Below are 57671 nucleotides of genomic sequence, written 5' to 3'. Positions count from 1 at the left end.
CGTTAGAGATACTCGGGTTGTGGCCGGAGCTTTTCGCGAAAATCTCAGGCGCCGCAGAGCACTGCGGCGAAATTCTGGCGACGAGCCTTCCGGGCGTCGCGCTCTGTCCCGCGGCCTGCGTGTTTACCGGCGGCCACGATCAGATAGTAGGCGCCTGGGCGGTACAAAGCCGCCAGCCCACCCACGTTTTTGACTCGATTGGCACCTCCGAATATCTGATGGTGCTCACGCCGCGCTTCCCGGATACCGCCACCGCCTGGCAACTGGGCGTGGATATCGAACGCACCTGGCAGCCCGGCGAGTATGTGATGGGCTGCGCCACCCCTTCCGGCAAGATCGTTCAGACGCTGGCGGAACTGCTCTATGAAGGTGACTACGACAGGTTATTTAGCGACTTATTGCTCGAAGGCGGCAGGACGGAACTGGCGGTTTCGATTGATGAAGATGAGGCACAAGGATTGCTTTCTGTGCACCATTTAAATGCCGGCGTGAAGCCGGCGGACCTCGTTCAGGCGACGCTTAACAACATCGCAGACCGTACCTGGCTGCTGCTCAATCGCATGTGTGAAATCGGCGGCATTCGCCCGCAGGACGCGGTGCTGATGGGCTCGCTATTCCAGCGTGCTGAAATGCTTGAGCATCGCAGGCGCCGTTGGGAAATGCCGCTTTTCGTAAGCAACCTTGCCGAACCTGTCGCCACGGGCGCCGCCGCCATCGCCCGCGAAAGCTGGCTTATCGCCACCAATCAGGAGAATCGACTGTGAACGTGATTATCGCTTCGCTGAATACGGCCATAGAACGTTTGCTGCTCGTGGAGAGCCAGCGGCCCGGAAAGGTGCACCGCCTGCTGGATGATAAAACCCTGGCGGGGGGCAAAGGGGTGAACGTGGCAAGAGTGCTGCTTCAGCTTCGTCAGCATCTGGACAAGGCGCCTGCACCGCTGCTGGTAGGTTTTTTGGGCGGCGCGACGGGCCGCCTTTGCCGAGAGCTGCTGGCGCAGGAGAAGCTGCCCGGCCGCTGGTGCGAGACCGCCGCCAGCACGCGGATATGCGAAGTGGTCACCGAGCTGGTTTCCCCGCAGTCTGCCAGCGTGTATAACGCCACAGGGCCGGAAGTGCGCAAGGAGGAGCTCTTCAGGCTGCACGAAATGCTTGCCGAAGAGATGGAGCAGGCCCTGCGCCGTTATCTGTACCGGCTCGCTGGCGAAAAACATCATGCCGGACGAGTATGGCCGCTGGATAACCCTTGCGAAAAACCGGGGGGCGCTAACCCTGCTGGATACGCACGGAACGGCGCTGCTGCAGTCCGCCGCAGCCTTGCCGGACATCATAAAAATCAACCGCGATGAGCTGCTGCAGGCCGGCGGGATGTCGGGAAATAATCTTCCCGCGGCCTGGCTTGCGCAGGGTGTTCGATGCGTGATTATTACCGATGGCCGGGAGCCTACGCTCGCGCTGACCCCGGAGGGCAGTTATGAAATCACTCCGCCAGTGGTCGATACCATAAGTCCGGTTGGTAGCGGAGACGCCTACTGCGCGGGGCTCATCGCAAGCCTCCTCGCCCGGCCCGGCGCGGCCTGGAAAGATCACCTCACGCTTGCGGCCGCCTGCGGAGCTTCAAACGCCACAAGCCCGACGGCGGGTCTCGCCGCAGATATTTCACTGTCTGAATTACAACAACGTTGCACGGTTCGCGCCGTGTAATTCCCTACGCCCACTCGCCTGTTAACGGAGAGTACTATGGTCAGTCATGCGCACGTCACTGCAAAAAATGCCTGGATGCGTAACGTTCTGTTGATTTCATTCGTTACCGCCGTCGGCGGGTTTCTTTTTGGATTTGATAACGGCAGTATTTCCGGCTCGGTCGGCTTTCTGCAAAGCCGCTTCGCGCTTGATGCGAACGGCATCGGCTGGGTTACGTCATCTATTATTATCGGCTGTATCGTCGGCGTTGCGCTGGCGGGCCCGCTTTCGGACGCCATCGGCCGCAGAAAGGTGCTGCTGCTGACCGCGCTGATTTTTATCTTCGGGGTGCTGGGCCAGGCGCTGGCGTCCTCTGCTGAAATGCTGGTGTGGTATCGCATTCTCGTCGGCGTCGGCATCGGCGTTGAAACCACTATCGCCCCGCTCTACATCGCGGAAGTTTCCCCGGCCCATATCCGTGGGCGGCTGGTCTCGCTTAATCAGCTGTTTAACTGCGTCGGCAACCTGGCGATCTTCTCTATCGCCGCCGTTATCGCAAGCAGCGCCAGCGAAGCCTGGAACATTGAATACGGCTGGCGGGCGATCTTCGCCGCCGGCATCGTCCCGGCCATCGTTTTTCTCTTTCTGCTGATAAAAGTCCCCGAGAGCCCGCGCTGGCTGGTTCGAAAAGGGCGCCATGAGGCGGGGCTTGCGGTACTGCGCAAAATTAACCCTGACGAGAACGCGGCCAGAGAGCAGCTGGAAACAATCAAAACGGCTCTGCAAAGCGAGAATCCCTCTCGCCTGAGCGAACTGCTCAAACCTCGCCTGCGTAAAGCGCTGATCGTGGGCTTCGGCGTAGCCCTGTTCCAGCAGATCACCGGCATCAACGCCATCTTCTACTATGCGCCGGAAATTTTTAAAACGGCGGGCGTGGACGTCAGCGGCGCGATGTCCTTTACCGTGCTGATTGGCATGATGCTGGTGGTTTCGACGCTGGTTTCGATGTGGATAATCGATAAGGCGGGCCGCCGCACGCTGCTTATTTTTGGCTCTGTCGGCATGGCCGCGACGCTTGGCGGCATCGGGTTGCTTTTCCGCTCGACCGAAGCGCATACCACCCTGCTGCTGGTGTTGATTCTGGCCTACGTGGCGATCTTCGCCGTTTCATACGGCACGGTCGCCTACGTAATAATCTCGGAAATTTTCCCCATCAGCGTACGCGGCATTGCGGTTTCCATTGCCACCTTCGCCCTGTGGGGCGGAAACTTCTTTGTTTCCAGGTTCTTCCCCGTTTTAGTGGAAAATATAAGCGCTGCGAACACCTTCTTTATTTTCGCCGGCATAGCGGTTATTGCCTTAATTTTCGTGCTGGCGATGGTGCCGGAAACAAAAGGAAAAACGCTCGAAGAAATAGAGCTGGAAATGCACATTAAATAGTTAACAAACCTGAATAACAAATTATAAAAACACACCCTGCAACCCTCAGGAGAATATCATGAGACCTGGTAAAGTATTGCATCCGCAAATTGCCGCCGCCCTCGCATGCCTCGGGCACGGCGACATTGTGCTGGTTACCGACGCTGGCGCGCCTATCCCTGCTGATACGCAAAGAATCGATCTTGCTTTTTGTGCCGGCAGCGTGGACCTGCTGGAAATATTACGGGTTTTACGGCAGGAGATTTTTATTGAGAACGTTATTTTCGCCGCTGAGGTTCCGGATAATAACCCCGTACTTATGGCGCAGGTAACGGATATTTTTACCGGTTCCGGAACGGACTTTACTTTAATTCCGCACGCGCGGCTCGTGGCGGATATTTATAAAAAAGCCAGGTTCGTTATTCGTTCCGGCTCGCTGATGCCGTGGGGCAATTTTGCCCTTGTTGCCAGCACCGATCCTGACGCCTGGTTTGACAGCACCATGAAAATTATTCCTGAGTACGTAGAAAGATCCGAAAGGATTAAACACAACGCGGCCCCACGGATATTGAAAGCTCACTGACGGGTGTAAACCATGAATACGACATATTCCACAAGCTACCGGCTGTCGCTGATTGCCTCGCTTGCCGGGCTGCTGTACGGCTTCGACTCCGCCGTGGTGTCCGGTGCAATAGTGCATATCAGCAACTATTTTTCTCTTGATGCGATGGGCACCGGCTGGGCGGTATCTTCGGTTGTCCTTGGCTTTATGATTGGCGCCTTCAGCGGCCAGTTTATTAATAACGCCCTGGGCCGAAAAAAGTCCTTAATCATTACCGGATTTTTAGTCTTTATCGCCGGCATTTTTACCGCCTTCCCGTACAACTTCACTATGTTTATTCTGTTCAGAATCATCGGCGGTATTGGCGTCGGGTTAGGCTCTGCAACCGCGCCGGTCTATATAGGCGAAATTTCAGCGCAAAAAATTCGCGGTAAGGCGCTGGGCTTTTATCAGATGATGATCGCCTTTGGCATTCTTAGCGTTTATCTGGTCAACGCGCTGGTTGCCAGCTGGATAACGGATGCAGACTGGGGAACAAACTATTCCTGGCGCTTTATGCTGGGGGGCCATGGCGCTTCCTGGCTGCCTGTTTATGATCCTCGCATTCTTCCTGCCAGAATCACCCCGCTGGTTGATGAATAAAAGCAGAGAAAGCGAAGCCGAGGAGATTATTAACCACATTAATGGCAAAGATTTTGACAGCAAAAAGGCCATCGCAGAAATAAAACACTCTTTCCGAAACGCAAATACCTCAGCAGCGAAAGAATCACTGCTGACAGGCAAATACCGGCGCGTCTCTTTTGTTATTCTTGCCATGGCGCTGCTGGCTAATCTTTGCGGTATTAACGCCGTTTTATATTACGGCAACGTTTTATTTGAAAATATCGGTATCGCCAGTGAAAAAACGGCTTACTATCAGCAGATTGTTGTGGGCATCGCGTTCTTTGCCGCGGCGGTATGGGCCGTCTATAACGTTGAGAAATACGGCCGCAGAAAACTGCTGATTATGGGATCTTTTGTCTGCTTCGTGTCCATCACGCTGCTGGGTATATTAATCCTGATGGGGGTGACCAGTCTCTTTATGCTGTTGCTGATGATTATTTATATCCTGTTTTTTGGCGGCACCATCGGCCCTGTTTTGTGGATAATCATTCCGGAACTGGCACCGAATATTCTGCGCGACAAACTGATGTCCTGGGCTACGTTTCTTATCTGGACGGGCAGTTTTATCGTCTCGCAAACCTTCCCCATGTTAACCAACAGCGCAACGCTGAACGCGATATTTAACGGCAGCTTCCCGTTCTTCCTGTACGGCCTGTGCTGCCTGCTGTGGTTTTTACTGAACGTCTTTTTTGTCACCGAGACAAAAGATAAATCCCTTGAGCAAATCAGCGCGGAGATGTGTGAGAGTACCTAGCCGTTAACGCAAGGCCGCCTTCTTTTTTAGCCAGAAAGCGGCCCTGTCGCTTACCAGACCTTCTCAGCAATGCTGGTGACCAGACGCACCTTGTCCCACTGCTGGGCGGGCGTCAGGCTGTTGCCCTCCTCCGTGGACGCAAAGCCGCACTGCGGGCTGAGGCAAATCTGGCTGATATCGACAAATTTCGCCGCTTCGTTAATGCGCGCCTGAATCTGCTCGGGGTTTTCCAGCTCGCCGTTTTTAGTGGTGATAAGCCCCAGCACAACCTGCTGTTTGCCGGGACGCACAAAGCGCAGCGGCGCAAAATCGCCCGAGCGGTCGTTGTCGTATTCAAGGAAGAAGGCGTCCACGTTCACGGTGCCAAATAGCACCTCCGCTACCGGCTCGTAGCCCCCTTCGGAGATCCAGGTTGAACGGAAATTACCGCGGCAGACGTGCAGGCCGATAGTCAGATCGTCCGGCTTGCCTTCCAGCGCCTTATTCAGCACGCGGGCATAGATTTTCGCCAGCTCATCAGGATCGTCGCCGCGTTCGCGAATTTCTTTGCGCTGCGCGTCTGAGCACAGGTACGCCCAGACGGTGTCGTCCAGCTGCAGATAACGGCAGCCCACCGCGTAAAACGCCTGAATGGCATCGCGCCAGGCGGTGGCGAGATCGTCAAAATACTCGTTCAAATCGGGATACACGCTGCTGTCAATGGCGTTACGACCGCCGCGGAAATGCAGCACGCTGGGGCTTGGAATGGTCATTTTCGGCACCGCGTTGCCGCTGACGCTCTTCAGGAAGCGAAAATCTTCCAGCATCGGATGTTCGCCAAAGGCAACTTTGCCGACAACGCGCACGCTGTGAGTTTTAGTCTGTACGCCGTTAAACTGAATGCCCTGCTCCGACTCGTAACGTTCAACGCCCTGCAGGCCGTCAAAGAAGTCAAAGTGCCACCACGCGCGGCGGAACTCGCCGTCGGTCACCACGTGCAGGCCGCACGCGCACTGCTGCTCTACCGAAGCGCGAATGGCTTCATCTTCAACTTTACGCAGCTGCTGCGCGGTGATGTCGCCGGCGGCGAACTGCAGGCGGGCTTCCTTAATGGCGTCCGGGCGTAAAAAGCTGCCGACGATATCCGCGCGGAACGGGGCGTGATTACGCTGCTGCGTGTGGTGCGACATGTAAATTCTCCTGATGACCCGGCCAGTTGATTTAGCAGGGTGATAGTTCATTATTTGAATTTTTTAGCCATCTGGATGGCTATTTATTGTGGTGAGCATGCCATGTCGCCGCCGGGCGGGCAAACGAGGAAAATTCACGGGGCATGAAAATAATTCATGTTGTTAAAACCGTGTAAATTTACATATTGATCTACATCACACTCTGCCGTTAAATACGGTGTCCCGTTTTTGAGCTTCCTCACTATGATTGTTCGCCCGCATAAGCACTGGTTTACCCGTCTGTTCGTCTGGCACGGCTCCGTTCTGGAAAAAATCTATTCGCGTCTGCTGCTCAACCTTGCGCTGTCGGTCGGGGTGATTTTCTTCCTGCCCTGGTATGAGGCGCTGGGCATCAGGCTGACGATGGCGCCCTTCAGTATCCTGGGCGTGGCCATCGCTATCTTCCTCGGCTTTAGAAACAGCGCCTGCTACGCGCGTTTTAACGAGGCGCGTTTGCTGTGGGGACAGCTTGCGATTACTTCACGTTCCCTGCTGCGCGAGGTGAAAAGCCTGCCCGCGGCGCAAAGCGACGAGATTAACTATTTCGTCAATCTGCAGGTGGCGTTCTGCAACTCCCTGCGCCTGTCCCTGCGCAGGCTGCCGGTGGAAGACGCCCTGCGCCCCTGGCTGCGTGAAGACGAGCTGGCATGGGTGGCGGCAAGCCACGCGCCGCACAACCGTATACTGCTGCTGATGGGCAACTGGCTGTCAAAACAGCGCGTGAACGGCACAATTTCCGACGTTTTATGGCGCAGCCTGGATAATCATCTCAACGAGCACTCCGCGATGGCGGGCGGCTGCGAGCGCATCACCAGCACCCCGCTGCCCTTCGCTTACACCCTGATTCTGCACCGCACGGTATACCTGTTCTGCACCATGCTGCCCTTCGCGCTGGTGCAGGATCTGCACTATATGACGCCGTTCCTGTCGGTCTTTATCTCCTATACTTTTATCTCGCTCGACAGCCTTGCCGAAGAGCTGGAAGACCCGTTCGGCGTGGAAGACAACGATCTGGCGCTCGATGCCATCTGCAACACCATCGAACGCGACCTGCGGGATATGAACGGCGAGGATAAGCTGCCGCAGAAATTGACGCCCAACCGGCACTATCAGCTGAGCTAGGCGGCAGACCCGTGACGGCGAATATTAACAATCCGTTTTCAACTTCACTTGAATTAAAGGCGGGCGCGGCCTTAAACTAGTTAGATATCTAACTACTGGCCGCCCCGCTGTGGATTACGAAAAGCTTACTTTTTCTCACCTGCTCCATCTCACCGCCCATCACTGGCGGCTCGCCGTTGACCGCCGGCTTAAAGAGCTCGGCATGAGCCAGGCCAGCTGGGTGGCGGTGTCGGCTATCGCCGGCAACGAAAAGCCCCTTTCGCAAAAGGAGCTGGCTCGCCAGCTTGGCGTTGAGGGCGCGACGCTCGTGCCGCTTATCAATCGCCTGGTTGAGCAAAATCTGGTGCGGCGCATTCTTACCCCCGAAGACAAACGCGTGCGCCTGCTGGTGGCGACCGAACAGGGCCAGGCGCTGTATCAGAAAGTTAAGGTGGTGGCCGATGAGCTGCGCCAGGAAGTGCTGGCCGCCATCAGCGAGGAAGAGCAGGCCGTTACGCGCAGCGTGCTCACCCGCCTGCTTAAAGCCGCCGAGACGAAATAATGCGCCTGCCCAAAAGCGATCCTTATATTCAACGACAGTGGCAGCCGCATGAGAAACCGACGCTGCTCGGCTCTCCTTCCACCCCTATTCACCCGCCGGGCAGACGTATCGCCTACGGTCTGGTGGGCCTGCTGGTGTGCCTGACCGGGGCGCTGGGCAACGCGCTGGTCACGGCGAACCTCAACAATTTACAGGGAACCTTTGCCGCCTGGTCTAACGAAATCGCCTGGCTGCCGGCGGTGTATGTGATGACCAACGCCTCCATCAACCTGCTGCTGGTGAAATTCCGCCAGCAGTACGGGCTGCGGGCGTTTACCGAAGGCTTCCTGGTGCTGTATGTGCTGGTCACCTTTTTCCACCTGTTCGTCAACGATCTTAATTCGGCGATCATGGTGCGCGCCGCCCACGGTATGGTCAGCGCGGCGCTTAGCTCGCTGGGCATTTACTATCAGGTGCAGGCGTGGGCCGGCGAAGCATCGTCTCAAGGCGTTAACCATCGGCGTTACCGGTTCAGCCCTCGCCATTCCTGTGGCGCGCCTGTTCTCCTCCGAGCTTCTGCAGCTCAACGAATGGCGCGGGCTCTATTTCTTCGAGCTGGGGCTCGCTCTTGTTTCCCTCGCCTGCGTGCTGGCGTTAAAACTGCCGCCGAGCGATCGTAAAAAGGTCTTTGAGAAGAAGGATTTTCTGACGTTTATCCTGTTTGCGCCGGGCATGGCGCTGCTGTGCGGCGTGCTTTCGCTTGGGCGTATCGACTGGTGGTTTGAAGCGCCGTGGATCGGCTGGTCGCTGGCGGCAGGCCTGGTGCTTATCGTCGCCGCCATTACCTTTGAGCATAACCGCAGCAATCCGCTGCTGAATACGCGCTGGCTATCCAGCGGAAGCATCGTGCGCCTCGGGCTTATCATGGTGCTTATTCGCATCGTTCTTGCGGAACAGAACACCGGCGTGATTGGCTATCTGCAGCTTATCGGCCTGCAAAATGAGCAGATGACCAACCTTGCCTGGGCCATCCTTGCCGGGATCGCCTGCGGCATCGTGGCCAGCTGCCTGACGATTGATATGAAAAAGCTGGCGCGGCCGATTGTCATTTCGCTGGTGCTGATGATTATCGCCTCGCTGATGGACAGCCAGTCCAACAATCTGACCCGTCCGGCCCAGCTGCTGCTAAGCCAGTTCCTGCTCGGCTTTAGCAGCTCATTCTTCCTCGCCCCGGCGATGCTGACGGCGATTGGCAGCGTCATTGCCGAACCGCGCAACCTGGTGAGTTTTTCGGTGCTGTTCGGCATGAGCCAGAACCTCGGCGGGCTGCTGGGCTCCGCCATTCTCGGCACCTTCCAGACCTGGCGTGAGAAGTACCACTCAAGCCTGCTGGCCGACCAGCTCACGCTGCTTAACCCGCTGGTCAACGAGCGCGTCAATCAGTACAGCCAGCTTTACAGCAGCGTGCTTAATGACGGCGCGCTGCTTAATACGCAGGCGCTGCTGCAGCTGCAAAGCGTCGCCACCAACGAAGCGAACGTGCTTGCTTACAACGATACTTATCTCCTGACCGCCGCTATCGCCACCTGCACCCTGCTGTGGATTTTCGTGCGCCTGCTGCGCCTGAAGCTTGCGGCCAGAAAACAGTTAAAAAATACCATGGAGCCGCAATGAGCGAACAAGGAACCACTCCGCAACAAAGCCCGGAGCAAAAAAACCTGCGCATAGTGTCAATTTTTAGCGCCGCTGCCATAGGCATCGTTGGCGTGCTGGTGATTCTCTACGCCTGGCAGCTGCCTCCCTTCACGCGCCACGTTGAATCCACGGAAAACGCCTACGTGCGCGGCATGACGACCTTTATCAGCCCGCAGGTGAACGGCTATATCACCGCGGTAAACGTACAGGATTTTCAGTATGTGAAAGCAGGCGACGTGCTGATGACTATCGACGATCGTATTTACAAACAGCGCGTTCACCAGGCGCAGGCGCAGGTGGCGATGAAGCAGGCCGCGCTGGCCAATAACCAGCAGCAACGCCGCAGCGCCGACGCGGTCATTAAGAAAAACGAGGCCGCGCTGAAAAACGCCCGGGCGCAGGCCAGGAAATCCCAGCTCGATTTACGCCGCGTGGAGGACCTGACCTCCGACGGCTCGCTTTCGGTGCGCGAACGCGATGCGGCCAGAGCCAGCGCGGCGCAGGGCAATGCGGATATCGAACAGGCCGCCGCCCAGCTGGAAATGTCCCGCCAGGATCTGCAAACCACCCTCGTTAACCGCGGCTCGCTGGAAGCAGACGTGGAAAACGCGAAAGCGGCGCTGGAGCTGGCGCAAATCGATCTGCAAAACACGCGGATTATCGCCCCGCGCGACGGCCAGCTCGGGCAAATCGCCGTGCGTCTTGGGGCTTATGTGAGCGCGGGGACCCGCCTGACCTCGCTGGTTCCCCCCGATAACTGGGTTATCGCCAACGTGAAAGAAACGCAGCTGGCGGACATGAAGGTCGGCCAGCCGGTAACCTTCACCGTGGACGCGCTGGCGAACGAGAAATTCGACGGACGCGTGGAGAGCATTTCTCCGGCTACCGGCGTTGAGTTCAGCGCCATCTCGCCGGACAACGCCAGCGGCAACTTTGTAAAAATCGCCCAGCGTATTCCGGTGCGCATCGAGGTGCTCGGCGAGGCGGATAAACGCAGGCGGCTGCGTCCGGGCATGTCGGTTCAGGTGCATATCGACACGCGGGAGAAAAACCAATGAGCCCGCTGAAGCTTTCCTGTCTTGCCGCCGCGCTGCTGCTGGCGGGCTGCCATTCCGCTCAGGTTCAGCAGGCTAAACCCACCCTTGAGATCCCCGCGCAGTGGCGCGACCAGGTCGGTCCGGCGTCTGCTACGGAAGGTTTCTGGTGGCGTAACTTTCACGATTCGACGCTCAACGGCTACGTGGATGAGGCCCTGCGTTTTAACAGCGACGTGCTGAGCGCCCGCGAGCGCGTTAACGAATATCAGGCCCGCGTACAAAGCGCGCAGGGCGCGCAATGGCCCACGCTCGATGCCGGACTGAACGCCAGCCGCAGCCGCTCGCAGTCCGCCGCCACCGGCCTGCCGGTCTACGGCGATCTTTATAAAGGAAGCCTGAACGCCAGCTATAACGTTGATCTGTGGGGGCAGTACAGCAGCGCGACGCAGGCCGTGCAGGCCAGTCTGGAAGCCCAGAAAGCGGCCGCGGCGGCGGCAAACCTGACCGTTGCTTCATCCGTCGCTTCCGGGTACGTCACCCTGCTTTCTCTGGATGAGCAGCTTAAAGTGACGCAGGGCCACCCTCACCGCTCGCGAGAATGCTTACAGGCTCGCCAAACGCCAGTATGAAGCAGGCTACAGCTCCCGGCTGGAGCTGATGCAGTCGGATTCGGAATACCTCGCCACGCGCGCGCAGATCCCGCAGCTGCAGCACCAGATCGCCCAGCAGGAAAATGCGCTCAGCGTGCTGATCGGCAAAAATCCCGGCGCGGTAGCGCGCGGCGGCGAATTCGATCGGCTCACGCCGCTGCGGCTTCCCGCGCAGCTGCCGTCCACGCTGCTAAATCGCCGTCCGGATATCGTCCAGGCGCAAAGACAGCTGCTGGCAACCGACGCAACCCTTGCCTCTTCCCGCGCGCAGCTGCTGCCCTCGATTAACCTTGTGGCGTCCGGCAGCCTGCAGGACAGCACGCTGTCGCAGCTTATCGACAATCCTCTGCGCCTGTGGAGCATCGGCGGCAGCATTCTCGCACCGCTGCTGAACCGCGAAGCGCTGAATGCCCAGGTTGACGTCGCGATGTCGCAGCGCAACCAGGCGCTATACGCCTACGAAAGCACGGTGCGCAACGCCTTCAAAGAGGTTAACGACAGCATTGACGCCATTGAGCGCCTGCGGCAACAGCTCGTTGAGCTGCAGGCGCAGGAAGGCGTGGCCGAAGAGACGCTGCGCATCGCGCAGAACCGCTATCGCAACGGCTATTCTTCTTATCTGGATGAGCTGGACGCCCAGCGCACGCTTTTCTCTACGCAGCTCAGCGTGGTACAGGTGAAAAATAACCTGCTGCTGGCGCAGATCGATCTTTACCGATCTCTTGGCGGGGGCTGGAGCGGGTTGTAAAGCAAAGCGGGCAGGAATTTTGCGACGACATGATTAATTCTAATGCAGGAGTGATGCTATGCAGCAGCAATGGTCCGAAGTTGATGAATACCTCGTAAGCGCGCCGATCCCTGAAGAGGCTAAGTAGCGAAGAAAAATATTCGGCTGCGCCGGTTGGCGCAGCGCTTACCCGACCGACAAAAGTAGGGTGGATAAGCGCTGCGCCATCCACCGCTTGTCAGCCCGCAATCTGCTCCATGGCCTGCAAAATGCGCTTATCGGAAATCGGATACGGCGTACCCAGCTGCTGCGCGAAGAAGCTCACGCGTAGCTCTTCGATCATCCAGCGGATTTCCTGCACGTCCTCATCCTGACGACGTTTTGGCGGCAGCTTGTTCAGCCACTGCTGCCAGGCCTGCTGCACCTGCTCGACTTTCAGCATCTGCACGCGATCGCGATGCGGATCGACAGCCATTTTCTCCAGGCGTTTTTCAATCGCCTGCAGGTAGCGCAGCGTATCGCCAAGGCGTTTGTAGCCGTTGCCGGTGACAAAACCGCGGTACACCAGCCCGCTCATCTGCGCTTTCACATCCGACATGCCGAGCGCCATGGTCATATCCACGCGCCCTTTCAGCCGTTTATTGATGTTGAACACGGCGGTGAGGATCTGTTCGACCTGCTTTGCAATATCCACCACGGTGTCGTTGAGCTCCGCGCGCACCTTCTCATGCAGGGCGGCGAAACCTTCTTCCGTCCACACCGGGCCGCCAGCCTGGGCAATCAGCTTATCCACGCCGCAGGAAATACAGTCGTCGATTAAATCCAGCACCTTGCCGTACGGGTTGAAGTACAGCCCCAGCTTGGCTTTGTTCGGCAGCTTTTCATGCAGATATTTAATCGGCGAAGGAATATTCAGCAGCAGAAGGCGACGCAACCCGCGCCACATTGCTTGCTGTTGCTCAAGCGGATTATCAAAAAGCCTGATCGCCACACTCTCTTTTTCATCCACCAGCGCCGGAAAAGCCTTCATGCGGTAATTGCCGCGTTTTTGCTCATAGCTTTCCGGAAGCGCGCCGAAGCTCCAGATGTGCAGCCCGCTTTGCTCGATACCGTCGTCGGCCACCGCGGAGAGCGTCTGCTGAACTTTATCTTTCAGGCCGCCTTTCAGCTCGCTGAGATCTTTGCCTTCCTTAAGCTTCTTATTGTGCTCATCGACCACGCGGAAGGTCATTTTCAGATGATCGGGCACCTGTTCCCAGTGCCAGTCTTCCCGGTCGATGGTGACGCCCGCCATGCGGCGGAATTCACGCTCTAAACTGTCCAGCAGCGGCAGCTCGAACGGCGCGGCGCGGCCTAAAAACGCTTCGGCATAGTTTGGCGCGGGCACAAAGTTGCGGCGCACCGGCTTGGGCAGCGACTTAATTAACGCGATGACGAGCTCCCGGCGCACGCCGGGAATTTGCCATTCGAACCCGGCCTCGTCGACCTGGTTTAGCAGCGCAGCGAATATGCACCGTGACGCCGTCGGCATCGGCCCCCGGCTCGAACTGATAGGTCAGACGCAGCTTGAGGTTGCCCTGATGCCAGAAGTTCGGGTAGTCCAGCTTGCTGACCTGCTCCGCGCCCTCTTTTATCAGCATGCACTTTTCGAAATTGAGCAGATCCGGCGTTTCTTTGCCGGCTTTCTTCCACCAGCTGTCGAAGTGGCGGGCGGAAATCACGTCATGGGCGATGCGCTGGTCGTAAAACTCAAACAGCGTATCGTCGTCCACCAGAATGTCGCGGCGGCGGGATTTATGCTCCAGCTCTTCCACTTCATTGCGCAGCTTTTGGTTTTCGCGGAAGAACGCGTGGCGCGTCTGCCAGTCCCCTTCGACCAGCGCGTGACGGATAAACAATTCACGACACAGCGCCGGGTCAATCTGGCTGTAGTTAACGCTGCGCGCCGCAACGATCGGCAGGCCGTAAAGGGTGACTTTTTCGGTAGCCATTACCGCGCCCTGCGATTTCTCCCAGTGCGGCTCGCTGTATGAGCGTTTAAGCAGGTGCTGCGCCAGCGGCTCGACCCATTCCGGATCGATGCGCGCGGCGATGCGCCCCCACAGGCGGCTGGTTTCCACCAGTTCGGCAACCATGGTCCACTTTGGCGGCTTTTTGAACAGCCCGGAGCCCGGGAAGATGGAGAAACGCGCGTTACGCGCGCCGGTATACTCCTGCTTGTCGGCATCTTTCTGGCCGATATGGGAAAGCAGGCCGGTAAGCAGCGCGCAGTGAACCGAGCGGAAATCCGCAGGTTCGCTGTTGATAGCCAGGCCCAGCTCTTTGACCACCTGGCGCAGCTGGGTGTAGATATCCTGCCACTCGCGCACGCGCAGGTAGTTTAAGTAATCCGTTTTACACAGGCGGCGGAACTGGTTTGACGAGAGCGCCTTTTGCTGCTCGCCCAGGTAGTTCCACAGGTTCACATAGGCCAGGAAATCGGACTCTTTATCGTGGAAGCGGCGGTGCTTTTCGTCCGACGCCTGCTGTTTGTCCATCGGACGCTCGCGCGGATCCTGAATGGAAAGCGCGGAGGTGATAATCATCACTTCACGCACGCAGCCAAATTTTTGCGCTTCGAGCACCATACGCGCCAGGCGCGGATCTACCGGCAGCTGGGAAAGCTGGCGGCCTGATGGCGTGAGTTTATAAACGCTGTGGTCCTCGTCGCTGGTAATCGCCCCCAGCTCTTCAAGCAGGCGCACGCCGTCCTGAATATTGCGCTTATCCGGCGCCTCCACAAACGGGAAGGCGGCGATGTCGCCCAGGCCCAGCGCGGTCATCTGCAGGATAACGGACGCAAGGTTGGTGCGCAGGATTTCCGGGTCGGTAAATTCCGGACGCGACAGGAAATCATCTTCCGAATAAAGACGAATGCAGATGCCTTCTGAAACGCGTCCGCAGCGGCCTTTACGCTGGTTGGCAGAGGCCTGGGACACCGGCTCAATCGGCAGGCGCTGCACTTTGGTGCGGTAGCTGTAGCGGCTGATGCGCGCGGTGCCCGGATCGATAACGTACTTGATGCCCGGCACGGTAAGCGAGGTTTCCGCCACGTTGGTGGCCAGCACGATGCGGCGCCCGGCGTGCGACTGGAACACGCGGTTCTGCTCGCTGTTCGACAGGCGCGCATACAGAGGAAGCACTTCGGTATGCGGCAGATTCAGCTTGTTCAGCGCATCGGCGGTGTCGCGGATCTCCCGCTCGCCGCTCATAAAGATCAGGATGTCCCCCGCGCTTTCGCGGCCCAGCTCGTCAACGGCGTCAAAAATCGCCTGCAGCTGATCGCGATCGGTGCCGTCCGCCTCCTCTACAATCGGGCGGTAGCGTACTTCAACCGGATAAGTGCGGCCGGAAACTTCGATAACGGGCGCGTTGTTGAAATGGCGCGAGAAGCGCTGCGGATCGATGGTGGCCGAGGTAATAATGATTTTCAGATCGGGGCGACGCGGCAGAAGCTCGCGCAGGTAGCCGAGCAGGAAGTCGATATTCAGGCTGCGTTCGTGCGCCTCATCGATGATGATGGTGTCGTACTGCATCAGCAGGCGGTCCTGCTGAATTTCCGCCAGCAGGATACCGTCGGTCATCAGTTTGACCATGGTGTTTTCGCCGACGTGGTCGGTGAAACGCACCTTATAGCCGACGCAGCCGCCCGGCTCGGTTTGCAACTCTTCCGCAATACGGTTGGCGACGGTGCGCGCCGCCAGGCGTCGAGGCTGCGTATGGCCGATAAGCCCTTTTACGCCGCGCCCAAGCTCCATACAGATTTTAGGCAGCTGGGTCGTTTTACCGGAGCCCGTTTCCCCGGCGACGATCACCACCTGGTGGTCGCGAATGGCCGCCAGAATGTCCTGCTTCTTCTGGCTGACCGGCAGATTTTCCGGGTAGACAATCTTCGGGCGCGCCGCTTCACGCAGCAGGACTTTACCGGCTGCGGCGTCAATCTCCTGCGCCAGCGCGTCGAACACCGCCTGCTGGGATTCAGGATTTTTCACCTTCTTCGCGCCGTGAATACGCCGTGAAAAACGCACGCGGTCGCGTAGCATCAGGTTTTCTAAACGGGAAGATAATGAGGTGACTGATGGTTTTGTATTTTGCATAGCGTCGTCGTCATGGCAGAGCACTGCCGGATAAAGTCTTTTGCGTGAATTGGCCGTAGATTACCACATCGTCTTCCCCGACGCCTTGTTCAATAAAATCGAACATAGGGTTCGATATATTGCGCTATCACTGTAATCGGATTGTGAATACATTAGCTGTCAGCGAACGGGCAATCTGTCCGAATGACCAAAAACAAAGGAATCACCCATGAGCAAAGTATTAGTTCTTAAGTCCAGCATCCTCGCAGGCTACTCCCAGTCTAATCAGCTTTCCGACTATTTTGTTGAGCAATGGCGTGAAGAGCATACCGCTGACCAAATCACCGTGCGTGATTTAGCGGCGAATCCTGTGCCGGTGCTGGACGGCGAGCTGGTCGGCGCGCTGCGCCCAAGCGACGCGGCCCTGACTCCGCGCCAGCAGGAAGCCCTGGCCCTGTCCGATGAGCTGATCGCCGAGCTAAAAGAACACGACGTTATCGTCATTGCCGCGCCGATGTATAACTTCAACATCCCTACCCAGTTGAAGAACTACTTCGACCTGGTAGCCCGCGCGGGCGTCACCTTCCGCTATACCGAGAAGGGGCCAGAAGGCCTGGTGACCGGCAAACGCGCCGTTGTGCTGACCAGCCGCGGCGGCATCCATAAAGATACCCCAAGCGATCTGCTGGTGCCTTACCTGAACCTGTTCCTGGGCTTCATCGGTATTACCGACGTGAACTACGTGTTTGCCGAAGGTATCGCCTACGGTCCGGAAGTGGCTTCGAAAGCGCAAAACGACGCAAAAGCGGCCATCGACAGCATCGTTACCGCTTAATTTAAAAAGATTCAACGGGGCGGCAAAAGCAATTTTGCCGCCTTTTTTATTGACCGTAGCCGGGCTGGAACGACATAAACAACCGGCTAGCGTCCTTCGCCATGCCGCCAAATCTTCTCCGCGTAATGCCCCTCATCCTGCCAGCCTTGCAGCACGCGTTGTATTATGCGCTCTTGCTTGCGGATAACTTTCATACCGGATTTCCTTGCCCGATCGTTCACGCCGGATTTACCGCAGTCCGGCCGGAAAGCCGACGATCCCAATTGCGGAATTTATGGCTATGCTTAGGTCAATTTTAGCCCGAGGAGAACAACATGCAGGACTGGAACCCGGCGCTTTATCTGCAGTTTGAAGCCGAACGCACCCGCCCGGCGGCCGAGCTGGCGGCGCGTATCAATCATCCTTTTGCCGCACAGATTTCTGACCTGGGCTGCGGGCCCGGGCAACAGCACCGCCCTGCTGCATGAGTCCTGGCCGGACGCCGTTATCACCGGCCTGGATAACTCTCCCGCGATGCTGGAAAAAGCGCGGGCGGCCCTGCCGGACTGCCAGTTTGAGCAGGCCGATATCGCCCGCTGGCGGCCGGCGGTGAAGCAGGATGTGATTTACGCCAACGCCTCTTTGCAGTGGCTCGGCAGCCATCGCGATCTGTTTCCCCATCTGGCCGCGCAGCTTGCGGAAAGCGGCGTGCTGGCGGTGCAGATGCCCGACAACTGGCAGGAGCCGACGCACGCGCTGATGCGTCAGGCGGCGGGCGAGTTGGGTCAGCCGGCGGCAGGACGTGAAGCGCTGCTGGCACCCGGCGAATATTACAATCTGCTGACCGGAGCGGGCTGCCGGGTGGATATCTGGCGCACCACCTATTTCCACGTTATGCCTTCGCACCACGCCATTATCGAATGGCTCAGCTCTACCGGCCTGCGGCCCTTCCTTGCCGGCATGGACGCCATACAGCAGGAGGCTTTTTTGCAGCGTTATCATCAGCTTTTACAGCAGGCCTATCCGACGCAAAAAGACGGCAACGTGCTGATGCTGTTCCCGCGCCTGTTTATCGTGGCGCGCAGGGCCTAAAGCGATGCGCCCTGCCGGCGAAGCGTTTCTATGTCCTGCAGCGGCGCGGCGCCGAACGAGCGGCGGTATTCGCGGTTAAACTGCGAGGGTGACTCATAGCCTACCTGCCAGGCGACGCTCGCCACGTCCCGATCGCCGGTCAGCAGCAGGCGGCGCGCTTCAAGCAGCCGTATCTGTTTCTGGTACTGCAGCGGGCTCATCACGGTTAAGGCTTTAAAACGGTGGTGCAGGCTCGAAGCGCTCATGCCCACGCGCCTGGCCAGCTCTTCTATTTTTAGCGGCTTAGCGAAGTTTTCTTTGATCCACGCCAGCGCCTCGCCCACGCCTTTGCCCTGATACCAGGCCAGCGTCTGTTTCCAGAACGCGGCGCCGGCAGGAGCCGTAACGAGGCGGTAGAGGATCTCCTGCTTGATAAGCCTGGACAGCGCGGGTAAATCCTGTGGCGAATCAAGAAGCTTAACCAGGCGCAGCACGGCGTCCTGCAACGCTTCGTCAGAATGGGTTACCCATGCGCCGGCGTCGCTGCCGCCGCCATCCGGTAAATTGATCTGCAGATCGACTATCAAATCAGCAATCTCTTTGCTGTTAAGCTCGATGCGCACGCCGTAATAGGGCTTGTCTTCGCAGGCCCGGGTTACCTGACCGGAAACGGGCATGTCCACCGCCGCAAGCGAATAGCTGCCCGGCCCATATTCGCTGACGCATTCACCAATCAGCATTTTCTTCTCGCCCTGCAGCACCATGCACATTGAAGGCTTGAGCATGCCGCGGTTAAGCACGGTAGGCTCGCTTATGCGCACGAAGCTCAGCCAGGGCAAAGCCGTGGAAAGATCCTGCCCGGCCGTTCCGCTAAGCAGGTAGTGCCGCGCGGCGTGCCCGCAAAGCTCGGTGATAATGCGGCCCGCGGGCCGCTGATGCTCTGGCATATCACTGTCCCATAATTGCTTTGGGTTCAAGATATCCTTCAAGCCCAAAGGTGCCGAATTCGCGCCCCAGGCCGGACTGCTTAAATCCGCCGAACGGCGCGTGTGGTTCATCGTAAACGCCGTTGATAAACACGCGTCCGGCAATTAACCGTTCGGCGATAGCCCGCACGCGCCGCGTATCTTTGCCGCTGACATACGCCTGCAGGCCGTAAACGGTGTCGTTGGCGATCTTAATGGCTTCTTCGTCATCGCGCCAGGTGATGACCGACAGCACGGGCCCGAAGATCTCCTGCTGGGCGATGGCCATCTCATTGCGCACGTTTACGAATACCGTTGGACGCACGTAATAGCCGCGATCCATGCCTGCCGGGCGCCCTTCGCCGCCGCATAAAAGCTGCGCGCCTTCCTCAATGCCTTGACGAATATACGCCTGCACGCGCTGGTATTGCCGGGCGGTTACCGCCGCGCCCACGTTCTGCCCCGAGACGAGCTGATGAATATGCTTCAGAATTTGCTCTTTCACCGCATCAAGCCGGTTCTCGTGCACCAACAGGCGCGTGCCCGCGATACAAGCCTGGCCGCTGTTCCAGGACATCACCTGCAGCGCGAGGGGTATCGCCTGCTCCAGGTCCGCGTCGTCAAGCAGAATATTGGCGGATTTACCGCCCAGCTCCAGCGTCACGCGCTTCATCGTTTCGACCGCGCCGCGGGCAATGGTTTTACCCACGGCGGTGGAGCCGGTGAAGGAAATTTTAGCCACGTCCGGATGACGCGTTATCTCCGCGCCCACCACGTCTCCGCGCCCGGTGACGATATTAAACGCCCCTTCCGGCAGCCCCGCCGCGTGCAGGCATTCGGTGAACAGCGCTGTCTGTTGCGCGCTCAGCTCGCTCGGTTTAATCACCGCGGTTGAGCCGGAGGCGATGACCGTCGAAAGTTTGGTGGCGATAAAACCGTAGTTGGCATTCCACGGAGTGATAAGCCCCACCACGCCAAGGGGTTCCATCACCACGCGGGCATGCCCAATTTGCCTTTCGAAAGGGAACCGCGCCAGCACGTCGCGCGTTTGCAGAAAGACTAAAGAAGAGCGTTTTACCGTACTCTCCGCAAAACCCTGCGGGCAGCCGTATTCCGCAACCATGGTGGCGATAAGCTCCTCTTCGCGGGCTTTTACAGCATCGTGCAGCCGCTGTAGCCAGGCCATGCGCTGTTCGCGGCTGGCGCCACGCATAAGCGGGAATGCCGCTTTCGCCGCGGCAATCGCATGACGGGTATCGGTCTCATCGGCAAGGCGCACGCGGGCGTTTATTTGTTCGGTGGCAGGATTAATAAGGTCAAAAAGTTCTTCGCCGTGCGGGGTGACAAAGCGCCCGTTGAGGTAGATTTGATCGATGATTTTCATGGTGAGCTCCGGATGTGTTTGACCGCCTCAGTGTCGCCTGAGGCGGTGCCGATCCTGTAGCTCAATGCTGTCTGATGATTGCACGATCCTGCAAACGGGCGGGCGGTTTAAACGCGAGGCGAGCTTTTAACGCCCGGGACGCCGGCACAGATACCAGATCCCGGAAAGCAGGCAAATGACGTAGCCAAACATTTCCGTGCCCTCCTCAACCATGTTTTTAACCAGCCGGTTGTAGCCGTCAAGCATCAGCCCTTGCCACAGCTGGTGCATCCCGAACAGACGCGAGAAAACCAGCACGCACAGCAGGCCGGAAAGCATCATGCCGTAGGCGGGATGGCGCATAAACGCCGCCAGTCCTTCCAGGGCTTTCTCTTTGTTGCTAAAGGCATAGCCGAGGCAGGCAAAGGCTGTAAACAGGGCGAACCAGACCCAGGAGCCGTGGGCGATTGCATCGAAGGCGAAGTCGAGCTCGCGGATTAACATACAGCTGAAAAATCCGCCGATTAAGACGCTGCTGTGGCGCCGTGAAGGCTCCTTTCTGGCATGGCCAAAAAACAGCAGCGCGAGGATCAGCAGAATACTTTCCTGGGCAATTTCAGTGAAGGAGTTTTCCCGGACAAAATCGTGGAACCAGATGACATCGCTAAAAAGAATTAACACGCCCGCGGCTACGGCTAATGCGCAGGCCACAGCCAGAAGCAGACGTTTCAATATAAAAGGAATATGCATAAGTCTTATGAATTATAAAAAGATAATTATGCATTATATTTATAGCATAAAATTCGCCATCCGTGCTTTGCCTCTTCACTCAGTGGCGCCGGGCCGCTTTAACGGCTGGCGATATACTGCAGGCGGCGGTTGCGCAGCGCGTCATAGCACCAGTTATAGATAATCGTATAAGGCAGGAAAAACAGAAAGAAACCGATTTCCACCATCAGCGCTTGCAGCAGCGAAATATCCAGCATCCAGGCGGTAAGGGGCAGCCCGATTAAAATAAATCCGCCTTCGAATCCCAGCGCATGGGCCACGCGCAGCGGCAGCCGACGTTTGCGCCCGAGCGGGAAGAATTTATCGAATCCGGCGTTATAAATAATGTTCCATACCATAGCTACGGTCGAGAGCATGATAGCTAACGCGCCCATCTGGAACAGGGGCTTATCCATCAGCCAGGCGGCCAGCGGCGCGCAGATGCCGATGGCGATAATTTCAAAGCCGACGGCATGCAGGACGCGTTCAACAAGGGATCTTTTTTGCTGGTGCATAGTTCTTTACTCCAAAAATGTCTCTGTCCGGCCTATTCTCATCGCAATTACTGATACTATGAAACGAGTAGCCATCTATAAAAGCGATAGGTATGCGATATTCTCCCGAATCCCTGGAGGCCTTTTTGCAGGCCGTGGAAACCGGCTCCTTTTCGGCCGCCGCCCGCAGGCTGAAGAAAAGCCAGTCCACTATCAGCGCCGCCATTGCCAATCTGGAAGCGGATCTCGGCATTTTGTTATTCGACCGGCAAAGCCGCCAGCCGGTGCTGACGCCGCAGGGACTGCGGGTTTTGCCCTACGTGCGGTCGATTATCTCCGCCGGCGAACGGCTTGATGAGGTCTCGGTACGCCTTGCCGGCAATATCGAACCACGGCTGAGCTTTGTGCTTTCGGATCTGTGGCAAACCTCGCACCACGAATCTATTCTTAAGCGTTTTTCGGAACGCTTTCCGGATATTGAATTTGAATGCCTGATAGCCGAAGACGAAGACGTTATCGATTTGATTCAAAGCGGGCGGGCGCACGTCGGCGTGCTGCGGGTGCAGGAGCGTTATCCGGTGGACGTGACGGCGGCGCGCTTGCAGGTGGGCGCGCACATGTCGATTTATATCCATAAGCAGCACGAGCTGGCCGCCCTGCCGGCGGTAGAAATGGCAAAGCTGCGCACGTTTCGCCAGCTGCGCCTGAAAACCTATAAGGATCCGACGCCTGATATGGCCAGCGGCCCGGTGTGGTCCTCGCCTTCTTTGCTGATGCTGCTCGAAATGGCGGAACAGGGTTTCGGCTGGGGGATTTTGCCGCGCTGGCTGGTGGAGCAGTTCGGCCATGGCGTGCTGCAGGAGTTAAGCGTCGCGGGCTGGCCGCAGCTTATTGACGTGGACGCCATATGGTCGAACAAAGTCCCGCCCGGCGCGGCGGGACGCTGGATGATAGATCAGCTGCGGGCGCAGCAGGCATAGCGATGAGCACGCCGCGATGTGGTACACTAACCTTCCCGGAGAATTTTCACCATGAAGTCAGACGACACGCTGGACTGGTATCCCGCCCAGCTCCCCCCGGTCAAAATCATCCTTGGCAACGCTATCCTCGAAGTCAGCAAGTCAGGCCGCCCGATCAATACCCGCACGCTGCTTGAGTATCTGCAGGTCACGCAGTCGCAGCAAAAACGCCGCGACGATAAGGTCGCCATGCAGACCGCGATCGATGTTTTACGCGATAACCAGAGATTACACGGCAGGAACTGAACAACAGGCGCGGATCTGCTGTCCGGCGAGAGCATTTCTTAACCAGATGCGTGGTATGATGGCGTTCGTCCCGTAAGAGGCCAGAAGGTCATGTCATTCTTCGCTGATGCATTGAATCGTATCAATGACAAAAACACCACCACCGTCACCTGCCCGCAGTGCGGCAGCAAATCTAAACAGCTGGCCTGCAAAATCCAACGCGGTCAGGCGATGCTTTGCCCCGCCTGCAAAGCGCTGTTTGTTATAACTCGCTAATGTTGCGTTTCGCGCAGGCATAAAAAAACCACTGCCTGGGCAATGGCTTATTCACAAAAGAAATCAATGAATACCGAGACGGTATGCATGTGAGATCTCTTCGCGCAGTTCAAGAGAAGTCAGTTCCATCAGGTCGGCAAATTCCAGTTTCAGCTGGTTAAAGCGAATCAGGTACTGGGCTGGCGTCAGGCTTTCTTCTTCCCGGCGGAGATACTCAAATGCAAGCGTGGTGGGGGTTATGTCAGAATTCATTGCAATCCTCGGTCTGTTGATGATGAAAACAGATCGAGGATACCACGAACGGACTGCTCAAAAAACCAGCAATCCGTTCATCCGGCGATTACTTTATCTTTTCCGCAAGCGTAATGACCCACAGCTCATTTAGCGCCTCCGGCTTCCCGAGCGGTTTGAGCGCAATTTTAGTGGCGACCTCTTTGCCTTGCACGGTGAGATGGCCTTTGCCGTCCACCGCATAATCATCAGCGCTTTTGCCTTTGCTGTCCGGCTTGTCCAGCGCCGCCTGCAGGCCAAAATCGTTGTCGTTAATCACCGCGATGGTCCGATCGTCAATCAGCGTCATCCCTTCCGCTTTTTCCTGCTGCCAGCCCAGGCTGCGTAAATCAAGCAGCTCTTTTTTTCCGGCAAGCCTGATGCCGCGGCTCTTCAGGCCTTGCGCATCGTCGAACTCCGGGGCTTTTTCCCCATCGAAGCCGCTCAGATCGCTGGCGTTGGAAAGATCGACCACGTAAATCAGATTGCGCATCGCTTTATTTTTGTCGCCGCCCTGCTCGATTAACAAAAGGCGGTTATTATCCAGCGCCACGATATCGCCGATTTTGGCATCTTTAGCTTTTTTATAGGCCTCAGCGTCAATGGGATAGCCGTACATCGCGGTTTTGCCGCTTGCCGGATCGATGCTCACCAGGCGGGTGAACAAGGCGCTGTTTTTGCTCTTGCCGTCGATATCCAGCGTGCTTTGCACCGCGGCGATAATGCGCCCGTCCGGCATGCGGGCGATCCCTTCAAAGCCGCGGTTTGCCTGACGCCACTTAATAATATTGGGCAGGCTGCCGGCAACGCCCTGCTCGCCCTGTTCCGCCTGCGGGCCGTATTTCTTCAGGATCTTGCCCTGCGCATCGACGTTGACGATAAACGGGCCGTATTCGTCGCACAGCCAGTAGCCGCCTTTGCCGTCCGGCGTAATGCCTTCGGTGTCCAGACCGCGTTTGTCGGCCGGCAGCGTACGTAACCCGTCGTCCAGCGCAATCTCATTGGTGGCGCCAATTAGCCCTTCCGGCAGCGGCAGGCCGCTAATCGGCCCCTGTTCATCATGCAGGGCGTGCGCATCGGTAGCCTGCGCTTTGCCGTCGCCGACGCGAATCGTCATCAGCAGCGGCGTAAATTTCGGGTTAGCGAAAATCTTGGATTCTCTGTCGCCCGCCTTTGGCGAATCCGCGTTAGGCCCGCGGTCGGTGACGGTGGCAAAAATCAGATCGCTGCCGTCTTTGCCGACAAACTGCAGACCGGAGCCAACGCCAACCGGTAAGCCGTTCGGGAATTCACCGGCCCAGGCGCCCTTATACTCCACGCGATCGCCCTGCGGAAAGGTGACAACGTAACGATCAACCTGAGCTTCGGCCGCAAGGCCCGCCAGAGGACATAAGCAGGTGAGTAAAAGGGCTAGTGGTTTTAATTTCATGTTTTTACACATCCTTTGTTATGAAGACTCCGTTTTATAAAGTAAACAGGTGACATAAATATGACGCCGCCCGGGCCGCAGCCTGCAAGATAAATAAACCTTCCGTTGTTTCTGCCGATATTAGTAGTAAGCCGCAGTGATTCATCGGGGTCATCTGCCTTAGTAAACGAGAATGTTCTATTGATCTAAGGATCTATCATGTCAGCCAGGCGTTTTTCTATTTTAGTTTTCAGCACGTTACTTTTTATCTTTTTAGCAAGCACGGCTTCAAACATCTGGTCCCTTACCCGCAGCAACCAGTCGCTGGATAATGTAAACCGTGAAATTCGCGTGGTGCTGTCGGTTATCGATCCCATTAACCATAGCCGTACCCTGCGCGTGCGCGCCCTGGAGGCGATGGAAGAGATGCAGCGCGGCCGTACTGAACAGGCGCAGCAGGCTCTCGAAGGCGCAAGAACGGTGCTGGGCAAAACTAACGGCGCCTTTGAGGCTTATCTGCAGGCGCCGAAACAGCCGGGCGAGCAGCCGCTGGCCGATGCCTATAAAACCGCGTTCCTGGCCTATCGCGACCAGGGTTTGCAGCCGCTGCTGGACGCGGGCCTCCGCCAATGACAAACAGCGCGTGAACGACCTGGTGACCCTTACCATCCCTGCGCTCGATCGCCAGTACGAAATTACGTTAGATAAACTTCTCGCCTTCCGCGAGCAGTACGCCCAGCAGCTCAATAAGGACGCGCAGTCCAGGTTCAGCTCCAGCCTGCTGGTCATCGCCCTGTTCGCGATACTCTTTATCGCCATTCTGGCGGGCATCTATATGCTGCTGAAAAGCCGCCTGCTTAACAAATTAGACAATGCCAAGAACCACTGCAGCGAGATTGCCAGCGGCCAGCTGCATACGCCGATTGTGGCGAACACCAACGATGAAATCGGCGACATGATGCGGGTGCTGGAGAAAATGCGCCAGTCGCTGGCGCATATCATAGGCCAGGTACGCGAATCCAGCCAGACGGTCGCCTACGCTTCCGAAGAGATTGCCGCGGGCAATACCGATCTCTCTTCCCGCACGGAAGAACAGGCGGCCTCGCTGGGCGAAACGGCGGCCAGCATGGAGCAGCTGACGGTCACCGTGCGGCAGACCTCCGAGAACTCCCGGCAGGCGAATAGCCTGGCAGACGGGATGCTGATCGCCGCCAACGACGGGAACACCATCGTTGAAGAGGTAATCAGTTCGATGCGCAATATCGAATCCAGCTCCGGCAAGATAGACAGCATCATCAGCATTATTGAAGATATCGCTTTCCAGACCAATATTCTGGCGCTCAACGCCGCCGTGGAAGCCGCGCGCGCCGGCGAACAGGGCCGTGGGTTCGCGGTTGTCGCCTCGGAGGTGCGCAACCTTGCCCAGCGCTCTTCGGTGGCGGCAAAAGAGATCAAGGATCTGATTGAGCTTTCAGGCGAGCAGGTCAACCATGGCAGCACGCTGGTCAATAAAGCCGGCGAGAGCATGCAGCGCATTTCCAAAGCGATTAAAGAGGTGACCGCGCTTATGGAACATATCGCCGAGTCCACCAGCGAGCAAAGTACGGGCATCGAGCAGATTAACCAGGCCGTGGTGCAGATGGATGCCGTCACCCAGCAGAACGCGGCTCTGGTCGAACAGGCCTCTGCGGCGGCGATGTCGCTCAAAGAGCAGTCGCGGATGCTTAACGAAACGGTGGCGGTGTTTAAACTCGCCTGAGATCTTTCCCTCTCCGTTGCGGAGAGGGACGTTTTTTAGCCTACAGGCCGCGTTCGCCCGTCCACTCCGCCAGCGCGGCGTCGTTCTGCAGCTGCTGCCAGGCCTGCGTGACCTGCGCGGGTATCTCCACATGGGTGATGAAATCCCGGCCTTTTGGGCCGTAGCCCTGCGCATCGTCTCTGAGCCGCGGCAGCTCGCCGAGTATCAGCGAAATATAACGCGCAACCGGCCATAATCCCTTTTCATCCGGGATAAAGCGGGTAGCGCGCTCATCGCCGGCTAGCACCGGTTTGAAGCCGGGCCAGCTGCGCCACTGAGGCTGTCTCGCCTCTTCCTGCCATACGCGTTCAAAGGTTGCCGCGGTACGGCGCTGCATGGTCGGATCCTGCACCAGAACGACCCGCTGCGGCGTAAGCCCGCGTTCGCTCATCACCTGCTTTGCGAAGCGGGCATTTTCACCGCAGTTTGTCGATTTCTCTTCGGTAATAACGCTATCCGCCGGGATTTTCCAGAAGGTTGTGGCAATGTCCTTAAGGATGGCGGCTTCGGCTCGTCCCGTGGTCGGCAGGACGTTATAACGGGGATGGGCGGCGATAGCGCCGTATAAAAAGGTGGTTGAATGCCCAAGGCCGCCGGTAATCAACAGCGGCAGTTCGCTGCCCGCCGCAAGTTCGCACGCGGCGTCAATGGTGGGGATAACCGCATTGCCTGCCAGCACAATGAGCCCGGCGTCATCCGCCTGCGGCGGCCTTGCGAAATCATCGCGGGCCAGCCACTGCCCTAAGGTGTTAATAGCATCAATCGTCGTTGCCGGTAAGGCCGGGAAAGCTGGTGTCAACATAACCCCTCCATGTCAAAAACCAACGGGTATAGTAGATCAACACGGACCGGTATCGTATCAGAAGGTGCCTAAAGGCAAAGCGGCGCGGCAGGCCGGGGATAACGTACCCGGATTACTGGCCGGGTACTTTTGAAAGGGTTAAACGCTTGGCTGTTCCGCAGGCGGGGTTGCTTCGTCAGGCTGAACTTCTTTAAAGCGGGGCTTGCTCTTGGTTACGGCATATTCCACCGCCTTCGCACTGCCGGCCGTGGTGGTCAGCTTCACCGGCTCCACGCTGACTTTACCGACTAAAGATTTCGCATAGCCGCCAATCTGGTAGGTCCCTTCCGGCAGGCGAAGCGCAACGGTTTCGCCGACTTTCAGTGCCGCGGCGTCTTTACCGTCGACGGTAATGTACACGGTGGTGCCGTCGTCGGTACGGGTCCAGGCATGTTCAACGGTGACGAGCGTAGGACCGGTAGTAAAGTCCGCCGTCGGCTCTCCGGTAACGGGTTGTGCACAGCCTAAAAGAGAAAAAGCCGCGAGTGCGGTCAGGGTGAAACGATAACTCATTAATTAGTTCCTGCGGAGATTCGGTTATTTTTCTGTCATCCAGCGCATGAAGCCCTTAGCGCCCGTCGAGCGGCTAAGCTCGGCTTCGGCAGCTTCAAGCTTACGGCTCAATGTTTCACAGCGTGAAGCGCTATGCTGGCTATCGCTGAGCGCCTGTTCCAGCGCGGAACGGAGCTGCGAGGCCGCGGCTTCAGCATTTTCTTTAGCGCGAGCGTAATTCTGCGCGGTTTCGGCCATCTCGTCCAGAGAGCAATGCAGACTGAGAATTTTCTGGTCCAGCTCCGCTGCGGCCAGGCTGCTGGCCTCGGCCTCGCTGCGTTGTTCGGTAAGGCGGGTTTCCAGCAGCTTATTTTTTTGGGCAAGCTCGCTAATTTCGTTTTTTAGCACGTTGATATAGATTTGATGCGCCTGCAACGCCTGTTCATAGGCTCCGCGCGCCGTCTCGCCCTGCGTGCCCGTCTCCTGCAGCTGCTGTTTAAGCGCGGCAATCTGCTCCTGCAGCCCCTGCACCGTTTCCACCAGCGCGTTGCCGTTTTTGACCAGCTCGCTGCGTAACTGGCGTTGGTTATCGATATCCTGCTGCATGGTTTCATGCAGCTGGGCCAGCTCGGCACTGTGCGTCTCTTTTTGCGCGGCGAGCAGTTTTTGCAAGTCGAGAACGCGTTCTGACAGCTCCTGATTCACCCTGCCTTCCGGCGTCTGAAGAACCTGCTCTTCCATTTTGCGTTGCAGGGTTTCGCGCAGCAGGGCCAGCTCCTGATAGTGATGCTCACGCTCGCTCTCAAGGTTCTTTTGTAGCCCGGCGATACGCGTCGAAAGGCGCTGTATTTCAGCCGGTGGTACGGTATTTAGCCGCGCTGCGGCCAGCTCGCCCTGCACCTCCGCCAGCCGTCTGAGCGTTTCAGGATTGTCCTGATAAACAGTTTTCGTTTTGCTTTTGCCGGCCGCGGCTTTTAGTTCGGCGCGCAGCTGCATGGCCTCCGCCTCGGCAGCCTTCAGGCGCGCCAGGATCCCAACGTCATGGCTGCCGGGCCGGTTAAGGTTCACCCCGCACAGCGCCTGTTCGATCTCATACTGGATCTCGGCCTTGCTGCTGCTTTTCATACGATTGCATGCGCTGGCTAAAAAGCTGGCCGCCTCGTTGACATTCTCTGTCCCAAAGGCCTTTTTAATCAGATTTTGAATTATGCTCACAACAGCGTGTTCCTGTTAGCAGGTGTCGTTGAGTTTCCTGGGCCACGACGGAAAAAACGAATAAGCCTCACTTTTGGCGGCTTATTCGTAGATTCCTTTATTATACAGGTATTTAAGGCGGCCAGCCAGATATGCCGCCCTCTCCTTCGCCGCTATTTATCCGAAAATTAAAAAGTCGCCCAGTTATCGTCGCTTTCCGCCGCCGCAGCGGGTTTAAACTTCATGACTTTCGCTGCCGCAGGCTTCGGGGCCTGCGCGTGGGAATGCATCCGGAAAATGCCCACGGCGGCGGTCAGGCGCGCAGCCTGCTCTTCCAGCGATACGGCCGCGGCCGAAGCCTCTTCCACCAGCGAGGCGTTTTGCTGCGTGACGTTGTCCATCTCGTTAATAGCCTGGCCGACCTGCTGAATGCCCCGGCTTTGTTCGTCGGAAGCGGCGGCGATTTCCAGCATGATGTCCGTGACGCGTCGCACCGCGTCGACCAGCCCGTTCATGGTTTCACCCGCATGGACCACCTGTTCGGAACCTGAATCAATTAAAGAAACGGACTCGCTAATCAGACCTTCAATCTCTTTCGCGGCCTGGGCGCTGCGCTGCGCCAGCGTGCGTACTTCGCTTGCCACCACCGCGAATCCGCGGCCCTGCTCACCGGCGCGCGCGGCTTCCACGGCGGCGTTGAGCGCCAGAATGTTGGTCTGGAAAGCAATGCTGTTTATCACCGCGGTGATTTCGGAGATCTTTTTCGAGCTGGTGGAGATATTGCTCATGGTTTTCACCACGCCGGAGACAATCCGCCCGCCGTCGCTCGCTTTTTTCGAGGCGTCTTCCGCAAGCTTGCTGGCGTGGTGGGCGTTATCGGCGTTCTGTTTTACCGTCGCCGTCAGCTGTTCCATGCTGGCCGCCGTTTGCTCCAGCGCCGCCGCCTGCTCTTCGGTACGCGAAGACAAATCCGTGTTGCCGGCGGAGATCTCACTGGTTCCCTGGTAAATGGCCTCGGCGCCTTCGCGCACCGACCCCACCGTTTTAACCAGCGCAGACTGCATGTCCTGTAAATGCTGGCTCAGCTTGCCGATTTCGCTGCGTCCGCAGGGCTGCTGCGCAAGCGTTAAGTCCCCCTCGGCGATGTGCTCGATGCGGGAGGCGGCCTGCTGTAACGGCCCGATAACGACCCGGCGCAGCAGCACAAAGGTAAAAATGGTCATGAACAGCGCCACGGCAAACGCGCCGGCCATAATGATGACGCTCAGCCGGGTGCGCGCCTGCGCCTCGGCGGTTAACGCCGTTGCCCTTTCGGTACGAATGGCCACCGCTTTGAGCATCACCGCATTGTAATCGGCATCGAGTTTGCGCGCCGCTTCGTCCTCATGCTTGATAATTGCCTCGAACATGCCGTTTTTGGCAAATTTGATCATCGGCAGCATGCCCTGACTGATGTACGCCTCGAAACGCGCGCGCAGATCGGCATCCAGCGCCTCGTCCGCCGGTGTTTTAACGCGCCGTTCCATATAGGCGTTAAATCCTTCCTGCGCCTGCTTGATGCGCTTTTCCGCCTCGGCGATATTAAGCCGCATATCATCCATTTCGCCGACGCGGACGGCCGACCCGGCGTGAATAATATTCAACCGTGCGGTATGCAGGTGGCTTGAGCTGTCAGAGAGTCCCATTCTCACGTGAATTTCTTCCGTGACGTCCTGTAACGCTTTATCGCTCTGGATTAAGAAATAGCTCGCCAGCGCGATACACAGGGCAAATAACACCAGAATCCCACCGAGAATGGAGCTAAATAACGGGACCAGGCGGATGTGATGCCAGAAATTTACTGCGCCATGCCGGGAAAGTGTTTTTGTGGCCATGTCGATGGGTTCTCTTTGCAAAAAAGAAGTGTAGGAAGCTCATCGGCCCGGCAGACCAAATCCTTATTGCGCAGACGCAGAAGTGTGGGCTAAGTAGCAAATAACCTGCGGAAAGTTAAGCGCATCACAAATAATGAAACGTCCGGGCATTTTGATTTTCACCCTGGTGACCGGTGCGTAAAATTCAGTCGGTTAATACCCTGGACATCGGACGACTTAACGTCACTTTCGCGCGTTATAATTGTGCTCATAAAAAATCAACGGACAGGTAAGCCGTGGCGAAACATCGGGTAATCCGACCGGACGAAATTGAAATGAAACGCCGGGCCTGGCAGCAGGCCAGGCGCGCGATACTAAGCGCCCGCCCTGAGGTCCCTCCTCAGGCGCCTCCGGGTACGCTTTATGAGGAGCTGGCCATTGGCTACCATATTCGCCAGCTCGCAAAGCTCGAACGCTGGTTTATCGCCCAGGGCCTGCCGGTGCCCGAGTAATACGCCATTGCCGTACCAGGAGCCGCTCGTTCTGCACCGGACTGGCCGACGCCGCCGTCAATCTCCTGAAACAGTCCTCCGCGCTTGTACTCTTTTCGTTAAAGAGGAGTAAACTGGATGTAATTATTTGCGCAACAAGACGCCCGCACGATGAAATTTAAACCCGCCATTAAGCCCTATCGCGCCGCAGCCGGCGGCTGGGGTTCGCTTGAAGCCACCACCCGTTTTGTTATCGACAGCAAACACGCCCTGAAAAATTTGCGCAACCTGATGCGCATGAACAAAGCCCGAGGATTTGACTGTCCGGGATGCGCCTGGGGAGACGACAACAAAAGCACCTTCAGCTTTTGCGAAAACGGCGCCAAGGCCGTCACCTGGGAGGCCACGCGCCGCTTTATCGACGCCCGGTTTTTTGCACAGCACAGCGTCAGCAAGCTGTATGCGCAAAGCGACTATTTCCTCGAGTACCAGGGCCGTTTAACCGAACCGCTGCGCTACAACGCCCGCACCGACCATTACGAGCCCATCGGCTGGGATGAGGCCCTGGCGCTGATTGCGCAACATATCCACGCGATGGATAACCCGGATCAGATGGAGCTGTATACCTCCGGGCGCGCCAGCAACGAGGCTTCGTATCTCTACCAGCTCTTCGGACGTATGGTCGGCAGCAATAATTTCCCGGACTGCTCAAACATGTGTCACGAAGCCAGCGGCAGCGGTCTTAAACGCAGCATCGGCGTCGGGAAAGGCACCATCCGGCTCGACGATTTTGAGCGAGCCGACGCGATATTTGTGTTCGGGCAGAATCCTGGCACCAACCATCCGCGAATGCTGCACAGCCTGCGCCACGCCGCGGAAAACGGCGCACAGATAGTGACCTTCAATACGCTGCGCGAACGCGGGCTGGAGAAATTTGCCGATCCGCAAAAACCGCTGGAGGTGGTGACCCCGCTTGCGGGCACCATCAGCACCCGCTACTACCAGCCGAATCTCGGCGGGGATATGGCCGCCGTGCGCGGCATGGCGAAGGCGCTGCTGGAAACCCATCGCGAGCGGCTGGCGCGCGGTGAAAAAGGGATTTTCGCTGAGCGGTTTATCGCTGAGCATACCCATGGCGTAGACGGCTGGTTCGCTGAAATTGATAACACGAGCTGGCAGCAGATCGCGCGGCAGTCCGGCTTAAGCGAGCAGCAGCTGCGCGAGGCCGCCGCCGTCTGGCAGCAGGCCCGAACGCGTGATTTGCACCTGGGCGATGGGCATCACGCAGCATAAGCACTCCCTGAATACGGTTCGCGAAATAGTCAACCTGCAGCTGCTGGGCGGCCACCTTGGCAAGCCGGGCGCGGGCCTTTGCCCGGTGCGCGGGCACAGCAACGTGCAGGGCAACCGCACTATGGGGATCGACGAAAAGCCGTCTGCCGCGCTGCTTGATAGCCTGGGCAGGCATTTTGCCTTTGAGCCGCCGCGCCGCGCCGGGCACAACACCGTTCAGGCTTTGGCCGCCATGCTGCGCGACGAGGTTAAGGTGCTGATTGCCCTGGGCGGCAACCTGGCCGCCGCCGCGCCGGACAGCCCGCGCACCGAAGAAGCGCTGCGCCGCTGCGGCCTGACGGTGCATATCAGCACCAAGCTTAACCGCAGCCATCTGGTGCCGGGCCGCGAAGGCTTGATTCTGCCCACGCTCGGGCGCACCGAGGCGGATATGCAGGCCACGGGCCGCCAGTTTATTACCGTCGAGGATTCATTCAGCATGGTGCATGCCTCCGAAGGTATCGGCAACCCCATTGCCCGCACCCAGCGTTCGGAAACGGCCATTGTGGCGGGCATCGCCGACGCCGTACTGGGCAAGGATAAGCTTGACTGGCTGGCGCTTGCCGGTGATTACAATCTGATCCGCGACCATATCGCCGCGACCCTTCCCGGCTTCCAGAACTTCAATCAGCAATGCGAAAAGCCCGGCGGATTTTATCTGGGTAACGCTGCGGCGCAGCTGCGTTTTACCACGCCGAGCGGCAAAGCAGAGTTTAGCGCGGCGCCGCTTCCCGTTTCGCTATCTGGCGAGCCGGACGCGCCTTTTGTCCTGCAGACGCTGCGCTCGCACGATCAGTACAACACCACGATTTATGGCCTGGACGATCGTTACCGCGGGGTTTACGGCCAGCGGGAAGTGCTGTTTATCCATCCCGACGATGTGGCTGAACTCGGTTTACGCGAAGGCGAGCTGGTGGATATTGAAACGGTGTGGAACGACGGCATTACGCGCCGGGTCTGCGGATTCAAAATCGTGCCGTACGACATTCCGCGCGGCAACCTCGCGGCCTACTATCCGGAAACGAACCCTTTGGTTCCTCTTGCAAGCGTCGGCGACGGTACGGGCACGCCGACCTCAAAATCTGTGCCGGTAAAAATCAGCCCTGCGGCCCGTGCGCCAACCCGCCGTATTGCGTAAAGTGAGCGTCGGGTGGCGCCTGTTCACCCGGCTTACGCCCTTCCCGCCCTTGCTGGCAACGCATGCGCAATAAATGCGAGATTTCTCATTAACAACTTTGCAATATCATAATGACGGATTATGATAGCTGCCGCATTCACCATTTGGTTCGTTACCCTTTTCACTTTCGCCTGAAAGTGGCTTAACCACGCGCCAGATGCGTTCATGTTTACCCCAACCGGTACAAATTAAGGCGATCTCCGGGCAAAGAGAGACGCCGTTGCATGTGTAGTTCATGGAACATGGTCAACAACGTGTTCCGACAGGAGAACGTTATGGTAAGTCATACTCCCCCACGCGGCTTCGCACTGGCGCTGCTGTGGGTTCTCGGCGGATTAATGGCCCTCATTGGTCTGGCCATCGGCATCGGCGGGGCTTATTTAGTCTCGCTTGGCGGCAGCTGGTATTTCCTGCTGATGGGCATCGTGATGCTTATTTCCGCCGTGTTAATTTTCAGAAAAAAAGTCTCCGGGCTGGCGCTTTACGCTCTCGCCTTTATCTGCTCCGTTTTCTGGGCCGTCAGCGATGCGGGCATGGATTTCTGGCCGCTGTTTTCACGCCTGTTCACCTTTGCGGTGCTGGCGTTCCTCGCGGCTATCGCCTGGCCGGTTCTGCGTGCCGCCAGTAACGCCGCTGCGGTAAACAAAGCGCCGGCCTACGGCATCGCCGCTGTGCTGGCCGTGTGTATGCTGGTGAGCGCAGGCTGGATGTTTGTTCCGCAGGTGCAGGTCGCCGCGACCGAAGAGGTGCCGGTTAAACCTGTTGCCGCCGGAGAAGCGCAAAAAGACTGGAAGCACTGGGGCAACACCACCCATGGCGACCGCTTCGCCGCGTTGGATCAAATTAATAAAAACAACGTTTCCGATCTTAAAGTCGCCTGGGTTGCGCACACCGGAGATATTCCGCAAAGCAACGGCTCCGGCGCGGAAGACCAGAACACTCCGCTCCAGGTCGGCGACACGCTGTTTGTCTGTACCCCGTACAGCAAGGTGCTGGCGCTGGATGTGGATTCCGGTAAAGAAAAATGGCGCTTTGACAGCAAGGCCACCGCGCCAAACTGGCAGCGTTGCCGCGGCTTAGGCTATTTCGAAGAAACCACCCAGCAGGCCGCCGCGACGCTTGCCGCCCCGGCGCAGCCTGTGGCCTGCCCTCGCCGCCTGTTCCTGCCGACCACGGACGCGCGCCTGCTGGCGATCAACGCGGATAACGGAAAGCTGTGCGAGGACTTCGGCGATCGCGGGACCGTGGATCTGAAAGTCGGCATGGGCGAAGTAAAACCGGGCTATTACCAGCAAACCTCCACGCCGCTGGTGGCGGGGAACGTGGTGGTGGTTGGCGGCCGCGTGGCGGATAACTTCTCCACCGGCGAACCTCCGGGCGTGGTGCGCGCCTATGACGTTCACACCGGCAAGCTGGCATGGGCGTGGGACCCGGGCAACCCGGCGATTACCGGCGTACCGCCGGAAGGCCAGACCTATACGCGCGGTACGCCGAACGTGTGGTCGGCGATGTCCTATGACGCGAAGCTGGGCCTGATCTATCTGCCAACGGGTAACGCCACGCCGGACTTCTTCGGCGGCACGCGTACCGCGCAAGATGATAAATACAGCTCTTCCATCGTCGCCGTCGACGCGGCAAGCGGACGGGTGCGCTGGCATTATCAGACCACCCACCACGATCTGTGGGACTTTGACCTGCCGTCGCAGCCGCTGCTTTATGACCTGCCGGACGGAAAAGGCGGCGCCACGCCGGTGCTGGTTCAGACCTCCAAGCAGGGCATGATCTTCATGCTTAACCGCGAAACCGGCGAGCCGGTGGCGAAAGTGGAAGAGCGTCCGGTGCCGCAGGGCAACGTCGAAGGCGAGCGCTATGCGAAAACCCAGCCCTATTCCGTCGGCATGCCAACGATCGGCAACGAAACGCTTAAAGAATCGGATATGTGGGGCGCGACGCCGATCGATCTGCTGATCTGCCGTATCGAGTTTAAAGGGATGCGTCACCAGGGCGTCTTTACGCCGCCGGGGCTTGATCGTTCGCTGCAGTATCCAGGCTCGCTGGGCGGCATGAACTGGGGCAGCGTGTCCGTTGACCCGAACAACAGCCTGATGTTCGTTAACGATATGCGCCTGGGCCTTGCGAACTATATGGTGCCGCGCGCAAACGTGGCGAAAGACGCAAGCGGCATTGAGATGGGCATAGTGCCGATGGACGGCACGCCGTACGGCGCGATGCGCGAGCGCTTCCTGTCGCCGCTGGGCATTCCATGCCAGAAACCGCCTTTTGGCACCATGTCCGCCGTCGATCTGAAATCCGGGAAAATTGTCTGGCAGGTGCCGGTCGGCACGGTGCAGGATACCGGCCCGTTAGGCATCCGTATGCATATGCCCATCCCGATCGGCATGCCGACCCTGGGCGCGTCGCTGTCCACGCAGTCCGGCCTGCTGTTCTTCGCCGGCACGCAAGATTTCTATCTGCGCGCGTTCGATACCGCGAACGGCAAAGAAATCTGGAAATCTCGTCTGCCGGTTGGCAGCCAGTCCGGGCCGATGACCTACGTATCGCCGAAAACCGGTAAGCAATACATCGTGATTAACGCAGGCGGGGCAAGACAGTCTCCTGACCGTGGCGATTACATTATTGCTTATGCGTTGCCTGATAAGTCGTAGCCGTCTGTTTCCTCCTCTCCTTCAGGAGAGGAGGAACACCTGCTTAATTAATCTTGCCTAAAAAATCGCGCTTGCCTAACGGCACCCCGGCATGACGCAGAATGTCGTAGGCGGTGGTGAAGTGAAAATAGAAGTTCGGCACCGCAAAGGTGAAAACAAAGCTGCGGGCGGTGAAATGCAGCTCGTGTTCGCGGGCTTTGACCACAACCGGACGCTGGTCGTCCCCTGCAAGCTGTTCATCCGTCACGCTTTCCATCCAGGCTATCGTTGCGGCGATTCGCGCCTGTAACTCAGCGACAGTCGTTTCGGTATCTTCCATTACGGGCGCTTCGACGTTCGCAAGCCTTGCGACCGCGCGCTTAGCCATATCGCCTGTGACCTGCACCTGACGGGCCAGCGGGAACATATCTTCCGCAAGCTTCTTGCCCAGTAAATCCGCTTCGCTGGTGCCGTGCTCCTTTGCCCAGACCGAGCCTTTCTCAAGAATGGCGCTCAGATTGTGCAGGCCCTGAACGAACTGCGCTTTGGTTTCGCTATACAATGACATTGCAAATTCCTTAATTATTACAAAAAGGTGGAAAAATATTTAACAATGTATTAACTTCAAAATCGTTCCTCTGAAGTTAGCCTTAGTGTTTATTCGCTTATTTTATACTGCACTCTGCAACCCTCGGTAACCCTATTGCCGAGGGATTTTCTTATGCGATTCTGCCGCCCCGCGCCGCCGGTAATCAGGCAAAGCTGAACCCCTCATCCGCCCAGCCGGTGATGCCGCCGATCATGATTTTAACCGGACGCCCCAGGCGCGCCAGTTTTAAAGCCGCCCTGTCTGCGCCGTTGCAGTGCGGACCGGCGCAGTACACCACAAACAGCGTATCGGCGGGCCATTCGCTCATACGCCCTTCGTTGATGTCGCGGTGGTGAAGATGCAAAGCGCCGGGAAGATGGCGACGGGCAAAAGCTTCCGGCGATCCCACCACGTGCAGCAGGACAAAATCCATCTCCCCCTCTTTTATCGACGAATGGACATCATCGCAGTCTGTTTCAAGGTTCAGGCGCTGTAAAAAATGGGCGGCGGCAATTTCCGGCGCGGCGGCCGGGTAGTCGGTTACATAGCTCATAAGTCATCCCCTGTGTTTGAGCCACCACTATAGAGCCGCGTCGCCGGCTTGACAGGTGGCAGGAATGCCATATAGCGTGCAGATCATGACAAACAGCCCTGCGGATGCCGCGGTGAAGAATCCATTAGTTATTGCTTTAGCCTATGACGGGCTGTGTACCTTCGAATTCGGCGTTGCCGTTGAAATCTTCGGGCTGGCGCGTCCGGAAATGGGTGAGGAGTGGTATCGCTTCGCCGTGGCGGGGATCGATAAGGGCGAACTTCGCGCTACCGGCGGAATCCGGCTGGCGGTGGACGGCGGTCTTGAGCTGCTGGCGCAGGCCGGAACCATCATCGTGCCGGGCTGGCGCGGCGCCGATGCGCCCGTACCGACGGAGCTTTGCGATGCGCTGGTCGCCGCGCATCTTCGCGGCGCGCGGATTATGTCCATCTGCTCCGGGGTGTTTGTGCTGGCCGCCGCGGGCCTGCTCAGTAACCGACAGGCCACGACGCACTGGCGGTACACCGATTTGCTGCGGCAACGCTATCCCGATATTCAGGTCACGGCGGACGTTTTGTATATCGATAACGGCAGCGTGCTGACCTCCGCCGGCAGCGCGGCGGGCATCGACTTATGTTTACACCTGGTACGGCGCGATTACGGCAGCGCCGCGGCTAACATCGTCGCTCGCCGGCTGGTGGTTCCGCCCCACCGCGACGGCGGCCAGGCGCAGTTTATCCAACAGGCGGTTCCCGTCGCCTATGAGAGCCACCGGCTGGGGCCGCTGTTCGATCGTCTGCATGCCGGCCTGGCCGAAGAGCACAGCGTGGCGTCCCTCGCAAAATTCGTCGGCATGAGCCCGCGCACTTTTCTGCGGCGCTTCGCGACCGCGACGGGCACCACGCCAGCCAGATGGCTGTTAGCCGCGCGTTTGGCCAGAAGCCGGGACCTGCTGGAAAACAGCGCCCTGTCCATCGAGCGGATTGCCGAACAGGTCGGGTTCGGCAGCGCCGCCACCCTGCGCCATCATTTCCGCACGCAGCTCGCCACCACGCCCGCCGCTTATCGTAAAACTTTTACCTCGCCGGAATAAAAATTTACCGACGGTTAGCCTTTGTTTAATTTTCGTCCGCTATGATATTTCCACTCTGATGAGTCAATTTCAATTAACGAGAGGTATTTCTATCGAAATGCGCAACCGCAAGGAGTAATTATGCTGGGAAATATGAACGTATTTATGGCAGTGCTGGGATTGATAGTTTTTTCCGGATTTCTTGCCGCTTATTTAAGCTACAAATGGGATGACTGATGAACGGTGATCTACCCCCGCCAACCGTGCCCCTCGCAGATGTAAATCTCCGGGGGGCATTTTTTTGCGCCGTCGGGCGAAAAAAAACCGCCACTGTGGATGACGGTTGAAAGCTGCATGGATAGATTTTTATTATTCAGTCAATGAAACCCCGCGGGCTGAAGCCTTTTACTTTGGCATAAGTCTCATCACGCCTCAAAATAGCCGCCTGTGGTTCAACACCGCTTAAACAAGCCGTCAAAATATGTTTTCATGGCTGGCTTGTGGTACGCGCCGTTCGCAACCATTCTTATCGTGTTACGTTTGCACATCATTCGACAGACTCTTTTGGGTAATGATACGTTTATGCGCTATTACAAAGATGGTTCTACAAGTGGAGAAGTTATGCGTAAGTCGAAAGTTGTATTGCTCTCAGTCCTGCTGATGGGACTGCCCGTCGCTTTTTCCGCGCAGGCTTACAGTGAACCCGCGCCTGCCGCCGCCCCGCAAAGCGATGCCAACGCCTCGTACGAACTCAAAGAGTTCTACGCCGACTATAAGCATTTTGCTATCGGCGATATCGCGCCGGACCTGTACCGTACCAAGCCTTACCAGATTGATGCCTGGCAAATCCGGCACCTGCCGGCCCCCGGAAGCGGGCAGCCACTGGACGTATATGGGCGGAAACTATGTGCTGATTACCGATGCTGAAGGCAAGATCCTGCGGGCGATGAAGGGCGATATTTTTTACGCGCACTGATAACCTTAATAAACCGCGTTAAAAATAAGACCACCGCATTTTTATGACGGTGGTTTTTTATATCAGAATCCTCTCAGGATTAATTAACGCGCAATAATGAAGAAATTGTGAAGCGGTATTTTTTGGGTTTATTCTGGTTGTTCGCTTTTTCCGTTTGCCGATAATTGCAGACAGGTTAATATTGAAAAACGGTACTTACCCATGAAAAAATGTGCATTAATTCTGACCAGCCTGATGATGGTTTTTTCTTTAAGCGGATGCATCTGGCACGACGGCTATCATCACGGCGGCGGGCACCATCACCACCGCCGCTAGGCATTGTCAAACCCCGGTATACCGGGGTTTAGTTTTATGCGCTGCGCAGCGCTTTAATTTTAGAATAGCCATATTCGAAAATAAGATCCGTGGTGCACATAAAGACAATCACATCCCCCGACGCGCATTCCGCAAGGGCGCTGTTTAATTCCGCATCAAAATCTCTTGTCAGCTGCGGCATCAGCATTTGCATATCGCCCGGATAGTCATCGTCTTCATCCGCCGGCATATGTTCAATTTGCGAACCACGCACCACATAAACCAGCACGGCCTTATCGTTAAACGTGACGGGCGCGCGCAGATGCTTGCCGACAGGATGCTTTGCCATAAATTTACCTTCATTACGTTGGCGCGAAGAGTCGCGATGTTGCGCAAAATATACCTGCCAAAACGTCTCAGGTCATCCGGCAAATAGCCCGGGCCTGCCGGTAGCGTACATTTTCTCCGGCGGCCTGCCCGTTTTGGCCCTCTCCGCGTCAGGAGAAGGCCGTCATCGGTTTAGTATTTCGCCACCGTAGCTTTTGCGCCGTACTCGCGTAGCGCAAGATAAGTCTCGGTAACCTGCTTAACGAACCGCTCGTTGGCAGGCAGATCCTCGCCAAAGATAGTTTTCAGCGCCAGCAGCGCCTGAACGCGCCCTTCTCCTTCTTTGCCGGCGGCGACCGCCTGCTGGATGGCGGGCAGAAGCGGATCGCTGACTTCGATTTTTTCGCCCTGCTCATCCACGCCGCTAACGTAACGCATCCATCCCGCCACGCCCAGCGCCAGCAGGTCGAAGCGACCGCCGTTTGCCAGGTGCCAGCGGATAGAGTCCAGCCAGCGCTGCGGAAGTTTCTGGCTGCCGTCCATGGCGATTTGCCAGGTACGGTGCCGCAGCGCCGGATTGCTGTAGCGCGCAATCAGCGAATCCGCATAGTTGCCCAGATCGACGCCCGTTACTTTTAGCGTCGGCGCCTGCTCCTGCAGCATCAGCGCCCGCGCGGTGCGACGGAAATGTTCATCCTGCATGCAGTCAGAAATATGCTGATAGCCCGCCAGATAGCCCAGATAGGCGAGGAAAGAGTGGCTGCCGTTGAGCATGCGCAGCTTCATCTCTTCATAAGGCAGAACGTCCGCCACCAGCTCGGCGCCGGCTTTTTCCCATGCCGGACGCCCGGCGACAAAGTTATCCTCAATCACCCACTGGCGGAACGGCTCGCAGGCGACGGCCGCCGGATCGGCAACGCCGGTCGCCTGCGCCACCTGAGCGAGCGTTTCTGCCGTCACGGCCGGGACGATGCGATCGACCATTGTTGACGGGAAGGTGACGTTGGCTTTGATCCAGGCGCCTAATTCCGGGTCGATGGCGTCCGCATAGGCCGTCACCACGTTGCGGGTGACGTGGCCGTTTTCCGGCATGTTATCGCAGGACATGACGCTGAACGCCGGCAGGCCGGCCGCTTTACGACGCGCCAGCGCCTCTACGATGACGCCGGGCGCGGACTGCGGCTGATGGGGATTTGCCAGGTCGTGCGCGATAAACGGGTGATCCAGCAGAATCTTTCCGGTGGCGGGAGCATGGCAGTAGCCCTTTTCGGTGACGGTGAGAGAGACAATGGCCACCTCGGGCTGCGTCATGGCGTCAAATACCGCTTCCAGACCGTCCACCTGGGCATGCAGGGCTTTTTTCACCACCCCGACCACGCGGCACTGCCAGCCGTCGGCGGACATTTCCGCCACGCTGTAAAGATTATCCTGCTGCCTGAGGTCGGCTATTTGCTGCTCGCCGCCGATCAGGTTTACTTCGCAATAGCCCCAGTCGCTGCCCTGCTCCTGGGCCAGGATGTCGGCATACACCGCCTGATGGGCGCGATGAAAGGCGCCGAAGCCTAAATGCACGATGCGCGGAACAAGGCGGCTGCGGTCATAGTGAGGAACAATAGCTTTTGCGGATAAGAGTTTGTTTTCCATTTTGAAACTCGCTGTTAAAAGGGTGTCAGGACAGCCACAGACTACCTGCGGCGGCAGTCTGCTTGTTGATTTAAGTTAACTTTCGGTCATTTGGTATGACACAAGATTAAAAGTTGTATGACAACTCACGCCCTACGCCTCGCCGTTGAAGCGTGGTAACGGGCTGGCGGCTCCCCGGGCGTTGACTTCCTCTTCGCACCAGAGCCTGTCGTAGCTGTAGCCCGTTAAATCCTCAACGACATTGCGCGTTTGCGGATCAACGTCTTTTTTCGCGCCGTGCGCTTTCAGGCGTTCGACTTCATCGACAAAAATCTTGTGGGTGCGTTTGTTGAGATGGAACGTCAGGGCCTGCCACAGCGCCAGAATCAGCAGGCCAGCCGTACCGGCGAACAGCAGCGTGGCAATCATATTGACCGCGCTTTCCGGCTGCGCCTGGCTGCCTTTAACGAATCCGCCGGCCTGCAGCAAAACGCCGACGATAAAGGTCGCAATGGCCACCGTCGTTTTACGGGAGAAGGTCATGACCGCGGCAAACAGCCCTTCGCGGCGCTGGCGGGTGATCATCTCGTCGATATCGGGAATAAACGGGAAGACGTTCCACGGCGTGAACTCCAGTACGCAACGGCCGACCTGGTAGACCGCCGCCAGAATCACCAGCAGCGTGACCTTGTTGTCGCCCGGGAACTGATAAACCATAAACAGTCCGACCAGGCACAGCATCATCAGGCTGTAGGCAAAGACGTACAGGCGAGACGGGCCGTATTTAATGATGGCCATGCCCGCAAGCAGCGTCACCGGCAGGCCGACGATGCTCATTGAAAGCAGGGTTCCGGCCAGAGAAGAAGAGACGTTCAGGCAGTACACGCAGAAGAAAACGAACACCGTGTTGTAGACATCTTTGGCGGTAAAGGAGAGCAAATAGATCGCCAGATGTTTTCTGAACGCCCTGACCTTAAGCGTGGAGCCGTAGTCTTTAAACAGGCGGCCTAAGGCAACAAATTTGGCCAGCAGGGTGGTTGTCTGCGTCGGCTTTTCAAGCTCGGCTAACATTGCAGGGATTAATTCCCTCTCCCAGGTCACTTTCCAGGAGATAAACACGCACAGCATAAACAGCACCGCAAAGACCACGCCGTTAATTAAATAGGCGTTGGCATCCTGTTCGCCGAAGTGGTTAATCAGCAGGCCTGGAATAAAGGTCGCCAGAAACGTGCCCAGCGCGGAAAAGAACATGCGGCAGGTTGAAAGCTTGGTGCGGGAATTAAAATCCTTGGTCATTTCAGAAGGCAGCGTTTCCCACGGGATAAGCACCATCGCCGCGATAATTTCAAACGCCAGGTACACCGCCAGATAAAAGCCAAAGTTCATGCCGTTTACCCACAGCAAAGAGTAAACCAGCATTAACGGCGCGCCGATCAGCAGGAAGAAACGACGGCGGCCGAACTTCTTGCCTAAATAATTTTTATAAAAATGGTCGGTGAAGCTGCCCATAAACAGGCTGACGATGGCATCAACGATACGCGCGATGGCGACAATCGCCGCGGCCTCAACCGGCGACAGGCCCACAAAGGTGGTGTAGAAGAACAGCAGCCAGGCGCCTATAACGGTAAAAGCTCCGCCGCCCATAATATCCGTAACGCCATAACCAATCCCGACCGGGATAGTTATTTTTCTGTTATTTCGAGCCATGTTGATTCAAATCCTCGCAAAGGCGTCATTAAAATCCGAAATAGTTTTCGGCATTGTCGTGACAGATATTTTTTATCATGCGGGTCAGTATTTCCGGATCGTTGGGGACTTCCCCCTTCTCAACCCAGCTACCGATAAGATTGCAGAGGATGCGGCGGAAATAGTCATGCCGCGGATAGGAGACGAAGCTTCTCGAATCGGTCAGCATACCGATAAAGTTCATCAATAATCCCTGGTCCGCAAGCGCGTTTAGCTGGTTTTCCATGCCGCGCCGCGTGTCGTTAAACCACCAGCCGGAGCCGAACTGAATGGGTGATTTAATGCCCGCTTCCCCGGACTGGAAGTTGGCTATGGCGCTGGCCACCACGTCGTTATCACGGGCGTTCAGGTTGTAAATGATGGTTTTTGGCAGGGCATCGCGCCGGCACATGGCATCCAGTAAGCCATTTAAATGGCGCGCCAGATGGCTTTGATCGTTAATGGAGTCAAAACCCATATTGATACCGAGCGCATCGCGCATCGCGGTATTATTGTTACGTATCGCGCCGAAATGGATTTGCATCGCCCAGCCGCGCTGCTTGTACTCACGGGCCAGCATCAGGAACATGGCGCTGTCGAAACGGGCCTGTTCCAGAGCGTTCGTTTTCTCGCCCTGCCGCTTTTTATCAAAAATCGCCGCCAGGGCGCCTTCATCCGCCGGCTGGTAGTCGATCTCCAGCGGGCCGTGGTCGGAGATGCGGCAGCCCGCCTCGTGGAACCAGTCGATGCGTTGCGCTATCGCCTGGTTAAAATCGGTAAAGCTGGAAATCGCGCTGCCCGCAAGCTGTGCAAGCCTGCTGATAAACGAAGTAAACTCCCCAGGCTCGGTTGCAAAAATCTCATCCGGGCGGAAGGTCGGCAGCACTTTGGTGATGAAATCTGAGTCCCGCAGCAGACGGTGGTATTCCAGCGAATCAAGCGGTGAGTCCGTGGTGCAAATGACCTCGACGCGGGAACGGGTAATTAAGGCCCGCGGTTTAAAATCATCCTGCTGCAAAAGCCTGTTGCAGTGCTCCATCACTTCGCGCCAGTTTTTACTGTTTAAGGTGCCCTCAAAAGCGAAATACTGGTTTAGCTCAAGATGCGTCCAGTGATAAAGAGGATTGCCAAAACAGGCCTCTACCGTTTCAGCCCAGGCCTGAAACTTCTCTTCCGCGCTTGCCGTGCCGGTAATTTTACTTTCCGGAATACCGTTTGCGCGCATTGCGCGCCATTTATAATGATCGCCCGCTAACCAAAGCTCGCTGATATCCCTGAATGGTTTATTTTCATAAATATCTTTAGCGTTTAAATGACAGTGGTAATCAATAACAGGCTGTGACTTTGCCACATCCAGATAAAGCTGAACGCCAACGTCATTACCGATCATAAATTTATCGTTAATGAAACTCATGCTAACCCCTTATTACTCTGCCGAGCAGAATTAATTTCATATAGCCTGAGGGACCCAGGCCATATAAAGAAAAGCAACGGTTATAATTTATTAGCAGGTGAATTTTAATTAATAGCTACGCACGCCTTTTACTATGGCCGAAGCGTGTTTCACTTCGGCTGCGTCTTCAGGTTCGCTAAGGTCGCGGTCTTTTACTTCCGGCATCATAATGGCTGAAATCAAGCCGATTGCTGAATAAGCAATCATCATCACCACAATGGGCCACCAGGCATCGGTCATATTGACGAAAATCCCTGCCAGTACGGGGCCAAAACCTACTGCAATCAATCCTCCTGCTTCTTTAGAAATCGCCATGCGGGTAAAGCGATTACGCGAGCCGAACATTTCCGCCATGGTGATATTTTCCAGCGCGAATAACCCCAGCACCGCCACGTTATGAATAATGATAATGGAGGCCATAATCACGCTTACATCGTTACTCTTATCAACAATCATCGAGATCATCGGCCAGGCGAGAACCATCGATGAAACGCTGACGATAATATAAGGTATGCGGCGGCCGATTTTATCCGACAGCCAGCCCAGCACAGGAATAGTGATAAAGCCAATCACCGAGCTTATCATTAACGCATCGGTCGGTATCGCTTTCTCAAACAGCAGCGTCTGGACTAAATAGCCGGCCAGGAACGTCTGAATTAAACCGGAATTTCCCGCCTGGCCAAAACGCAGCCCGGTGGCCAGCCAGAATGATTTACTGGTAAACATGGCGCCCAGGGAATGCGTTTTATCCGCCGCAGCCTTTGCCGCCGCGGCGTTTTCCGTGTTATCGGAAACTTTCTCGAATACCGGGCTTTCCTTAAGGTTCATGCGCAGCCAGATGGCAAAAATCATCACCACCACGCTGGCGAGGAACGGCACGCGCCAGCCCCACGCCAGCAGCTCTTCTTTCGACAGGAAGAAAAACATCACCGCCCAGATGGCCGTTGCCGATAAGGTGCCGCAGTTGGTGCCCATGGCAACCAGCGAAGAGATAATGCCGCGTTTCCCTTTTGGCGCATATTCGGCCAGCATCGTTCCGGCGCCGGATATTTCTGCCCCGGCTCCCAGTCCCTGAATGACCCGCAGCAGCACCAGTAATAATGGCGCGAAAATACCGATTTGCGCGTAGGTCGGCAGCACGCCGATTAACGTGGTGCAGACCCCCATCATGGTAATGGTGATAAACAGCACTTTTTTACGCCCGATGGTGTCTCCCATGCGGCCAAAGAAGAATGCTCCGGCTATTCGGGCAATATAGCCGGCCCCGTATGTGCCCATCGCCAGAATAAGCGCCATGGCCGCCGACTGTTCCGGGAAAAATACTTCGTGAAAAACCAGGGCGGCGCCCAGCGAATAAAGCTGAAAGTCCATAAATTCCAGCGCGGTGCCGAGCCAGCCGGATACCGCCGCCTTGACCAGATCGGCGGTGCTTCTTTCAGGCTGCGCCTTACTTATTTGTTCAGGTATGTTCATATTTCTGTTCTCGAATTTGTCGTTGTAGGGACAGCAAATATCTGGCTACAGAATTTGAAGCTTAGAATTTTAATAAAACCTTACAGCACAGCTTTTGATCCTTTTCGAATATCTCCATCGCCTCCAGTACCTGTGTATAAGGGAACTGGTGGGTAATTAATTTCTCCGGCCTTATTTTTTGTTCCGCCATCCAGCCGATGACCTGCGGGAATCTGTTGCTGTTCAGGCGCGAGCTGTAGATAGTGAGTTCTTTGCTGGTAATAGCCTGCTGGCTGAGCACGCAGGGCTCCGCTGAGAATCCCATAATGCCGATACGAGCGGCCGGCGAGGCAAGGAGAATGGCCTCCGGCAAAATAGAGGGATGGCAAGCGGCGTCTATAATCAACGTCGGACGGATATTGAGCGCTTCCAGTTCGCTTTTCAGGTCGAGATGCGCATTATTAATCACGCGGTCCGCGCCGTTGGCTTTTGCCATCGCCAGGCGCTCTTCGATACGATCGACTACGATGATTTCTTTCACGCCGTAAACGCCGCGCAGCGCCTGGATGGTGGTCAGCCCCATCGGGCCGGCGCCGTAAATCAGGGCGGTATCCAGCGGGCCGGGATTCATCTGGCTGCAGATGTTGGCCGCTATAGTGAACGGCTCAATCATCGTGGCTTCGTTATCCGGAATGCTGTCCGGCACGCGATGGGCGTTTTTAGCCGGTAAGGTGACATAGTCGCTAAAGCCGCCGTCGCGATGCACGCCGATAACCTGCAGTTCAGCGCACACGTTCGGACGCCCGACAGCGCACGGATAACAGCTGCCGCAGCTCACGACCGGATCGCCTACGACCCTTTCACCGATGCGCGACGCGTCCACGCCTTCGCCGACGGCGTCGATATGGCCGAAAAACTCGTGGCCAATGACGCGGGGATATTTCGCAAACGGATTGTGACCGCGATAGATATGCACGTCTGAGCCGCAAATGCCCGCGCTTGCGACACGAATACGCACTTCGCCAGCCTGCGGTTTACACTCCGGGCGATCTTCAATTACCAAAATACCCGGCTGTTGAATGGTGATGCTTTTCATTTTTAGCTCCCCTGATATTAACCTGGGCGGATAAAACCGAACCGCAGGTATTAATGTTTATGCCATTCCTGATATTCTTTTTTCAGCCGCAGCGGCGCGGTTTCCGGCATAGAAAGCAGGCCGATGACCGAAATAATGCCCAGCACGATGACGTAGGTAGCCAGGCCGTAATAATGCCCGCCGGTCATCTGCAGTATTTTCACCGCCACCAGCCCCAGCACCCCGCTGCCGATTAACGAGCCTATCTGCCAGATTAACGCGATGCCGCTGCAGCGAATATGCGTCGGGAAAAGCTCAGGGAAATAAGAGGGCCCTGCGGCGCGTAGCACATGCTGTGGCCGACGCTGAGCACGAGGATCATCACCAGCTGCGTTAACCAGAAGCTGTCTTGATTAATCGCCAGGAAGAACGGCACAATCAGCACGACCTGCAATAACGCGCCGATAATATAAACGGGCTTGCGGCCCACTTTGTCACACAGCGCGCCCATCAGAGGAATGGCGATTATTTCAAGGATGATGGCGACAATCATGGTTTCCATTAAAATATTGGCGTCCAGATTATTCGCCTTGCCGTACGCCAGTACGATAACGGTGAACATGGCGAAGGTGCAGGCTTCTATCAGTTTCGCACAGACGCCTTTTACCACGATGCCGGGAAAATCGCGGATAACCTCAATTAACGGGCGCGACTCTTCGGCTTTGGTTTCGCGGATCTGCGCAAAAACCGGAGACTCGTCGATTTTCAGGCGGATAAATAAGCCGACGATGACCAACAGCAGGCTTAGCAGGAAGGGAATGCGCCAGCCGTAATCCATCATCGCTTCCGGGGACAGCGTGGCGTTAAGCAGGGCAAACAGCGCCAGCGGCAATAAAAAGCCTACCGGAGCGCCAATCTGCACCCAGCTGGCAAAAAATCCGCGCCGCGACGGAGCGGAGTATTCTGCGGTCATCAGTACGGCGCCCGCCTGCTCTCCCCCCACGCCAAAGCCTTGCAGGACGCGGATAAGAATAAGCAGCACCGGCGCCCAGATGCCGATTTTTTCATAGGTTGGTAAAAGGCCGATGCAGAACGTCCCTAACCCTACAATCAGGATGGTGATGACCAGCGCTTTTTTCCGCCCGACTTTATCGCCGATATGCCCAAACACAATGCCGCCTAAAGGACGGGCGAGAAAACCAACCGCGTAGGTGGCGAAGGCCGCAAGGGTGCTGATTAACGGATCTTCGCTGGGAAAGAATAAGTGGCCAAAAAAGAGGACGGCCGCGGTGCCATAGGCAAAGAAGTCATAATATTCAGCTGCGGTACCGATTGCAGAGGCCGAAGCGACACGTCGAATAACAGGCGTATTATCTACTTCATTTTTTATATCAACTGAACTGACCATAGTTTTATAACCTTTCTTTGTAGGGTTAAGTTAAGCGCCGTCCCTGGCCGTACTTTTTTATAGTTTTACCAGTTCCACAAGGTGCCATCTTCCAGACGGGCTACCGGCAGGTAGGCGGGCTCATACGGATATTTCGCCGCCAGCTTCTCGTCGAACTCGATGCCAAGGCCCGGCTTGTCGCTCGGGTGCATATAGCCGTTATCGAACGTCCAGCTATGCGGGAAGACTTCGAGCATCTGCTCGGAATAGCCCATGTACTCCTGCACGCCAAAGTTCGGCACCCACAGGTCGAAGTGCAGCGCCGCCGCCATGCAAACCGGCGAAAGATCCGAAGGCCCGTGGGAACCGGTGCGAACCTGGTAAAGCGAAGCAAAGTCGGCGATGCGGCGCATGCCGGTAATGCCGCCCGCGTGGGTAATGGTGGTGCGGATATAGTCGATGAGCTGCTCTTCGATAAGCTGTTTGCAGTCCCAGATGCTGTTGAAGACCTCGCCCACCGCGATCGGCGTGACGGTGTGCTGGCGAATCAGGCGGAAGCATTCCTGGTTTTCCGCAGGCGTTGGATCTTCCATCCAGAACAGGCGATGCTCTTCGACGCTTTTACCAAAGCGCGCCGCTTCAATAGGGGTCAGACGGTGGTGCATGTCGTGCAGAAGGTGCTCGTTAAAGCCAAACTTGCTGCGCACGGCTTCGAACAGCTTTGGCGTGAAATCGAGATATTTTTCCGTGGACCACAGCTGTTCTTCCGGCCAGTGCCCTTTTGTCGCCGGCTCGTAGGCCAGCCCCTTGCCTTTTGACATGCCGTAGGTGGTTTTCATGCCCGGCACGCCGCACTGCACGCGAATCGCTTTAAAGCCCATCTCTTTATGACGCGCGTAATCTTCCAGCACGTCGTCAATGGAATGGCCGGTGGTATGGCAGTAAACCATCACCCCTTCCCGGGACGCGCCGCCCAGCAGCTGGTATAACGGCATGCCCGCCGCTTTCGCTTTGATGTCCCACAGCGCCATATCCACCGCGGAAATGGCGGACATGGTTACCGGGCCGCGACGCCAGTAGGCGCCTTTATAGAAGAACTGCCAGATATCTTCGATGCGATGCGCATCGCGGCCGATCAGCTGCGGACAGACATGATCTTCCAGATAAGAGGCCACCGGCAGCTCACGGCCGTTTAAGGTGGCATCGCCCAGGCCCGTCAGCCCGTCGTCGGTGGTGATCTTCAGCGTGACAAAGTTACGCCCGGGACAAGTAACAAATACCTCTGCCTTAACAATTTTCATTCTGCTTTCCTTACTACGGATGATTTCCAGGAGCGACAATGGGGATAAAACTACCTCTGACCAATCTACCATACAAGTATATTTAAATGATTTTGACGGGCTGAGTCACACTTTGTGTGTGACTTTTGCAGAGGGAAACATTGAGAAAGTGAGGAAGAAAACAGACCTGCGGGTCAGAAATCAGGAGCGGCCCCAGCCGGCAACGATAATCAGCATGCCGCAAAAAGCGACGGCGGCGCCAAGCCAGTCGTAGAGGCTCAGCCTGACGCCGTCAACAATGCGCAGCCAAAGCAGCGCGGTAACGACATACACCCCGCCGTACGCCGCATAAACCCGTCCGCTGGCGGCAGGATGAAGCGTTAAAAGCCAGACGAATATCGCCAGCGAGCACGCCGCCGGCAGCAGTAATAACGGCGAGCCGCTACGTTTAAGCCACAGCCAGGGCAGAAAGCAGCCGATTATTTCAGCAAGCGCGGTCGCAAAAAACAGTAAGGTTGTTTTGATCATATTGAACTATATCTGAGATAATAGTGACTAACAGGCGCACCCAATGGCGCACCGGCTTCACAAGGCCAGGTGTCTGGTTGAAGTGGTGCTTCACCCTAAAAGGAAACCGCAATGAATACAATCCTTCGCACACGTCTTTCCCGGGCCTTCTTGCCCGTGGCGCTGCTGCTAGGCGCGTTCGCTCTGACCCACACCGCCCACGCTGAAACCAGCAGGCTGATTATCGAGTCCGGCGACAACGCGCAAACCCGCCAGCATGCCGCGATGGAAAAAGAGCAATGGAATGACACGCGCTCCCTGCGTCATAAGGTTAATACCCGCGTAGAAAAAGAGTGGGATAAAGCCGATGTGGCGTTCGATGCCCGCGACAACTGCCAGAAAAGCGCCAACCTTAACGCTTACTGGGAGCCAAATACCCTGCGCTGTCTCGATCGTCGTACCGGCCGCGCAGTCGCGCCCTAATCTTCTTCGCAGTCCGATAAGGCTTCTGTTGCGGAAGCCTCATTTATTCAGCAAGGAATCCGCATGAATAACGAGCTCAACATCAAGCTGCGCCCTCTTGAGCGCGAAGATCTGCGCTTCGTTCACCAGCTTGATAACAACGCAAGCGTGATGCGCTACTGGTTTGAAGAGCCTTATGAGGCCTTCGTCGAGCTGTCGGATCTGTACGACAAGCACATTCACGACCAGAGCGAACGCCGCTTTGTGGTGCAGTGCGAAGGCGACAGAGCGGGACTGGTGGAGCTGGTGGAGATTAACCACGTTCACCGGCGAGCCGAGTTTCAGATAATCATCTCCCCGGAATATCAGGGAAAGGGCCTGGCGACGCGCGCCGCAAAACTCGCCATGGATTACGGGTTTTCCGTACTGAATCTCTACAAGCTCTATTTGATTGTTGATAAAGAGAACGAAAAGGCCATCCACATTTATAAAAAGCTTGGTTTTATGGTGGAAGGCGAGCTAATCCACGAGTTTTTCATCAACGGCGAGTACCGCAACACGATCCGCATGTGCATTTTCCAGCAGCAGTATCTGGATACGCACAGGACGCCGGGCACCATCCTGAAGCCGACGGCGCAGTAACTGCGGCCGCCTGCGGGTTTCATCAATAGTAATCGATAGTATTTTTAATGGCGTAACGCACGGTGGCAGGCGGAGTGACGCTGTCGTCCGTCACCTTTAAGTCGCAAGACACCGGATTAAAATGCGAGTCGTAATCGCAGGTCTGGATGGTCTTCACAACCGGCTTACCGTTTAAGGTGCCGATCGCGGTGTAATCCAGCTTTTTCTTTTTGTCGGCGCCGGTTTTCGTGGTCACCGCAAGCGTCGAGGCTTTTGCCGTGGTGGTCTGGTCCGTCGGATAACCTTCTGCGTCATACCGGTAGTCGACCGTAACCTCTTTACCGCGCGCCTTCACTACAAAGCCGTTATCATCGGTATCGTAGGTTACCGCAGCAGCAGGCAGCTCCGCTAACTGACACTTTCCCTGAAGCTTCACCCGCTTTTCACGGCTGACCGCATCCAGATAGTAGTTGGCGTCAAGGATAAGCGTCGCGCCCGTGTTGGCCTCGATATCATGAAATTCGAGGGTATCAAAACACCCTTCTGACGATACGGAACCCGCAACGCGTTTTACCACCTCGCCCTTCTCGTTCATTAACGTCTGGCTAAAATCTTTTACCGGACCGCGCAGCGGATCGAAATCAAACTCGTTGGAGAAGCTTGCCATCTCCGGCGTAAAGGCCTGCGGCGCATCGTTGTTATCACACCCGGCAAGGCACGCCACCAGCGAGCTAAGGATAATGATTTTCTTCACGTTAGTTCTGTCTCGTCCTGGAATGTTCTGACATGTTATAAGCAAATACAGCTGTTTACGCCAGAGGTACTATTCTTAGAGGACATCCTCAACATAAGGAAGAGAAGATGAAAAGATCCGTTTGGGTAACCGCGCTGCTGCTGGCGACCTGCGCGCCGGCGCTGGCCGCGCAGACCTCTTGCGATAATGTTAAGGCCGACATTCAGCAAAAGATCATCAATAACGGCGTGCCCGAATCCGGCTTTACGCTGACGATTGTGCCGAACGATCAGGCTGATAAGCCTGATGCCCAGGTAGTTGGGCATTGCGGCAACGACACGCAGAAAATCCTCTATAGCCGCACCAGCAGCGGCAATGAAGCGGCCGCTAACGGCGCTACGCAGGACGCTGTGCCAAACGAACAGCAGCAGTAGCCTACGGGGCGCCCCGCGCGCCCTGTCTCTCCCTTCCTTTACCTTCGCTTATCGCTCCTTAATTGATACGTATTAATAATTCATACCCCCAAATAAGTACAATTTAGTCCGGGAGGTATTATTTGCCTGGTAATGAATAAGGCAATACGTATCCCTCAGCTGCAAGCAAAAGCCCAACATAACACCCGCAAACGGGACCCCGTCTGGGGAAAATAAGCCATGGAGTGAGCTATGTCGAACCTTAATACCTCGGGCGGGATCAGCCGCCGATCGTTAGTAAAGTCTACCGCACTGGGAAGCCTGGCCCTGGCGACCAGCGGAATTTCACTTCCCTTTGGCGTGAAGGCCCGCCGCCGCTGCTGTCAGCAGCGCGCTTGAGCCGGTCGCCGATAAAGTCGTCTGGGGGGCTTGTTCCGTCAACTGCGGCAGCCGCTGCGCCCTGCGTCTTCACGTACGCGATAACGAAGTCTACTGGGTAGAAACCGATAATACCGGCCATGACAGCTATGGCGAGCATCAGGTGCGTGCCTGTCTGCGCGGAAGATCCATTCGCCGCCGCATCAACCATCCTGAACGCCTGAACTATCCGATGAAGCGCGTTGGTCTTCGCGGCGAAGGCAAATTCGAGCGCATTTCATGGGATGAAGCCCTTGATACCATCGCCAGAAGCCTCAAAAACACCGTGGAAAAATACGGCAACGAAGCCGTATACATTAATTACACCTCAGGAATTGTGGGCGGCAACATCACCCGCTCCTCGCCTTATGCTTCATTAGTCGCTCGTCTGATGAACTGCTACGGCGGTTTCCTCAGCCATTACGGCACTTATAGCACCGCGCAGATCGCCTGCGCGATGCCATATACCTATGGCAGCAACGACGGTAACAGCACCTCCGATATTGAAAACAGTAAACTTGTCGTGCTGTTCGGCAACAACCCGGCCGAAACCCGCATGAGCGGCGGCGGAATAACTTATTATCTGGAACAGGCGCGCGAACGTTCCAACGCCCGCATGATCGTTATCGACCCTCGCTATACCGATACTGCTGCGGGCCGTGAAGATGAGTGGATCCCCATTCGTCCTGGCACGGACGCCGCGCTGGTGGCCGGTATCGCGCATGTGTTAATCAGCGAAAATCTGGTCGACCAGCCTTTCCTGGATAAATACTGCGTCGGTTACGATGAGAAAACCCTGCCGGAAGGCGCGCCGGCCAACGGCCATTACAAAGCTTATATTCTCGGTCAGGGCGATGACGGCGTGGAAAAAACGCCGCTGTGGGCTTCTGCCATTACCGGCATTCCGGCCGATCGTATTATCAAGCTGGCTCGTGAAATCGGCAGCGTTAAACCGGCATATATTACCCAGGGCTGGGGGCCGCAGCGCCAGGCCAACGGCGAGCTGACCTCCCGCGCCATCGCCATGTTGCCGATTCTGACCGGCAACGTTGGCATCAACGGCGGCAACAGCGGCGCGCGCGAATCTACTTATACCATCACCATCGAGCGTATGCCGGTGCTGGAGAATCCGGTTAAAACGCAGATTTCCTGCTTTAGCTGGACCGACGCTATTACGCGCGGTCCGGAAATGACCGCTACCCGCGACGGCGTGCGCGGTAAAGAAAAACTGGATGTGCCGATTAAGTTCATCTGGAACTATGCGGGCAACACCATCACTAACCAGCATTCCGATATCAACAAAACCCACGACATCCTGCAGGATGACGGCAAGTGCGAGATGATTGTGGTCATCGAGAACTTCATGACCTCCTCGGCAAAATATGCCGATATTCTGCTACCGGACCTGATGACCGTTGAGCAGGAAGACATTATCCCGAACGATTACGCCGGGAATATGGGCTATCTGATCTTTATCCAGCCCGCCACCGCGCCGAAGTTCGAGCGTAAGCCAATTTACTGGATTACCAGCGAAGTGGCGCGCCGCCTGGGTCAGGATGTTTATCAGAAATTTACCGAAGGCCGCACGCAGGAAGAGTGGCTCAAATACCTGTATGCGAGAATGCTCGCAAGGGATCCCGCGCTGCCCTCTTATGAAGAGCTGCGCGCTATGGGCATCTACAAGCGTAAAGATCCGAACGGGCACTTTGTAGCTTATAAAGCGTTTCGTGAAGACCCTGAGAATAATCCACTCGAAACCCCTTCCGGCAAAATTGAAATCTATTCCGCAAGGCTTGCGGAAATTGCTGCGGCCTGGGAGCTGGAAAAAGATGAAACCATAAGCCCACTGCCTGTTTACGCCTCCACCTTCGAAGGCTGGGACGCTGCGGAGCGCGGTACCTACCCGCTGCAAATGTTTGGTTTCCACTTCAAGGCCCGTACCCACTCAAGCTACGGCAATATCGACTTACTCCAGGCCGCCTGCCGCCAGCAGGTGTGGATCAACCCAATAGACGCGCAAAAACGTGGTATCGCCGACGGCGATCTGGTCAGCGTGCTTAACGGACGCGGTGAAGTACGCGTGGAAGCAAAAGTGACGCCGCGCATCATGCCGGGCGTGACGGCAATGGGCCAGGGCGCCTGGCATAACGCCAATATGGCAGGCGATCGTATCGATTATGGCTCCTGTATGAATACGCTCACCACCCAACGCCCTTCGCCGCTGGCGAAAGGCAATCCGCAACACACCAATCTGGTCGAAATCAAGAAGGCGTAAGGAGTAGCTGATGACTACGCAATATGGATTTTATATTGATTCGGGCCGCTGCACCGGCTGCAAAACCTGCGAGCTGGCCTGCAAGGACTACAAAAACTTGGGGCCGGACGTCAGCTTCCGCCGTATTTATGAATATGCGGGCGGCGACTGGACGGAAGACAACGGCGTTTATCAGCAGAACGTCTTCGCCTACTACCTGTCGATTGCCTGCAACCACTGCGAAGATCCGGCCTGTACCAAAGTCTGTCCGAGCGGCGCGATGCACAAGCGTGACGACGGGTTTGTGGTGGTGGATGAAGACGTGTGCATCGGCTGTCGTTACTGCCATATGGCCTGCCCGTACGGCGCGCCGCAGTACAACGCCGAAAAGGGCCATATGACCAAATGCGACGGCTGCCATGAGCGTATCGCCGACGGCAAAAAGCCGATCTGCGTCGAGTCCTGCCCGCTGCGCGCGCTGGATATGGCGCCCATCGCTGAACTGCGCAAGAAGTACGGCGCCCAGGCCGCTATCGCCCCGCTTCCCGCGGCGCATTTCACCAAGCCGAACATCGTTATTAAACCCAACGCCAACAGCCGTCCCTGCGGGGATAAAACCGGCTATCTGGCCAATCCGAAGGAGGTGTGAGATGGGTAACGGATGGCATGAATGGCCGCTGATGGTCTTTACCGTGCTCAGCCAGTGCGTGGCGGGCGGTTTTATCGTTATGGGACTTGCATGGCTATCGGCGAGCAACAACAGCGAACTGCAAAACAAAATCGTGCGGTCGATGTTCTTTCTGTGGGCGCTGATGGGCATTGCCTTTCTTGCTTCAGTCATGCACCTCGGCTCGCCGCTGCGCGCATTTAACTCTCTTAACCGTATCGGGCATTCCCCCCTCAGTAATGAAATCGCCAGCGGCTCGCTGTTCTTTGCCATGGGGGGATGCTGGTGGCTTGTAGCCATACTGAAAAAAATGCCTGCCGCGCCGGGTAAAATCTGGCTGCTGCTGACAATGGTATGCGGGTTGATTTTTGTCTGGGCCATGACTCGGGTATATCAGATTGATACCGTCCCGACCTGGTACAACAGCTATACAACGCCGGGCTTTTTCCTGACCGTCTTGCTTGGCGGTCCGCTGCTGGGGGGGCTTTTGCTGCGCGCTGCCGGCTTTCCGCTTAAAAATGCAAAGCTCGCCACCCTTAGCGTACTGGCATTGTTCGTCGCGATAAGCCTTGCGATCCTGCAGGCGTTTAGCCTGGCGGGTATTGGCAGTTCCGTTCAGCAGGCAGCCGCCTTGCTGCCGCATTACGCGTCTGTCCAGGCCTGCCGTATAGCGCTGCTGGCGCTGGGTCTGGGCTGCTGGATTTGTCCCCTGGTTCGCCGCACGCCGCCTGCAACGCTCGGGTTGCTGGTTGGTTTCCTGCTGGTTGTAACCGCAGAGTTAATCGGCCGCGGTATCTTCTACGGTTTGCATATGACCGTCGGCATGGCGGTTGCGGGTTAAAATAAACTGCGCGGGGAAGCCCGCGCGGCTTTTATCAGCATAAAATAAGGTGGAAAAATGTCATTTAACCATTCCCAGAGGCTGGCGTCTGTCGCCCTCACGGGGCGCGTGCTGGGCGTGCTGTACCGTCAGGATCCGCAAGGCCAGGACGCGGCGCCGCTCTATGCCGCCCTCGCGGATCCGCTTTGGGCCGAACAATGGCCGGCGCAGTCTGCGCAGCTTGCCGATATCGCAAGGCGCATGGCGGAGGGAATTGCGCATGCGCAGGAGCCGCTTAGCGAAGCTTATCAACGGCTATTCGTTGGGCCTCACGCGCTGCCC

46 protein-coding genes and 9 pseudogenes (2 of these 55 cut by a window edge) are annotated in these 57671 nt (G+C 56.8%); 31 read left to right on the top strand and 24 right to left on the bottom strand.

The genetic code is table 11. The features are described 5' to 3' along the window. The 7 genes in view from WLO32_RS09785 to WLO32_RS09755 are tightly spaced (at most 58 nt apart) and all read left to right on the top strand, a layout consistent with a single transcriptional unit that may run on beyond the window. A protein-coding gene (locus tag WLO32_RS09785; RefSeq protein WP_435948124.1) for an FGGY-family carbohydrate kinase crosses the window boundary here: on the top strand, positions 1 to 764 show its 3' portion. 580 nt of this gene lie to the left of the window's left edge; 764 of the gene's 1344 nt are visible here — the last part of the coding sequence; its start codon lies beyond the left edge, outside the window; the stop codon is at positions 762 to 764. Then, positions 761 to 1348, top strand: coding sequence for a hypothetical protein (locus WLO32_RS09780; RefSeq protein ID WP_435948360.1), 588 nt, complete (start codon positions 761 to 763; stop codon positions 1346 to 1348). The genes WLO32_RS09785 and WLO32_RS09780 overlap by 4 nt, the downstream gene beginning before the upstream one ends. Then, complete coding sequence (locus WLO32_RS09775; RefSeq protein WP_435948276.1) at positions 1239 to 1703, top strand: PfkB family carbohydrate kinase; 465 nt, start codon at positions 1239 to 1241, stop codon at positions 1701 to 1703. Before WLO32_RS09780 ends, WLO32_RS09775 begins: the two co-directional genes overlap by 110 nt. A 36-nt stretch (positions 1704 to 1739) precedes the next feature. Beyond that, positions 1740 to 3122, top strand: coding sequence for a sugar porter family MFS transporter (locus tag WLO32_RS09770; protein ID WP_435948123.1), 1383 nt, complete (start codon positions 1740 to 1742; stop codon positions 3120 to 3122). 58 nt (positions 3123 to 3180) lie between these two features. Further along, positions 3181 to 3684, top strand: a complete 504-nt coding sequence (locus WLO32_RS09765; protein WP_435948122.1) for an RbsD/FucU domain-containing protein — start codon at positions 3181 to 3183, stop codon at positions 3682 to 3684. 12 nt (positions 3685 to 3696) lie between these two features. Then, a complete protein-coding gene (locus WLO32_RS09760; RefSeq protein WP_435948121.1) occupies positions 3697 to 4305 on the top strand; it encodes an MFS transporter in 609 nt (202 codons plus the stop codon). Further along, positions 4232 to 5080: an MFS transporter gene (locus tag WLO32_RS09755; protein WP_435948120.1), complete on the top strand. Its 849-nt coding sequence runs from the start codon at positions 4232 to 4234 to the stop codon at positions 5078 to 5080. Before WLO32_RS09760 ends, WLO32_RS09755 begins: the two co-directional genes overlap by 74 nt. 50 nt (positions 5081 to 5130) lie before the next feature. Here WLO32_RS09755 and WLO32_RS09750 read toward each other — a convergent pair whose 3' ends face one another. Beyond that, entirely contained in the window at positions 5131 to 6249 is a 1119-nt protein-coding gene (locus tag WLO32_RS09750; RefSeq protein WP_435948119.1) for a cobalamin-independent methionine synthase II family protein, read from the bottom strand. Positions 6250 to 6492: 243 nt separating this feature from the next. On the opposite strand from WLO32_RS09750, the gene WLO32_RS09745 reads away from it, so the two are divergent. The 5 genes and pseudogenes from WLO32_RS09745 (at position 6493) to WLO32_RS09725 (ending at position 12060) form a co-directional block, all read left to right on the top strand. After that, positions 6493 to 7410, top strand: a complete 918-nt coding sequence (locus WLO32_RS09745; RefSeq protein ID WP_435948275.1) for a bestrophin family protein — start codon at positions 6493 to 6495, stop codon at positions 7408 to 7410. A 109-nt stretch (positions 7411 to 7519) separates the two neighbouring features. Next, positions 7520 to 7951, top strand: a complete 432-nt coding sequence (locus tag WLO32_RS09740) for a MarR family winged helix-turn-helix transcriptional regulator (RefSeq protein WP_435948118.1) — start codon at positions 7520 to 7522, stop codon at positions 7949 to 7951. Further along, positions 7951 to 9604, top strand: a pseudogene (locus tag WLO32_RS09735) (MFS transporter). The gene WLO32_RS09740 and the pseudogene WLO32_RS09735 overlap by 1 nt, the downstream one beginning before the upstream one ends. Beyond that, a complete protein-coding gene (locus tag WLO32_RS09730) occupies positions 9601 to 10683 on the top strand; it encodes an HlyD family secretion protein (RefSeq protein ID WP_435948117.1) in 1083 nt (360 codons plus the stop codon). Before WLO32_RS09735 ends, WLO32_RS09730 begins: the two are co-directional and overlap by 4 nt. Further along, a pseudogene (locus WLO32_RS09725) lies at positions 10680 to 12060 on the top strand (efflux transporter outer membrane subunit). Before WLO32_RS09730 ends, WLO32_RS09725 begins: the two are co-directional and overlap by 4 nt. Positions 12061 to 12277: 217 nt before the next feature. Here the strand turns inward: WLO32_RS09725 and hrpA are convergent. After that, positions 12278 to 16175, bottom strand: a pseudogene (gene hrpA / locus WLO32_RS09720) (ATP-dependent RNA helicase HrpA). A gap of 208 nt (positions 16176 to 16383) precedes the next feature. Here hrpA and azoR point away from each other — a divergent pair. Continuing rightward, entirely contained in the window at positions 16384 to 16989 is a 606-nt protein-coding gene (gene azoR, locus WLO32_RS09715; protein ID WP_435948116.1) for an FMN-dependent NADH-azoreductase, read from the top strand. 314 nt (positions 16990 to 17303) lie between these two features. Beyond that, positions 17304 to 18060, top strand: a pseudogene (tam, locus tag WLO32_RS09710) (trans-aconitate 2-methyltransferase). On the opposite strand, the gene WLO32_RS09705 reads toward tam, so the two are convergent. From WLO32_RS09705 to WLO32_RS09690, 4 genes are all read right to left on the bottom strand, one after another. Next, positions 18057 to 18986: an AraC family transcriptional regulator gene (locus tag WLO32_RS09705; RefSeq protein WP_435948115.1), complete on the bottom strand. Its 930-nt coding sequence runs from the start codon at positions 18984 to 18986 to the stop codon at positions 18057 to 18059. The pseudogene tam and the gene WLO32_RS09705 sit on opposite strands and share 4 nt — an antisense overlap. Position 18987: 1 nt before the next feature. After that, the gene (locus tag WLO32_RS09700; RefSeq protein WP_435948114.1) at positions 18988 to 20388 is read right to left on the bottom strand and encodes an aldehyde dehydrogenase family protein; all 1401 of its coding nucleotides are present in this window, start codon (positions 20386 to 20388) and stop codon (positions 18988 to 18990) included. Between the two features lie 126 nt (positions 20389 to 20514). After that, complete coding sequence (locus WLO32_RS09695; RefSeq protein ID WP_435948113.1) at positions 20515 to 21099, bottom strand: hypothetical protein; 585 nt, start codon at positions 21097 to 21099, stop codon at positions 20515 to 20517. A gap of 116 nt (positions 21100 to 21215) precedes the next feature. Beyond that, positions 21216 to 21650, bottom strand: coding sequence for a multidrug/biocide efflux PACE transporter (locus tag WLO32_RS09690; RefSeq protein WP_435948112.1), 435 nt, complete (start codon positions 21648 to 21650; stop codon positions 21216 to 21218). A 92-nt stretch (positions 21651 to 21742) separates the two neighbouring features. Between WLO32_RS09690 and WLO32_RS09685 the strand changes: the two genes are divergently transcribed. The 3 genes from WLO32_RS09685 (at position 21743) to WLO32_RS09675 (ending at position 23149) form a co-directional block, all read left to right on the top strand. Then, positions 21743 to 22609: a LysR family transcriptional regulator gene (locus WLO32_RS09685; RefSeq protein WP_435948111.1), complete on the top strand. Its 867-nt coding sequence runs from the start codon at positions 21743 to 21745 to the stop codon at positions 22607 to 22609. Positions 22610 to 22660: 51 nt separating this feature from the next. Further along, positions 22661 to 22894 carry a hypothetical protein gene (locus tag WLO32_RS09680; RefSeq protein ID WP_435948110.1) on the top strand — a complete coding sequence of 78 codons (234 nt, stop codon included), beginning with the start codon at positions 22661 to 22663 and terminating at the stop codon, positions 22892 to 22894. A gap of 90 nt (positions 22895 to 22984) precedes the next feature. Continuing rightward, positions 22985 to 23149, top strand: a complete 165-nt coding sequence (locus WLO32_RS09675; RefSeq protein WP_435948109.1) for a YnfU family zinc-binding protein — start codon at positions 22985 to 22987, stop codon at positions 23147 to 23149. Positions 23150 to 23212: 63 nt separating this feature from the next. Here the strand turns inward: WLO32_RS09675 and WLO32_RS09670 are convergent, their stop codons facing one another. Beyond that, a complete protein-coding gene (locus WLO32_RS09670; protein ID WP_121268222.1) occupies positions 23213 to 23401 on the bottom strand; it encodes a YdiH family protein in 189 nt (62 codons plus the stop codon). An 88-nt stretch (positions 23402 to 23489) separates the two neighbouring features. Further along, positions 23490 to 24848 (bottom strand): esterase-like activity of phytase family protein, encoded by a 1359-nt coding sequence (locus WLO32_RS09665; protein WP_435948108.1) that lies wholly within the window; start codon positions 24846 to 24848, stop codon positions 23490 to 23492. Between the two features lie 198 nt (positions 24849 to 25046). On the opposite strand from WLO32_RS09665, the pseudogene WLO32_RS09660 reads away from it, so the two are divergent. Further along, positions 25047 to 26586: pseudogene (locus tag WLO32_RS09660) on the top strand (methyl-accepting chemotaxis protein). A 40-nt stretch (positions 26587 to 26626) separates the two neighbouring features. On the opposite strand, the gene WLO32_RS09655 reads toward WLO32_RS09660, so the two are convergent. The 4 genes from WLO32_RS09655 to WLO32_RS09640 form a co-directional block, all read right to left on the bottom strand. Then, complete coding sequence (locus tag WLO32_RS09655; protein WP_435948107.1) at positions 26627 to 27427, bottom strand: YdcF family protein; 801 nt, start codon at positions 27425 to 27427, stop codon at positions 26627 to 26629. A 138-nt stretch (positions 27428 to 27565) separates the two neighbouring features. Continuing rightward, on the bottom strand, positions 27566 to 27979 hold the full coding sequence (locus WLO32_RS09650; RefSeq protein ID WP_435948106.1) for a hypothetical protein: 414 nt from the start codon (positions 27977 to 27979) through the stop codon (positions 27566 to 27568). 24 nt (positions 27980 to 28003) lie between these two features. Beyond that, complete coding sequence (locus WLO32_RS09645; protein WP_435948105.1) at positions 28004 to 29083, bottom strand: hypothetical protein; 1080 nt, start codon at positions 29081 to 29083, stop codon at positions 28004 to 28006. Positions 29084 to 29340: 257 nt separating this feature from the next. After that, positions 29341 to 31026 (bottom strand): methyl-accepting chemotaxis protein, encoded by a 1686-nt coding sequence (locus tag WLO32_RS09640; protein ID WP_435948104.1) that lies wholly within the window; start codon positions 31024 to 31026, stop codon positions 29341 to 29343. Between the two features lie 314 nt (positions 31027 to 31340). On the opposite strand from WLO32_RS09640, the gene WLO32_RS09635 reads away from it, so the two are divergent. From WLO32_RS09635 to WLO32_RS09625, 3 genes and pseudogenes are all read left to right on the top strand, one after another. Beyond that, complete coding sequence (locus WLO32_RS09635; RefSeq protein WP_435948103.1) at positions 31341 to 31517, top strand: hypothetical protein; 177 nt, start codon at positions 31341 to 31343, stop codon at positions 31515 to 31517. 150 nt (positions 31518 to 31667) lie between these two features. After that, a pseudogene (locus WLO32_RS09630) lies at positions 31668 to 33966 on the top strand (FdhF/YdeP family oxidoreductase). A 314-nt stretch (positions 33967 to 34280) separates the two neighbouring features. Beyond that, a complete protein-coding gene (locus tag WLO32_RS09625; protein WP_435948102.1) occupies positions 34281 to 36671 on the top strand; it encodes a membrane-bound PQQ-dependent dehydrogenase, glucose/quinate/shikimate family in 2391 nt (796 codons plus the stop codon). A 43-nt stretch (positions 36672 to 36714) separates the two neighbouring features. On the opposite strand, the gene WLO32_RS09620 is transcribed toward WLO32_RS09625, so the two are convergent. Next, positions 36715 to 37218 (bottom strand): DUF1993 domain-containing protein, encoded by a 504-nt coding sequence (locus WLO32_RS09620; RefSeq protein WP_435948101.1) that lies wholly within the window; start codon positions 37216 to 37218, stop codon positions 36715 to 36717. Between the two features lie 184 nt (positions 37219 to 37402). Continuing rightward, positions 37403 to 37792 carry a rhodanese-like domain-containing protein gene (locus WLO32_RS09615; protein WP_435948100.1) on the bottom strand — a complete coding sequence of 130 codons (390 nt, stop codon included), beginning with the start codon at positions 37790 to 37792 and terminating at the stop codon, positions 37403 to 37405. Between the two features lie 64 nt (positions 37793 to 37856). Between WLO32_RS09615 and ftrA the strand changes: the two genes are divergently transcribed. The 3 genes and pseudogenes from ftrA (at position 37857) to WLO32_RS09600 (ending at position 39819) form a co-directional block, all read left to right on the top strand. Continuing rightward, positions 37857 to 38864: a transcriptional regulator FtrA gene (ftrA, locus tag WLO32_RS09610; protein ID WP_435948099.1), complete on the top strand. Its 1008-nt coding sequence runs from the start codon at positions 37857 to 37859 to the stop codon at positions 38862 to 38864. Positions 38865 to 38984: 120 nt separating this feature from the next. Then, a complete protein-coding gene (gene mgtS / locus WLO32_RS09605; protein ID WP_435948098.1) occupies positions 38985 to 39080 on the top strand; it encodes a protein MgtS in 96 nt (31 codons plus the stop codon). Positions 39081 to 39464: 384 nt separating this feature from the next. After that, positions 39465 to 39819, top strand: a pseudogene (locus tag WLO32_RS09600) (RcnB family protein). Positions 39820 to 40168: 349 nt separating this feature from the next. On the opposite strand, the gene WLO32_RS09595 reads toward WLO32_RS09600, so the two are convergent. The 9 genes and pseudogenes from WLO32_RS09595 to WLO32_RS09555 form a co-directional block, all read right to left on the bottom strand. Further along, a complete protein-coding gene (locus WLO32_RS09595; protein WP_435948097.1) occupies positions 40169 to 40462 on the bottom strand; it encodes a hypothetical protein in 294 nt (97 codons plus the stop codon). Between the two features lie 170 nt (positions 40463 to 40632). Then, positions 40633 to 42084: a mannitol dehydrogenase family protein gene (locus WLO32_RS09590; RefSeq protein ID WP_435948096.1), complete on the bottom strand. Its 1452-nt coding sequence runs from the start codon at positions 42082 to 42084 to the stop codon at positions 40633 to 40635. A gap of 132 nt (positions 42085 to 42216) precedes the next feature. Beyond that, positions 42217 to 43770: an MFS transporter gene (locus WLO32_RS09585; protein ID WP_435948095.1), complete on the bottom strand. Its 1554-nt coding sequence runs from the start codon at positions 43768 to 43770 to the stop codon at positions 42217 to 42219. Between the two features lie 28 nt (positions 43771 to 43798). After that, on the bottom strand, positions 43799 to 45202 hold the full coding sequence (gene uxaC, locus WLO32_RS09580; RefSeq protein ID WP_435948094.1) for a glucuronate isomerase: 1404 nt from the start codon (positions 45200 to 45202) through the stop codon (positions 43799 to 43801). A 108-nt stretch (positions 45203 to 45310) separates the two neighbouring features. Beyond that, positions 45311 to 46696 (bottom strand): MFS transporter, encoded by a 1386-nt coding sequence (locus WLO32_RS09575; RefSeq protein WP_435948274.1) that lies wholly within the window; start codon positions 46694 to 46696, stop codon positions 45311 to 45313. Between the two features lie 79 nt (positions 46697 to 46775). After that, a complete protein-coding gene (locus WLO32_RS09570) occupies positions 46776 to 47789 on the bottom strand; it encodes a Zn-dependent oxidoreductase (RefSeq protein ID WP_435948093.1) in 1014 nt (337 codons plus the stop codon). A 50-nt stretch (positions 47790 to 47839) separates the two neighbouring features. Continuing rightward, a pseudogene (locus tag WLO32_RS09565) lies at positions 47840 to 49176 on the bottom strand (MFS transporter). A gap of 65 nt (positions 49177 to 49241) precedes the next feature. Next, positions 49242 to 50456 (bottom strand): starvation-sensing protein RspA, encoded by a 1215-nt coding sequence (gene rspA, locus WLO32_RS09560; RefSeq protein WP_435948092.1) that lies wholly within the window; start codon positions 50454 to 50456, stop codon positions 49242 to 49244. Between the two features lie 180 nt (positions 50457 to 50636). After that, entirely contained in the window at positions 50637 to 50963 is a 327-nt protein-coding gene (locus WLO32_RS09555) for a YnfA family protein (protein ID WP_435948091.1), read from the bottom strand. Positions 50964 to 51074: 111 nt separating this feature from the next. Here WLO32_RS09555 and WLO32_RS09550 point away from each other — a divergent pair, with 111 nt between their 5' ends. Both WLO32_RS09550 and speG read left to right on the top strand, forming a co-directional pair. Beyond that, positions 51075 to 51425, top strand: a complete 351-nt coding sequence (locus WLO32_RS09550; RefSeq protein WP_435948090.1) for a DUF1283 family protein — start codon at positions 51075 to 51077, stop codon at positions 51423 to 51425. A 63-nt stretch (positions 51426 to 51488) separates the two neighbouring features. Further along, complete coding sequence (gene speG, locus WLO32_RS09545) at positions 51489 to 52046, top strand: spermidine N1-acetyltransferase (protein WP_435948089.1); 558 nt, start codon at positions 51489 to 51491, stop codon at positions 52044 to 52046. Positions 52047 to 52068: 22 nt separating this feature from the next. Here the strand turns inward: speG and WLO32_RS09540 are convergent, their stop codons facing one another. After that, entirely contained in the window at positions 52069 to 52779 is a 711-nt protein-coding gene (locus tag WLO32_RS09540) for a YnfC family lipoprotein (RefSeq protein ID WP_435948088.1), read from the bottom strand. Positions 52780 to 52886: 107 nt separating this feature from the next. Between WLO32_RS09540 and WLO32_RS09535 the strand changes: the two genes are divergently transcribed. The 5 genes and pseudogenes from WLO32_RS09535 to dmsD all read left to right on the top strand — a co-directional run. Next, positions 52887 to 53192, top strand: coding sequence for a DUF1161 domain-containing protein (locus WLO32_RS09535; RefSeq protein ID WP_435948087.1), 306 nt, complete (start codon positions 52887 to 52889; stop codon positions 53190 to 53192). Between the two features lie 231 nt (positions 53193 to 53423). Beyond that, positions 53424 to 55863, top strand: a pseudogene (gene ynfE, locus WLO32_RS09530) (selenate/tellurate reductase subunit YnfE). Positions 55864 to 55873: 10 nt separating this feature from the next. Then, on the top strand, positions 55874 to 56491 hold the full coding sequence (locus WLO32_RS09525) for a DMSO/selenate family reductase complex B subunit (protein WP_435948086.1): 618 nt from the start codon (positions 55874 to 55876) through the stop codon (positions 56489 to 56491). A 1-nt stretch (position 56492) separates the two neighbouring features. Further along, positions 56493 to 57350, top strand: a complete 858-nt coding sequence (locus WLO32_RS09520; protein ID WP_435948085.1) for a DmsC/YnfH family molybdoenzyme membrane anchor subunit — start codon at positions 56493 to 56495, stop codon at positions 57348 to 57350. Between the two features lie 57 nt (positions 57351 to 57407). Continuing rightward, positions 57408 to 57671: the start of a Tat proofreading chaperone DmsD gene (dmsD, locus tag WLO32_RS09515; protein ID WP_435948083.1), read on the top strand. It continues 366 nt past the right edge of the window; the window shows 264 of its 630 coding nt (coding positions 1–264); it begins with the start codon at positions 57408 to 57410; its stop codon lies off the right edge, out of view.

It is taken from the genome of Dryocola mayonis (genome assembly GCF_051307045.1).
Lineage (GTDB): Bacteria > Pseudomonadota > Gammaproteobacteria > Enterobacterales > Enterobacteriaceae > Dryocola.
This window is presented reverse-complemented; position numbering and strand designations above follow the sequence as displayed.

Bases quoted from the DNA above. Each gene is read 5' to 3' on its own strand.
- WLO32_RS09770 (WP_435948123.1), top strand. From the start codon at position 1,740: ATGGTCAGTCATGCGCACGTCACTGCAAAAAATGCCTGGATGCGTAAC.
- WLO32_RS09765 (WP_435948122.1), top strand. From the start codon at position 3,181: ATGAGACCTGGTAAAGTATTGCATCCGCAAATTGCCGCCGCCCTCGCA.
- WLO32_RS09760 (WP_435948121.1), top strand. From the start codon at position 3,697: ATGAATACGACATATTCCACAAGCTACCGGCTGTCGCTGATTGCCTCG.
- WLO32_RS09755 (WP_435948120.1), top strand. From the start codon at position 4,232: ATGGCGCTTCCTGGCTGCCTGTTTATGATCCTCGCATTCTTCCTGCCA.
- WLO32_RS09750 (WP_435948119.1), bottom strand. From the start codon at position 6,249: ATGTCGCACCACACGCAGCAGCGTAATCACGCCCCGTTCCGCGCGGAT.
- WLO32_RS09745 (WP_435948275.1), top strand. From the start codon at position 6,493: ATGATTGTTCGCCCGCATAAGCACTGGTTTACCCGTCTGTTCGTCTGG.
- WLO32_RS09730 (WP_435948117.1), top strand. From the start codon at position 9,601: ATGAGCGAACAAGGAACCACTCCGCAACAAAGCCCGGAGCAAAAAAAC.
- azoR (WP_435948116.1), top strand. From the start codon at position 16,384: ATGAGCAAAGTATTAGTTCTTAAGTCCAGCATCCTCGCAGGCTACTCC.
- WLO32_RS09705 (WP_435948115.1), bottom strand. From the start codon at position 18,986: ATGCCAGAGCATCAGCGGCCCGCGGGCCGCATTATCACCGAGCTTTGC.
- WLO32_RS09700 (WP_435948114.1), bottom strand. From the start codon at position 20,388: ATGAAAATCATCGATCAAATCTACCTCAACGGGCGCTTTGTCACCCCG.
- WLO32_RS09690 (WP_435948112.1), bottom strand. From the start codon at position 21,650: ATGCACCAGCAAAAAAGATCCCTTGTTGAACGCGTCCTGCATGCCGTC.
- WLO32_RS09685 (WP_435948111.1), top strand. From the start codon at position 21,743: ATGCGATATTCTCCCGAATCCCTGGAGGCCTTTTTGCAGGCCGTGGAA.
- WLO32_RS09680 (WP_435948110.1), top strand. From the start codon at position 22,661: ATGAAGTCAGACGACACGCTGGACTGGTATCCCGCCCAGCTCCCCCCG.
- WLO32_RS09675 (WP_435948109.1), top strand. From the start codon at position 22,985: ATGTCATTCTTCGCTGATGCATTGAATCGTATCAATGACAAAAACACC.
- WLO32_RS09670 (WP_121268222.1), bottom strand. From the start codon at position 23,401: ATGAATTCTGACATAACCCCCACCACGCTTGCATTTGAGTATCTCCGC.
- WLO32_RS09665 (WP_435948108.1), bottom strand. From the start codon at position 24,848: ATGAAATTAAAACCACTAGCCCTTTTACTCACCTGCTTATGTCCTCTG.
- WLO32_RS09655 (WP_435948107.1), bottom strand. From the start codon at position 27,427: ATGTTGACACCAGCTTTCCCGGCCTTACCGGCAACGACGATTGATGCT.
- WLO32_RS09650 (WP_435948106.1), bottom strand. From the start codon at position 27,979: ATGAGTTATCGTTTCACCCTGACCGCACTCGCGGCTTTTTCTCTTTTA.
- WLO32_RS09645 (WP_435948105.1), bottom strand. From the start codon at position 29,083: ATGAAAAGCAGCAGCAAGGCCGAGATCCAGTATGAGATCGAACAGGCG.
- WLO32_RS09640 (WP_435948104.1), bottom strand. From the start codon at position 31,026: ATGGCCACAAAAACACTTTCCCGGCATGGCGCAGTAAATTTCTGGCAT.
- WLO32_RS09635 (WP_435948103.1), top strand. From the start codon at position 31,341: ATGAAACGCCGGGCCTGGCAGCAGGCCAGGCGCGCGATACTAAGCGCC.
- WLO32_RS09625 (WP_435948102.1), top strand. From the start codon at position 34,281: ATGGTAAGTCATACTCCCCCACGCGGCTTCGCACTGGCGCTGCTGTGG.
- WLO32_RS09620 (WP_435948101.1), bottom strand. From the start codon at position 37,218: ATGTCATTGTATAGCGAAACCAAAGCGCAGTTCGTTCAGGGCCTGCAC.
- WLO32_RS09615 (WP_435948100.1), bottom strand. From the start codon at position 37,792: ATGAGCTATGTAACCGACTACCCGGCCGCCGCGCCGGAAATTGCCGCC.
- ftrA (WP_435948099.1), top strand. From the start codon at position 37,857: ATGCCATATAGCGTGCAGATCATGACAAACAGCCCTGCGGATGCCGCG.
- mgtS (WP_435948098.1), top strand. From the start codon at position 38,985: ATGCTGGGAAATATGAACGTATTTATGGCAGTGCTGGGATTGATAGTT.
- WLO32_RS09595 (WP_435948097.1), bottom strand. From the start codon at position 40,462: ATGGCAAAGCATCCTGTCGGCAAGCATCTGCGCGCGCCCGTCACGTTT.
- WLO32_RS09590 (WP_435948096.1), bottom strand. From the start codon at position 42,084: ATGGAAAACAAACTCTTATCCGCAAAAGCTATTGTTCCTCACTATGAC.
- WLO32_RS09585 (WP_435948095.1), bottom strand. From the start codon at position 43,770: ATGGCTCGAAATAACAGAAAAATAACTATCCCGGTCGGGATTGGTTAT.
- uxaC (WP_435948094.1), bottom strand. From the start codon at position 45,202: ATGAGTTTCATTAACGATAAATTTATGATCGGTAATGACGTTGGCGTT.
- WLO32_RS09570 (WP_435948093.1), bottom strand. From the start codon at position 47,789: ATGAAAAGCATCACCATTCAACAGCCGGGTATTTTGGTAATTGAAGAT.
- rspA (WP_435948092.1), bottom strand. From the start codon at position 50,456: ATGAAAATTGTTAAGGCAGAGGTATTTGTTACTTGTCCCGGGCGTAAC.
- WLO32_RS09555 (WP_435948091.1), bottom strand. From the start codon at position 50,963: ATGATCAAAACAACCTTACTGTTTTTTGCGACCGCGCTTGCTGAAATA.
- WLO32_RS09550 (WP_435948090.1), top strand. From the start codon at position 51,075: ATGAATACAATCCTTCGCACACGTCTTTCCCGGGCCTTCTTGCCCGTG.
- speG (WP_435948089.1), top strand. From the start codon at position 51,489: ATGAATAACGAGCTCAACATCAAGCTGCGCCCTCTTGAGCGCGAAGAT.
- WLO32_RS09535 (WP_435948087.1), top strand. From the start codon at position 52,887: ATGAAAAGATCCGTTTGGGTAACCGCGCTGCTGCTGGCGACCTGCGCG.
- WLO32_RS09525 (WP_435948086.1), top strand. From the start codon at position 55,874: ATGACTACGCAATATGGATTTTATATTGATTCGGGCCGCTGCACCGGC.
- WLO32_RS09520 (WP_435948085.1), top strand. From the start codon at position 56,493: ATGGGTAACGGATGGCATGAATGGCCGCTGATGGTCTTTACCGTGCTC.